Genomic DNA, 57,671 nt, shown 5'->3' with positions numbered 1-57,671 from the left:
TATCATTCAATACAGTATTGAGCGATTTATATACAAAAGGGTGAAAAAAATATACGACGATTTAACTCTACTCGAATCGGCAAACTTAAGCAAAGGACCCATTACTACCGATATGCGGACACTTACGCAGGAAATCGACAAGTTTGCCAGACACAAAAAGATTGAAATAGAAACCCTAAAAGTTAGGGAAGAGTACCGAAAAGAATTTTTTGGTAACGTATCGCACGAACTTAAAACGCCGCTGTTTACCGTTCAAGGCTATATTTTAACCTTGCTGGATGGCGCCATGGACGACAAAAACATCAGGGAAAAATATTTACTTCGGGCCAGTAAAGGTATTGAGCGTTTGGGATACATTGTTAAGGATTTGGATATGATTACCAAATTGGAGGTAGGCGATTTACGTTTGAAAATGGAAACATTTGATATTGTTGAACTCACCCGAAGTGTGTTCGATATGTTGGAAATGAAGGCAGCCAAAAAGAAAATTACGCTAACCTTCGATCGCGATTATCCCAACGCCATAATGGTCCGTGCCGATAAAGAGCGCATCCAACAAGTTTTGGTGAATTTAGTGGTAAATTCCCTGAAATACGGAAACCAGAAAGGCACCACTGAAATTAGTATTGAAAATCTCATAAAAAACAAAGTTATCGTGAGGGTAACCGATAATGGCGAAGGCATCGGTAAAGCACACTTGCCACGACTATTCGAGCGTTTTTATCGGGTTGATAAAAGTGGCTCCAGAAAAGAAGGTGGCTCCGGTTTGGGACTTTCCATAGTTAAGCATATTATTGAAGCGCACGAAGAAAAAATATACGTAGAAAGTGAGTACGGAGTGGGCAGCGAGTTTTCGTTCACTTTAGAAAAGGCTGAATAATTCCTTATAATCCACATTAAAATTAAACGCTTTTAGCCCCATGTAATTTTGAGCTTGGTTGAGTTTGTCGAGACTAAAATCGTCCTGTTTACAACTGGGTACCATTTGCATTTCGGTGAGTCTTTCGGCTAGGTAAACCTGTTCAAACTGTCCGGGCGTGGGTATAAAAAAGGCCTTTTTGTTCAGTTTGGCTAAATCCATTACGGTAGTGTAACCCGACCGCGAAATGATTAACTTACTTTCGTTAATGGTCTTTTCTAACAATTTTGAGGTCATAAAATTGTAAATGGTCATGTTGCCGATAACCTGAATGGTCTGCTCGGTTTCCATGATGCCTTTTACAAATACCACTTTGCCTTTATAATTTTTAAGTTCTGAAAACAACTTTTTTTCAAGGAGGGTGCGCTGCGGTTCCGGTCCCGAAAGCAAAACCATTAAATCGTTTTTAGTTTCGTTTGTGGTCGGGGTAAACCTGCTTAGTGGGCCGATGTATTTGGTGGGGATGTTGAAAGTTTTTACGTGCCCCAGTTTTCCGCTCAAATTAATTTCTCCTTCGGTATCCGGCACCCAGCACTCGTCAAATTTTTGAATGAATTTTTGATGCATTTTAGTGCTAAACCAAGTGGTGCTTCCGCTTAAAACATTCAATTGGTGTGTGATAAATATGGACGGCACTTTTTTGTTTCGAACACCCAATCGGTTATCTGAAATGATTCCGGCAATATCGTTGTGCTCCAAAATATCTTTTACGGCTTTTTTTTCAGCTGTAATGGCTTTTAGCAATTTTGGGGAATCCTTGATGAGTTTCAGCTTAAAAAGTTTTCCGTTTTTGGCGTATGTGACATTGTACGAAGGTAGTTCGATTGAAGACAGATTGGGGAATTCTTTCCGCAGCAGCGACAACGCCACGCCATCACTCGCAATAACGGGTACGAAATCTTGTTCCATTAAGGCGTTTATAATGGGGATACATCGGGTGGCATGACCCAAGCCCCAATTCAGCGGTGCAACTAAAATCCGTTTTTTCATTTAGATATTTATAGCGTGTTAATTATTGCCAAAGGTGTGGCACCACGCATGTTTATAAAAATTCAAAAATAAGGCTATGACGGCTGTTGTATATTTCCTTAATTTTACCAAAAATAAAATAATAATAAGAAATAGTTAACAAGCCTTGGGAAGCAAGAATAAACTTAGACGATTTAAGGAAAACGAAACCTTTGCGAATGTGTTTCAGCCAACACGCGATGATTTGGTAAATTCCAATTACAATTTGAAAGGAAACTGGCAAAAGGAAGTATTTAAAAATAACAACCCGATAGTTTTGGAATTGGGCTGCGGAAAAGGAGAATACTCAGTAGCTTTGGCGCAAAAGTATCCCAACAAAAACTTTATCGGCATCGATATTAAAGGCGCACGCTTTTGGCGCGGAGCTAAAACGGCGGTTGAAGATAATATTCCCAATGTCGCTTTTTTGCGTACCCAAATAGAATTGATTGAGTATGCTTTTGCCGAAAATGAAGTTGATGAAATTTGGATTACTTTCCCCGATCCACAAATAAAATATAAGCGCACCAAACACCGTATGACCAACACTGCGTTTTTGCAACGCTACAAAAAAGTGCTAAAACCCGATGGTGTTGTAAACCTGAAAACGGACAGTGAATTTATGCACGGCTACACGTTAGGGCTATTGCACGGTGAAGGCCACGAGGTGCTTTATGCGAACCACAATGTATATAAGCAGGAAGGCAGTCCAGAGGATGTCACAGCCGTTCAAACCTTTTACGAATCGCAATATTTAGAACAGAACAAACCAATTACGTATATTCGGTTTAAAATTAAGTAACCGTGGATATTACCCTAATTTTCTTTCTAGGAGTTATTTTTGCGCTAATTGGGGTAATTCCGCCTGGTTTGCTTAATATGACGGCAGCTAAAATTAGCCTTAAAGAAGGGCATGTTCGAGGTATTATGTTTTCCATTGGGGTTTGTGTGGTAGTGTTCGCTCAAACCTATTTAGCGGCCATATTTGCCCGGTATTTAAGTAAACATCCTGAAGCGGTTAGCGTACTTCGAGGGGTGGCTTTGGTGATTTTTATATTAATCACCATTTATTTTTTGTTTGTTGCCAAGTCGGCACCCAAACAGCAAATAGAACCAAAAATGAGAAGCAAGCACAGTCGGTTTTTTCAAGGTATTTTGTTGTCGGCTATCAATATGTTTCCCATTCCCTATCAGGCTTATATAACTATTACATTGGCTTCCGTAGGTTGGATGTCTTTCGAGCAAAGTAACATACTATCTTATGTGGCAGGAGCAGGTACAGGTACGTTCGTTACGTTGTACATGTATATTTTCTTTTTCGATAAAATAAAGGATAAGCAGTTTACCAGCCAGAGAAACATGAATTTTATAATTGGCGGCATTACGGGGATCATTTCGATTATTACATTAATTAATATCCTAAAGGACTTTTGGCAATGAAACCCGAAACATTGAGTTTTTTCGATAGGGTTTATGAGGTATCCAAACAAATACCTTACGGAAGGGTAACCAGTTACGGCGCCATAGCCAGATATTTAGGTGCGGCCAGAAGCGCCCGAATGGTGGGTTATGCCATGAATGGCTCTTCCGGTAATGATGTTCCGGCCCACCGTGTTGTAAACCGAAAAGGCCTCCTCACTGGGAAACAGCACTTTGAAGGCACCAACCTGATGCAGCAATTGTTGGAGAGTGAAGGCATTGAAGTGATTGAAAACCAAATACAAAATTTTGAAAAGGTGTTTTGGGATCCTAGTGAAGAATTGTGATTTCTACTTTTTTGTGAATTTTATGGTGTGGTTACCTAAATTCGTTTTCACTTTTACAAAGTAATTTCCAGAAGATAGTTTGTCGGTTGACACCTCGGTGTTCATTGTATATTCAGGAAATGGGATTTGCAATACCAACTGGCCCCAAACATCGTAAAAACTTATAAGTTCAATGGCTCTCTTAGTGTTGACGGAGATTTTATCTTCTGAGGGGTTAGGATAAAGTGAAAGGCAGTTAACGTCATGGTTTTTCGAGTTGCTTAATGAGTTGCTAATTTTTGTTGCGTATTTGTTGGTTATTATTGGTGCATTATAGTCAAAGTAAATTTCAGCTTCGTTTTCAAAAATATCTCCGATCTGTAATGTTGGCAAGGTCTTTATTTTAAAAGAAACATAACCGTCATTATTGGCATCATCAAAAGGCAAATTAATTTCCTCAAAAATAAATTCTACATTGTCACCATTAATTTCAGTGACCATTGGATGACTTGAACCTGTAACCATCAGTGAGTTAATGTCTAATTTGTTGCCGTCAATAACGTCCTTTACTATAACATTAACGGCTTCAGCAGACCCAGTGTTTTCACAACGAATTAAGTAGTGTACATAATTACCAATTAAATCGGGAGTAATAGTGTTGCCTTCCAAGCAAGTTTTGTCATTAGGATCGAAGGAATTAACAACTGTTTGATTAAGTGTAAAAGTATTGTCGGTTTCAGTATAGTCTCCTGTAATTGGGGAAATACTGGCCGTAAAGTTTAAAATGTCGCCATCATTAACTGAAGGTGTTTCCAGAGGCGTGTTTATGTTGAATATAATTGAAATTTCATTCGACTGGAAAGGCTGTAAATTACTATAGTTCCAAGTAAGTGAGCCGTTTGATTGTGTACTGACTTCAGGGCTGGAGGAAGTCAGGTCTAATATGTCATCTTGAAAGTCAATTTCAATAGAACCAGATAATGTCTGGTTTCCTTTATTTTTATAGATTATTTTATACTCACTGTTAAAACCAGGTCTGGCTCTGGTTATTGGGATAATTATTACTTCTAAATCGTTGTATGTGCCATTTGGCGTAATGCAGAAATTTTGAGCTACTGAAAATCCATCATCAGGAAAATTAACTGTTAAAACTTCTGGTGATATTTTAAAAAATTCAGGGTTTTCTAAAATAGGTGTTACACTATAACTTCCTTTGTTTACAGAGGTCTTAAAGGAACCAGAAAAATTCGATATAAACTGGCCGTTAATTTCGGAACTACTAACATTATATTTCACATTGGCGTAAAAAGGAACCGCATCGCTACAGTCCCCTCCATTTTGATTTAAAATGTTTTGCCCTTCAATAACGAAAGATTCACCACCTGGAGTAAAGCTGCAATAAGTATTGACCTCACAACCGCTGTATCCGTAGAGGTCAATGAGTTCTTGTATTTTTGATATTTCAAAATCATCAGCACAGATATATTCTAAATTTGGGTTGTTTTCAAAATTAATGGTAGTTGTAGATTCATTAAAAGTGGTCTCGTTTATGCCATTTTTTAGAAATAATGTTACTAGTTTGTTGTCGTTGCATTCTAAATGGTCTAAATTATAAGCCGTTGTGCAATCTAACTCTGTTAAATTGTTATTGTGGCATTTGATAAGTGCCACATTGCTGTTTTCAATTGATAGAGATTCTAATTTATTGTCATTACAATGAAGAAACTCTAATGCTTCTAAATTAGAAACGTCTAGAGATGTTAGATTATTAAAAGAACATTTCAATGATTGAAGAGCATTCAGGTTTTCGACGTTTAGACTAGAAATTTGGTTGTTTGAACAATTTATCGTTTTAATTTTGTAAAGGTTATCCACATTTAAACTTGCCAATTCATTATAATCACAATTTAAATAGTCGAGATTAATAGCAGAGGAGATATCTAGATTATTTATTTTATTATTGTTGCAAATTAAGCGTGTAATCTTGGTTAGCCCACCAACCATTAAATTATTTAACAAGTTGTAGTTACAAGTCAAATTCTCTAAATCAATAAGGTTGCTAACATCTAGGTTGGTTAATTGGTTGTAATTGCAAGTTAATTTTTTCAGTTTTGTTAAGGAGCTAATGTCAAGCGTAGTTAGTTTGTTGTTGTACAGGTTTAACTCTTCAAGGTTTGCCAAGGTGCTAATATTTATATCCGATATTTGGTTTGAAGAAGATTTTAATGTTTTAAGATTGGTTAACTTGCTAATGTTTGATTCTAAAATACTATATGAACGATTCGCGCTCAAATCTAAAAATAGTAGACTGTTAGTGTCGTTTAAGGTTAAACTCGATATTCTATTGCCATAACAGTCTAAGGTTTCAAGATTTAGTAGAAGTGATACATCTAAAGTTTCGATATTATTTCTTTTACATATTAAAGTTTTTAGATTAATAAACTTTTCAATGCCTACCATGCTATTAATAGAGTGATATATATCGTATTCAAACTGAGAAATGCCCATTAAAGAAGCAATATTGAGGCTTGAGAGGTCTAAACTCGTTGTGCTCTGAGCTTCTGATATTTGTATTTCATTATCCCCATTGGTGTCAATACCCAAAACAATCAGTGCATTTTTAAAGTTAGGGTCTTCAAAACTTATATTTTGGGAAAAAATGCATTGAGCAAAAAAAAGGGCTAATAAAGAAAAGCAGAAATATTTCATAAATATAATTTGCAGTAAATATATTTCAATTTGTCAGCTTAGGTAGGTGTTTTAGTTCATTTTAGATTAAATGAACAATAAATTTGATGAAGTGTTTAGGGATACTTTAGAGTGCTTGTCATTCTTTCAGATTAGTTAAGAATTTAAAAAAGCACAAATTTAACACGATAATCAAGCACAATAAGGGTATAGTCAAAACTTCTAACAACCGCCTTCTGTCTTCTAGCTTATTTACTTATCTTTGCATTTGGATTTATTCTGAATAAAAACGATGAAACTTAACAAGAACGATATATTAAAGGCGTTGGAAACCATAACAGTACCAGGTGAAGGACAAAATATGGTGGAAAGCGGAGCGGTAAAAAACGTTGTCACTTTTGGTGATGAGGTGATTGTGGATATTACCATAAAAAATCCTAGCCTGCAGGCGAAAAAACGAACCGAGGTCGATATTTTAAAAACCATTCACGAGCAGGTTTACGAAAAGGCTAAAATAAAAGTGAACGTAACCGTTGATGCGCCCGAAAAGCCCAAAGCCAATGTTATAAAAGGAAAACCAATACCTGGTATTCAAAATATAATTGCCGTAGCATCTGGTAAAGGTGGCGTGGGTAAATCTACTGTTACAGCAAATTTAGCGGTGTCATTATCTAAAATGGGCTTTAAAGTAGGGGTGTTAGATGCCGATATTTATGGGCCTTCTATTCCGATTATGTTCGATGTTGAAGCCGAAAAACCTTTGGCAGTAAACGTTGAAGGAAAATCTAAAATGAAACCCATTGAAAACTATGGTGTAAAAGTGTTGTCAATTGGGTTTTTTACCCAGCCCAACCAAGCGGTAGTTTGGCGAGGACCAATGGCGGCCAAAGCCTTAAATCAAATGATTTTTGATGCCCACTGGGGTGAACTGGATTTCTTATTACTGGACTTACCTCCAGGAACGGGCGATATCCATTTAAGTATTATGCAGTCTTTGCCCATTACGGGAGCGGTAGTGGTGAGTACGCCTCAAAATGTGGCGCTTGCCGATGCTAAAAAAGGGGTGGCCATGTTCCAACAGGAAAGTATCAATGTGCCTGTTTTGGGTATTATAGAAAACATGGCGTACTTTACACCAGCCGAATTGCCCGATAACAAATATTATATCTTCGGAAAAGAAGGTGCAAAAAACTTGGCCGATGATTTAGGCGTACCGTTTTTAGGCGAAATTCCTTTGGTGCAAAGTATTCGGGAAGCAGGTGATGTGGGGCGACCTGCTGCGTTACAGACAGCAACACCACTCGAGCAGTCTTTCGAAAAATTGACACAAAATGTGGTTCAGGAAGTGGTACGACGTAACGACGATTTACCACCTACCGAAGCCATTAAAATAACAACTATGGCCGGCTGTTCGGCAGTGAAAAAGTAAATATATTGCAACCTTTTGTAATTAAGGATAAGTAATTGCAACTAAACAGATATGACTTCAGAAGAATTAAGAGAAAAAGTAGAAATAGCGCTAGAGGAAATCCGACCGTTCCTTCAAAGTGATGGTGGTGATATTTCGTTATTGTCCATTGAGGACGATAAATTGGTGAAGGTTCAGTTAAGCGGTGCTTGCGTGGGCTGTAGCGTCAATCAAATGACGCTAAAATCAGGGGTTGAGATGACCATTAAAAAACATGCTCCACAAATCGAGCAGGTGGTTAATATCGAAGCTTAGATTTTTCAAATAAAAACTGATAAACTTTCAATCAGAATAAGTTTATAATGTCAATTGGCATGTGAAAATATAGGAATTTTAATGATTTCTTATTTTTACGTGCCCTTTTTCAAATTGGCATTAAATTCCTATTAAAATATACACACATACCTTAAATTTGTGGCACGAAAAATGACGTGCTATTTAAAAACACAAAACTTTAGTAATGAGCGACATTAACATAAAAATAACCGACAGAGACGGCGTAACCCACGAGATTGTTGCACCCACCGATATGGCCATGAACCTCATGGAAGTAGTGCGTAGCTACGAGTTGGCACCAGAGGGAACTATTGGTATTTGTGGAGGTATGGCCATGTGTGCGTCCTGCCAGTGCTATGTGTTGAGCGATCATGAACTGCCCGAAATGACTGATGACGAAGACGCCATGCTAGCAGAAGCTTTCGATGTTAAGGATAATAGCCGTTTGGGTTGTCAAATTCAAATGACGCCAGAGATGGAAGGTCTTGAAGTTGAATTGGCTCCTGAAAGTTAATTTTTATTTGTTCTAAATAAAAGTTATATTTGTGCCCGTGAATAAAAAGATAGATACAAAGCAGAGCTACCAAATCGAGTACCTTACCTTCTGTAAGTATGTGTTGCATACACCAAACAAAAGCATTTATTTGAGTTTTCCGCAAATGCTCGAGCTAAGGCGTAAAATCAATGAGTTGACAAGTTTCAGTTCGCTCAATCGAATCGTTAATAATGAGAATTTCGCCTTACTTTTTGTAGCCGATAAGCAACATTTAATTTTTCTTGAAATTCCACAATTGCTTAAACTTAAAGAAGAAATCGCAATGTTTTTCCAAACTCCCGAACCGGTTTTGGTGTAAATTTTAAGTTTATTTAGACTTTTTTTAAATTTTATTCACAAGCTTTTAAGCCCTTATTTTATTGTAACTTTGTGTAAAAGTGGAATTATGAACACAATAGTTAGAAAACAAATGTCTATTCACCCGGAGGTGATGGATTTACTCAATAATCAAATAGGAATGGAAATGAAAGCATCGGCGTCGTATTTAGCGATGGCGTCTTGGTGCGACCAACGTGAGCTGCTGCACAGTAAAGCGTTTTTTTATAAGCAGGCCGAAGAAGAAAGAGAGCACGCCATGAAAATTTTCGAATTTATAAACGATAATGGCGGGGCGGCCATTTCTCCAAATATTACCAATGTAAATAACGATTTTGAAAGTTTAAAGTCTATTTACGAAACTGGTTTGGAACAGGAAATTAGCGTAACGCAATCCATTTTTAAGATATTTAAAACCGCAAGAAAGGTGGACGATTTTACTACCGAAATCTTCTTGCAATGGTTTATCACTGAGCAATCTGAAGAAGAAGATACTTTTAGAAGCATAATCGATATTTTCGACTTAATGGAAGGCATGCCGTTAAAAATGATTGACGAGCGTATCCCAACGGAATAATGCTATAAAAGTTTAAAAAAAATGCTCTTGGTCTAATCGGCTGGGAGCATTTTTTTTGTTAAGAGGTTTTATAATCAATTAATTTTTTGGGACCTTCCAAAAGCACCCGAACAATTTGTAGCGTGCCGTCGTCTTTCGTGGCAATTTGCCATTTAATTAGTGAAATACTGCCATTTTCAATTTCAATTCCAGTTATACTCCGCGGATGTACACAGCTTCCGTCGTTAAAAAAAGCGATATCGCCTGGCTCAGGAAAGCGTGGCCTGTGCGTATGCCCGGTAATAGTTAGTAAATTATTATTTTCAATAATCCATTTTTTGGTGCGGCGCTCTACTTTAATAAGCTCTTTATAGTTTTTTGCTGGACTGGTAGGGTCGGCTATTCCCATAACATTGAGTGGTTTCCAAAGAATGCGAACCATAAAGCGGCTCCACTTCCAAAAGATATAATTCCACCAGTCGGCTTGGTGTCCATGGGTTAAAAACAATTCCTGTCCCGTCATACAGTGTTTCAATACAATACCTTCGTGATAAGTAATATCGCCAAATAATTTTTCATCCTTTCCGGTTTTAGGGTCGAAATAGGAAGAAAGGTGCTTTTTTACATAGTTGGGGTCGCGGTAAACCATGTCGTGGTTGCCCCAAATCATATGTAGTTTATCTTCCTTATGAAAAAGCTTCATAAGCATGTACACGTTTTTATGGGCATTCAGAAGAGATTCAAACGATAAATTTTCCCAAAGTTCGTCGCCGTCTCCCAATTCGCAATATTGAAATCCTTCGGCGTAATAGTGTTTCAGGGCATGGAAATAGGTATTCCGATTGTTGGCAAAATCGTCGGCGAAGCTGTTGTCGCCACGGTGGCAATCACTAAATAGAATAAATTTGCTGTCATCATCAAAATTAATGATTTTGGCATTATTGTAAGCGTTGTTTAATCTTTTTCTCGATGAAAACATAAGTTAAATGTAAGTAAAAAAAAGCCAAAAAAGCATGTTGTGTGATACACTTTTTTGGCTTAAAAAAACAAACACCAAGATAAACACAGTTACTTTCTAAACAGTGGGTCTGCGCCAATGGTACCCACCAAACTGTTTAGGTACTCTTCAGATTTTACTTTGTTGTACAATGCTTTCGTCTTGTTTAAACGTTGCTCAAGATTTAATTCGCCTATTAATTCTTTATTGTTTGGGTTTGCTTTAAAAGTTTCTAAATACGCTATTTGTGCGCTGTAGTATTCAATGTCTTTTTGTTGTTTTAAACTTAATCGGTCTTTATACCAATCAGCATTTAGCACGTAATCTCTATTGAAATAGTTGCGCAATTCAGGGTCGTTAATATCCTTGCCTTCATAATTCCCGTATGCCATGATGTTTAAAAGGATTTTTAATGGTGGTATGGCGGCTTCAATACTGCCATCTTCAAAATAGTTAAGGGCCACTTTTTGTTGAGCCTCAACAATGTTGTTAATGCCGTCAACATAATCTTCCATGCCTTGCAGTTCTGGTTTTAGCATTCTGTCGTCAAAAACGGCGGTTGGCTCATCGAACAATCGGTTTAAGCATAGCAGGGCAAAAGTTTTAGTAATTCGGTAACCTAAACGGCTTGCCAATATTTTTTTGCCTTCGTATTCAAAATCTTCCAACTTTTCTAAAGCCCCGTTAGCGATGAGGTTTTTAGGGTTTCTATCTTCAGGAGCCATTCTTGCCCAAATTTCGGGTATCAATAAACTTACGTCGTGGTCTATTTTCTTTTCGGCGCCCACATAACCTGCTGCAGTGCTGAACCCGTTGGATTCGGTTAAAATATGCGATAACAAAGCATTGTTTAAATCGGTGGTCGGCGTTAACATATTAAACGGTGCTTTGGTTAATGCACCTTCCGATCCAGCGCCGGTAGTTGATGGTGACTTACCGGTTAAACTACAAATGAAGTCCATAAACAATTCTGGCGTTTCCTGAAAGTGAATGGGGTTGTAAACCGCCAGAGGTCTTATGCCAGCTTCTTTGTCTACAGGATTGTTTCGTCGGCCAGAAAGAACGGCATTTACCGTGTGGATTACGGGGTCGTCCAGTTTGATTTTTCGTTTTAAACGTACGCCCATGTCTGAGATGTATGATGCTTCAGTTTCATTGTAGAATCTGTTCGGCTCTAAATAACGGGGGTTTTTAGTTGGCAAGCCATCTTCAATAATTCTTGGGTGCGATGGCAATACAAACTGAATATGGTCATCATCACTATCAATAATATCCTTTATAAAATCTTTTACCGGCTGTGTATATTTGTCGTAATTGATGGTGTCTTCATAAATTTCAACCGCATCCTCTTTAGTCAGCATTTGATAGTTGGTTAGGAACCTTCCGTTTGAAATAATGTCCAGTTCAGCACCTTTATCGTAACCTCTTACAATCGCTTCATCTGGTCTTTGGAACAGATGGGCCTCGCAGTTGGTTAATACCTTTACGCTTTTGTTGGTGTATTCCGGATTTAAATCTTTAAACTGATTTCTAGGAAGCGTAATCGATGCAGTAATGTCGTCTTCAGTCTGGATTTTTTCACATGCTGAAAAATCAGACCGCAATTTATTTAGCATCCAGTTGCCTTGTTGGTTGAAGCCGATGCGCACATAACTCCCCACAACCGGCGTGTTATTGTATAGTAAAGAGGTGCCTTTTACACCGTTAATGATTTCAACAGACATCATGTCTTTCCAGTTAAGGTTTGCGCCATGTGCTTGTCTGAACAAACGCTTAACGAATAACACAAGAGAGCGAACATGTACAGGAATATTGTTTAGCCATTCGTTGAATTCATCTGAGTTTTCATCTGAAGGAGTTAGCAATTTTACCACCGAGCCCAAAGTTCTTTTTTCGCTTAAAAACGATCTTGATTTTGGTCTGTTGGGATCTTTGTCCTTCCATCGGGTAGAATAGTCGAACTCAATAATTTCGTCGGCTTTTTTGAAGTCTTCTTCAATATTGTGTATGTTGAAACGGCCATAAGTAATGGCGTTTTGCATCGATTTTGAAATCTCCGATTTTCCGCCACCTGAAACTGTACAAGGCTTATGGCAAAATACGCCCTCGGGATAGGTCTCAACAATGCGCCATAAGTCAATAGACTTGTGCTTTTCCAATCTCAGCTTGTTTCCAGATGGGTGCATGTAGGTTTTAAAAGGCGACAATTTTAATTTTTGTTCTTTGCCTTTGTAATTCCATGTTATACTGTTGGTATTGGTATTGAAGTACGATGATTCGGGAATGTACACCACATTAGGGTATTTTTTGTCTATCGCATAATTTTCTGGTTGAACTTCAATGCGGTCGCCAAGTAAGGTTTTTACATCTTCAATGGTATGGTCTAGCCCATAATACTTGTTGTAATCGTTGCAGTTTACAGTGTCTCCCATAACGCGTCTGGCATAGGCAATGGCGCCACCAGCATGCTCTTCTTCTAAAATGCCGTATAAGTTAGCCGAATAGCTAATTTGGGTTTTGATTTCTTTTTTGGAATAACCATAATAGTTGTCGGCAATTAAAGTAACAACCACACCCCTGTCGTCTCTACAAGTAATTTTAAAGGCTCCGCCATCGTTGTAAAGCTCGTTTTCTTCAATCCAGCACATGCCGTCTTTTTTCTGGCGCTCGGTAGCGTCATCAAAATGAGGTAAGCCAACATCTTTCTTTTTAAGTTTTAAAAGTTGCGGGGCAAGTATGATGCATCCAGTATGTCCGGTCCAGTGTTCGGGGTCTAGTGCTGCATCGTTATGTACTAAATTAGGATTGCCCGCGTTGCCAAAAATGTTCTCCACAAAGTCAAGGTTGCTCACCAAAGAGCCGGGAGCGAAAAACCGAACTTCCAGTCTTTTTTCGGAAATTATACCTTTTACTTCGGGGCAAACCACAGGCCTTAAAAGCATCGATACCATGGTTTTTGCTTTTTCCTCTTGGTTGGATGTAAACGGAAGTGTATTTAGTTCATCAGAAGGTTTAAAAGCGGCGTTTAAAAAGTGCGCCAACACTTCACGAGGCACTTCTTTTTTATCTAAGGGAACGGGAAGCGGCCCTTCCACGATGTGAAAAGTTCCCTTAGTGGTTCTTTTATCGTGCAATGGGTTATTTAAAATCCCTTGTTTTAGTCTTTTTGAGTTCACCAAATCGCTTTCAAACGAATCGTCATCTGGGGGTAAACTCGCTTCTCTGGCTTGACCTTTTTTAGAAAGTATTAAGGTGTTGTTGGGTATTTTGAACGATTTATCGGTTTTTACATCTTTTAAATAATCGTCTATAAAGGCTTGGATTCTTGTATCGGCCGGAGAGAGGTGGTCTGCTAAAAGTCTAGACTTTTCCCTAAGGTTCATTATTAATGGGCGAGTAGTTTTTTCAAATTCAGGGTCGCAAAGTTGCTCCTTGCTACCTGGTTTGTCTTTAAAAACCGGCTGCCCAATCGCTGCCAATTGTAAATTGATAAATTGAATGAGATCTTTTCTTGATGCTTCCATGATGCTTAACTTTGAGTTTTGCTCGTGCTTTACGAACATCTGCTACAAAGTTATATTCCGAATTCCTGAAAAAAACTGTCGAAAGTCATATTCGACAAATTTTTTCGAGAAATCTTTTGCGCAATAGAATGACAATGAGAAATTTACTTAAAGGCATTGAGCCCGGTAACATCGAGCCCGGTAATTAATAAGTGGATGTCGTGAGTGCCTTCATAGGTAATTACACTTTCTAGATTCATCATGTGGCGCATAATACTGTATTCGCCGGTTATACCCATTCCTCCTAAAATTTGTCGGGCTTCGCGTGCAATGTTCAAAGCCATATCCACATTGTTGCGTTTGGCCATAGATATTTGTGCCGATGTTGCTTTGCCTTCGTTGCGCAAAACACCTAACCTCCAGGTTAATAGCTGGGATTTGGTGATTTCGGTAATCATTTCGGCCAGTTTTTTTTGCTGAAGTTGAAATTGTCCGATGGGTTTCCCAAACTGTGTGCGTTCTTTGCTATATCGTAATGCGGTGTCGTAGCAATCCATGGCGGCACCAATAGCACCCCAAGCAATACCGTAACGGGCAGAATCCAAACAGCCCAATGGAGCACCAAGCCCCGATTTATTGGGCAATATATTTTCTTTGGGGACTTTAACATTATCGAAAATCAGCTCGCCGGTAGCGCTGGCACGCAACGACCATTTGTTGTGGGTTTCTGGTGTAGAAAAGCCTTCCATGCCCCGCTCCACAATTAAACCGTGAATCCGTTCGTTTTCATCTTTAGCCCAAACCACTGCCACTTGGGCGAAAGGCGCATTACTAATCCACATTTTGGCTCCATTAAGTAAATAATGGTCGCCTTTATCCTTAAAATTTGTCGTCATTCCGCCAGGATTGCTGCCATGGTCGGGCTCGGTAAGTCCAAAACAGCCCATCCATTCGCCGTTGGCCAATTTGGGTAAATATTTTTTACGTTGTGCTTCAGAACCGTATTTCCAAATGGGGTACATCACCAAAGAGGATTGCACCGAAGCCGTGCTGCGAATGCCTGAATCGCCACGTTCAATTTCCTGCATAATGAGTCCGTACGAAATTTGATCTAATCCAGCACCACCGTATTCCGTTGGAATATAAGGCCCAAAGGCACCAATTTCTGCGAGCCCATTAATAATTTGACTGGGGAATTCTGCTTTTTGGGCATATTCCTCAATAATGGGCGAAACTTCTTTTTTTACCCAATCGCGGGTGGCATTGCGTACCAATTTATGTTCTTCGGTAAGTAGTTCGTCTAAATTATAATAGTCGGGCGCTTGAAATAAATCGGGTTTCATCTAGATCAAATTTAAGTTCTGTTAAAACAAAATAATTAGGATAGTGCTAATATTTTTGAAAATTTAACAACAAATCCACTCAAATTTAATTAATCTTAATTTAAGCGCTACATTTTTAAATAGAAATCTTGGGTTAATTTGATGTAGTCTTTGGTGTATTGATGTCTTGAAGTTTCAATAATCAATTGCTCAATTTCTGTGCTTAAATTTTTTTCGTCTCGGGTTTCTTTAAAGGAAAACTCTATTAAACAACGTTTTATTTCAGAAGACGGCGTTCCTTTTACGTGTAGAATCCGATTGGGAAAAAGGTTGAATTTTGAAGCTAATATTATAAAATCGGCTTCTTCTTTTTTGGGAATGACCACTGAAAACAGGCCAGAATCAGAAAGCAATTTCGAAACACTTTCAATTAAATGCCCAAACGGCATGGCATCCTGAAAACGGGCAGTTGAGCGTTGTTGGTTTTCCGCTTTATAGTCTTCAGAATAAAACGGCGGATTGCAAACAATCAAATCGTACTGTTCATCAATTTCATCAGCAAATTCTTCCAGCGAGGCATGATAGCAAAACAGGCGGTCTCCCCATGGTGATTGCTCAAAATTATCAACACATTGTTCGTAGGCATCGGCATCAATTTCTAAGGCGTCGATAACTTCTGCATGGCTCCTTTGGGCAAGCATCAGCGATAAAACTCCTGTGCCGGCGCCAATATCTAAAATTGAAAACGGTTTGTGGTTAATAGTGGCCCACGCCCCAAGCAGTACACCGTCTGTACCAATTTTCATGGCGCATCGGTCTTGTTCTACGCTAAATTGTTTAAAATTAAAAGTGGATTTTGGCATTAATGTTGTGGTTGTTTCTGGTTTAAAATAACCGTTAAAGTGTATTAAATTTTATAAAACCGTGTTAAATAACAAGTTTTTTGTCGGCTAATTTTTAGCTTAGACACGTATATAATTTTAAGCGCACAAGATGATTCAGGGAATAAAGATAATGAGGAACAAAGAAAAAATATTAAAGAAATTAAATGATTTGTTGGTAACTAACCAAGAGCTTGAAAATATTTATGATGAGGCGTTTAAAACTGTGCCTGGCGAATCGTTAAAGATGTTTTTTAACGACCGAAAGGAAGAACGCAGAAGATATAACGAACAATTATGCCTAGAATTGGAAAAACTGCTAGGCGAGGCTAAGCTGCCTAAAAGTATGGCAAATGAGTCTTACAAACTGTCGATGAATTTTAGAAAACTCATTTTTTTGAAAGACCACAGCTTGATTGTGCAGGAGGTATGCCGGATAAAGGAAATAACCATTAATAAATATAATGCTTTGTTAAGCGAATTGAACTTGCCTTTGTCGCTGTGTAAATTGTTGTCAGAGCAGCGTGATACGGTGCAATCGAATATGAATGCCATTAAGCGTTTAGAGCACTTAGTTCAAGATGCTTGATTTTAATTGTTGTAATTCGTGCGGGTTTTACCGTCCTTAAAAGGTAAAAGCGTTAAAGAAAATACAAAATAAATCTATAAAACGTTGAATTATTGCGGGTTATTAATTAACTTACTAAGCTAAACTTCATTTGAATTTATTGTACTAACTCTTTAAAACCCCAGAACAATGAAAAAATCAAATCCAACTATTGCTCAACTAAATGAACTTTTAGCCATTAATTATGAGGCCGAAAAAATGTATTTGGAAGCCTTAAAACAGGTTGAAAGCGAAGAATTAAAACATTTTTTTAGGGCCATGGCCTTCGAAAGAAATGAGTTTTGTAGATTTTTAGGCGCCGAAATTATCCAAAAAGGCGGTAAGCCCGAATATTCAGATCAAGAAAAAAATGGCTTGGCCAAGCTTTGGGGTAAGTTTAAAAAGGGTGTTTCAAATAAGGATGAGAATGTGCTTTTTAATGAAGTGTGCCGCATTAAAACTTGGAGCTTAGAAAAATACAACACTATTCTAGATAAAATAAAACACTCAGAAGGCATTACGCAATTATTGAAAAAACAACGCGATACTTTAGAGCGCAGTTTGCATTCCATTCAAATTGGAGATCGGTTGATTGCTTAGAACGCTGAAACTAATAAATAAAAAATCCGAGGGCGATCTTAAAAGATGGTCCTCGGATTTTTTTATAATGAAAATGAATTCTTATTGGAGGTAGAGGTCTATTAAGCCTTCAGGGGTTTCCACAAGAATCGTTTTGGTTTTACGATCTACCTTAACGATAAATTCGTCATTCATTGGTATGAGTATTTCTGTGCCATTTCTGTCAATTTCAAAAAGTGCCTGTGCGGTAGAGTCGTTAATGGCTTTTATAATGCCGACTTTGCCATAGTTGACATCTTCAATGGTGAAATTGATGACTTCATGGAAATAAAATTTGTTGCCCTCTAATTTAGGGAGTAATTCCAGCGGAAGAAACAGGTTGCTTTTCATGATGCTGTCGGCATCGGCCTCTGTATCTACTTCTTCAAATTTTAAACGAAGCAATTCTGATTTGTGCAATTGCGACCGTTCCACAAAAAAAGGCACCAAGTTATTTCTCAGTTCCAAAAAAATGGCATCGAGATTTTCATAAAGTTCAGGTTGGTCGGTATCGAGCTTGGCCAACACTTCGCCCTTAAAACTATATTTTTTTACAATTTTACCTAAGTAGAAGCAGTCTTCTTTTTTCATTGCAATAGCTGAATTTATCATTCCCGTGCAGACGGGAATCTTATAAATTTAATTGTTCGTATTTCATGTTGACCCCGTTTCAGTATCTACAAAATCTTGTATGAGATCCAGAAATGGCCTTCGACTGCGCTCAAAGCGACAGCTTAGCGTGTCAAATTAATAGATTCCCGCTTTCTCGGGAATAAAAAAACTCCGACGGTTGCCCATCGGAGTTTAAAAGTATAAAAAATAAATTTTTATTCTTCTTCATTAGTTGCTTCAGCTTCTGCAGCAGGAGCTTCCTCTTCAGCAGCTTCTTCTTCAACAACTGGAGCTTGTGCAGCTATTCTAGCTTCGTTAACCGCTTTTTCAGCAGCTAGTGCCTCAGCTTTAGCTTTTGCTTCGGCTTCAGATAAACCTTCAGCTTTAGCTTGGATTTTAGCGTTTTTCTCTTCTAACCAAGCGTTGAATTTTTCTTCAGCTTGCTCTTCAGTTAAAGCGCCTTTTTTAACACCGCCGGCCAAATGGTTCTTTAATAAAGCCCCTTTGTAAGACAATAAATTCTTAGCGGTATCGGTTGGTTGCGCACCATTTTGCAACCATTTTACAGCACCGTCAACATCTAGTTCAACAGTTGCTGGGTTAGTGTTTGGGTTGTAAGCACCTAATTTTTCTAGGTATTTACCATCTCTTTTTGCACGCGAATCTGCGGCTACGATCCAGTAGTAAGGTTTTCCTTTTTTACCGTGACGTTGTAATCTAATTTTTACTGGCATAATAATTAATTATTTGAGGTTCTCGACCTCGGTTATTAATGAGGGCGCAAAGATACGCTATTTTTTTAATAAACCATGATATTTTTAAAATGAAATTAAAAGCCAAGACTTCTGAAAATTAAAACAATAGATGTACGGGTGTTGGTGATTTGGTATCGTGTAAAAAAGTTAGTAATCCGGTTTTTTTATCAATTTTGAAAACTGAGATATTGTTGCTTCTTCGGTTGGCTACCAATAAAAAGTTTCCGTTGGGGTCGAGGGTGAAATTTCTTGGCCAGTCGCCCTCAACACTTATGTTCTGTATTTTTTTGATTTTACCGTTTCGGCTATTCCTTCTAAAAACAGCAATTGAGTTTTCGCCTCGGTTAGAACCGTATAAAAAGCGTTCGTCTGGTGAAAGGTGAATATCGGCACAGGAGTTTTTGCCTTTGTAATCATCGCTTAACGTGGTGTCGAAATCCACTTCCTTAAATCCATTTTTTGTTCGTTTTGCAGTAGTTATCGAGCTGCCGTATTCATTGATAATGTAAACGAATTTTCCGTTTTTGCTTATTGAAAAATGACGAGGGCCAGGGTTGTCCGTCATCTCCACAATTTTAGGCTTTGCCAGTTTGTACTCGTTAATTTTTAGTTGATATTGATATACAGCGTTTCTCCCCAAATCGGCAACAAATAATTCATTGTTAAAAAACTGCGCGGAGTGAGCATGCGATTTTTCGTTTTCAGCATTGTGATTAAAAACCTGAGTGGCCTCGCTTAAACTGCCATCTCCATTTATGTTGTAAAGGGATACCGTTCCGCCATTGTAATTGGAAACCACAATTTTTGTGCCCGACTTGTTAATGGCAATGTGGCAAGGCGCAGCGCCATGGCTATCTTGGGTATTGATTAAAGTAAATGTACCGTCGCTGTTAATTTTGTAAGCTGCAACATAATCGGGTTTAGACTTGTCTTTCGAACGGTTTGCAGAATACATAAATGTTCTGTCGTTCGAATAGGTTAAAAAATTCGGGCTTTCTATTTCAATGGCTAAAATTTCATTGGAAATCTGCCCAGTTTGTGTATTGAATTGATACTGGTAAATGCCTTGGGCGTCTTCATTGGTGAATGTGCCAACGTAGAGTGGGATGTTTTGGGCATATAAAACGATAGACCATAAAAAAGTAAAAGCAAGAGAAAAAGTGGTTTGCATAACAGGTGTTTTTTTCAAAAATAGGGTTTTTAAGTAAATGTTAAAGCACCTTTGCTTCAGTTGTTAAAAATGCCGCTTAGTGTGTTAAAATATCCGCTACGATGCTAAACTTTGTTAAACGCCCTTGACATGGCCGGATATGCTTTGTATCTTCGAAATAGATGTGAAACAATACGCATCTAAAAAGAATTTATTGAAATTTAAAAAAGAACAGGATATTATGAAGTTTACAGAAGAGATTTCAAACAAATTAAACGAATTATTAGAAAAAAATTATGATGCCGAAAAGGGGTATCTCAATGCTGCTGATAATGTGGAAAGTTCAACGTTGAATATTTTCTTTAAGCGTCGGGCTACCGAACGGAGCGAATTTGCCAAAGAGTTGAGAACTGAAATTTTAAGGTATGGCGAAGATCCAAAAGACTCAGGTAGTTTTAAAGGCGCAGTGCACCGTAATTGGATGAGCTTAAAATCGTTATTTAAATCGAATGACGAAGAGGCTATTTTAGAAGAAGCCATTCGCGGTGAGAAAGCCAGCCTTGAAGAATACAATGAAGTTCTTAAATACAGAAACTTGCCACCTAGCATCGACCAAATGTTATTTAAACAAAGAAATGCTATTCAGGCAGCAATAAATACAGAAAAAGTACACGAGGAGTTAGTCTCCTAATATAAATTTGGTTGGTTAGTTTGAACGCCTGCGTTGTTTTAAACAATGTGGGCGTTTTTTGTTTACAACTCTTTGGGTTTTCCTGAGTGCATAAATATAAATTCTACGTACTTTTATACACTTCGTTTTTTGCGAACGAACCCAAAATAATCAATCTGAAAACATAGCGCATGTATTTAATTTTCGATACCGAAACCACCGGATTACCAAAACGTTGGGACGCCCCAATAACCGATGTAGATAACTGGCCACGCTGTATCCAAATTGCATGGCAGTTGCACGATGCTATGGGGGATTGCGTTGAAAGTCAAGATTTTTTGGTGAAGCCCGAAGGATTCAATATTCCGTACGATGCCGAAAAAGTACATGGTATTTCTACCGAGTTGGCTCAAGAACAAGGCGTGCCTTTAAGCGAAGTTTTAGAAAAATTCAACGCCGCTTTGCACAAAACCAAATTTGTGGTGGGACAAAACGTAAAGTTCGATTTGAACATTATGGGAGCCGAGTTTGTGCGCGAAAATGTTGAGAACCCATTGCAGGAACTTCCGATTTTAGACACCTGTACCGAGCACACAGCACAATTGTGCCAAATTCCCGGTGGTCGAGGTGGGAAATTTAAACTACCGACATTGACCGAACTGCATGAGCATTTGTTCAACCAACCATTTGCTGAAGCGCACAATGCGACTGCTGATGTGGAAGCTACTACGCGCTGTTTTTTGGAATTGATCCGTTTAGAGGAATACACCAAAGAAGAACTGGACGTTGAACCCGGTTATTTCGAAAAATTCAAGGAAGCTAATCCTTCAGAAATTCAACTCATCGGGCTAAGGCACATCAATCTTAAAAAGGAAAGTGCTAAAATCCGTGAGCGCTTAAAAAAGGCAGAGGGGACGCAGATTTCTTCCGAAGAAATAAAACAAAACCGTTCCAATCTCGCCGAAGTCGAGTTTGCACATTTGCATAATCACTCGCAGTTTTCGGTATTGCAATCTACCATGAGTGTTGGCGATTTAGTGAGTGCCGCTGCCGAACATAACATGCCTGCCGTGGCCTTAACCGACCATGCGAATATGATGGGGGCTTTTCACTTTGTAAATGCTGTAAGCAATTATAATAAAGGAGTTAAAGCAAAGATTGAAGCCGCCCAAGAGTCGGGAGAAACGGTTACGGCCAAAGAAATAAAGCCCATTGTGGGTTGTGAGTTTTTTGTTTGTGAAGACCATACCGACAAAACCCGAAAAGATAACGGCTACCAAATTGTACTGCTAGCAAAAAATAAAAATGGCTACCATAATTTGGCAAAACTGTCGTCGCATGCCTTTGTTGATGGGTTTTATTACGTGCCTCGAATAGATAAAAAACTCATCAAGCAATATAAAGAAGACATTATGGTACTTACCGGGAATTTGTACGGTGAAGTGCCAAGCAAAGTGTTGAATGTTGGTGAAAATCAAGCCGAAGAAGCCCTATTGTGGTGGAAAGAAGAGTTTGGCGACGATTTGTATGTCGAGTTGATGCGCCATAATCAAGAGGACGAAAACCGGGTTAATCCAACCTTGGTCAGTTTGGCAAAAAAGCATAATGTTAAAGTTGTAGCAACAAATAACACCTATTACCAAAGGCAGGAAGATGCTAACGCCCACGATATTCTTTTATGTGTAAAAGATGGTGAAAAGCAATCTACACCAATTGGTCGTGGTCGTGGTTACAGGTATGGTTTACCCAATCAGGAGTATTATTTTAAGTCTTCCGAAGAAATGAAAAAGTTGTTTCAGGATATTCCCGAAGCGATTTTCAATGTTCAGGAAATTGTTGATAAAGTAGAACCTTTCGTGTTGGCACGCGATGTATTATTGCCTGCTTTCAATATCCCTGAAGAATTTAGGCATGAAGAAGATTTGGTTGATGGGGGCAAGCGTGGCGAAAATGCATATTTACGTCATTTAACTTATGAAGGTGCTAAAAAACGCTACGGTGAACCGCTTTCGCAAGAAGTGACCGAGCGCTTGGATTTCGAGCTTAGCGTTATTGAAAATACGGGGTATCCTGGGTATTTCTTAATTGTGGAAGATTTTATCCGCGAAGCCCGAAATATGGATGTGTCGGTAGGGCCGGGGCGTGGTTCGGCGGCCGGTTCGGTAGTGGCCTACTGCCTCTGGATTACCAATATCGACCCGATGATGTACGATCTGCTTTTTGAGCGTTTCTTAAATCCGGATCGTGTAAGTATGCCCGATATCGATATCGATTTTGATGATGAAGGCCGAAGCCGTGTGATGGATTACGTTATTGAAAAATACGGAGCCAATCAGGTGGCGCAGATTATCACTTATGGTACCATGGCGGCAAAATCGTCCATTCGTGATACCGCCCGTGTATTGGATTTACCATTATTCGATGCCGATAGAATTGCGAAATTGATTCCGAATATGTCTAAACTGAACAAGATTTTTGGTTTGGATGAAAAGGAATTGGCCAAAAAGTTTAGGGCTGAAGATCTTGAAAAAATCAACGAGCTTTTAAATATTGCCGATGGAAGCGATTTACAGGCCGAAACGGTAAATCTGGCCAAAGTGCTGGAAGGTTCCGTTCGAAATACCGGGATCCACGCCTGTGGGGTAATCATCACTCCCGATGATATTACCAAGTTCGTACCGGTTTCCGTAGCCAAAGATTCCGATTTGTATGTTACCCAGTTTGATAACTCGGTGGTAGAATCGGCGGGACTTCTAAAAATGGATTTCTTGGGGTTAAAAACATTGACCCTTATTAAAGACACGGTTAAAATAGTCAAAGCCAAACACGGCATTGAGCTAGATCCCGAAACCTTTCCGCTTGACGATGAAGAAACTTATGCGCTGTTCCAACGTGGTGAAACGGTTGGGGTATTCCAATACGAATCGCCCGGAATGCAAAAACACCTTCGCGATTTAAAGCCCACGGTTTTTGAAGATCTTATTGCCATGAATGCCTTGTACCGTCCCGGACCAATGGAATACATTCCGAGTTTCGTTCGTAGAAAACACGGTGATGAGGAAATCGAGTACGATTTACCTGCCATGGAAGAATATCTCAAGGAAACTTACGGTATTACGGTGTACCAGGAGCAGGTAATGTTGCTGTCGCAAAAATTGGCCGATTTTACAAAGGGTGAAGCCGATGTTTTGCGTAAGGCGATGGGTAAAAAACAGATTGCCGTACTGGCAAAAATGAAACCCAAATTTATTGAACAAGCCAGTGCCAACGGTCATGATGCCAAAGTGTTGGAAAAGGTTTGGAAAGACTGGGAGGCTTTCGCGAGTTACGCCTTCAACAAATCGCACTCCACCTGTTATGCATGGATTGCCTACCAAACGGCCTATTTAAAAGCGCATTATCCTGCAGAATATATGGCGGCTGTACTTTCCAATAACATGAACGATATCAAGCAGGTGACGTTCTTTATGGAAGAGTGTAAACGTATGAAGTTGGACGTTCTTGGCCCCGATGTTAATGAAAGTTATTATAAGTTTTCGGTAAATAAAGACGGAGCGGTGCGTTTTGGAATGGGCGCCATTAAAGGGGTTGGTCACGGAGCGGTAATGACGATTGTTGAAAATAGAAAAGATGGTCATTATAAATCCATTTTTGATTTGGCCAAGCGTATAGATTTGCGTGCAGCCAATAAAAAAGCCTTTGAAAATTTAGCGTTGGCTGGAGGTTTCGATAGTTTTGGCGATACACACCGGGCACAATATTTCCATGATGACGGTGATGGCATTACCTTTTTGGAAAAAGCCATTAAATACGCTCAAAAACATAAAGAAAACGAAAATTCGGCACAGGTGAGTTTGTTTGGAGAAGCCAGCGAAGTGCAAATTGAAGAACCCCAAGTGCCGCCATGCGAAGAGTGGGGCACTATGGAAAAACTAAGCAAAGAGCGTGAGGTGGTAGGGGTTTATATTTCAGGGCATCCGCTCGATGATTTCAAACTCGAAATGAAAACCTTTTGCAATGCCAAAGTGGGCATGTTCCATAATTTGGAACCTTATGTTAATCGTGAGTTGGTTTTTGGCGGCGTGGTAACCGATGTGCAGCACCGTGTTAGTAAACAAGGGAAAGGTTGGGCATTGTTCACCATTGAAGATTATACCGATAGTTACGAGTTCAGGATTTTTGGAGAAGAATACTTAAAATTCCGTCATTTTTTAATGTTGAACAATTTCGTGTTTGTAAAAACCTTTGTGCGGGAAGGTTGGGTGAACAAAGACACCGGAAAGCGTAGCGACCCGAGGCTGCAGTTCAATAACTTCCAGTTGTTGCACGACGTGATGGAACAATATGCTAAAAAGCTGTCCATTCAATTGGATATTCGTGATTTGAGCGAGGAAAAAGTGAAGGCTTTAAAAGAGTTAATCAGTTTGTATCCTGGTAGTAAAGCCCTTAATTTTTTGGTATACGATACTAAGGAAAAAATGAAACTGAATATGTCCAGCAGAAGGCAAAAAGTGAATGTGTGCCAAGAATTGGTTGGTGAATTGGAAGCCCAAGATGTGCGGTTTAAGTTGAATTAAGTTTAATGGTGGTCATGTGTTTGTTTACTAGCGTAATGATACTATAATAAATCACTTAAGCTGTTTTCCTTTTTGAATGATGTAAGAGATGTCCATTCTTTAAGTTTTTTACCCGCTTTGTATTTTGAAGCTGAAACAAGTTTTTCGTTGTTGTACTTTAGACAATATCCATTTTTTTGGTTGTTATATAACTGGCATTTGTGGTTTATTTGTCCTTTATCATCGTAAAATAACCACCAGTTAGTTTTTTTTCCATTAAAAAAATGCCCTTCTGCTTTCAAAGTGCCTTTTTTTGTATAGAATTTCCAAAATTCATGCCTTTTTCCGTTTAGAAAGTGCCCTTGATTTTTAATGTTACCATTAGGATAGTAAAATTTCCAGTAATTAACTTTTTGGTGGTTTTCAACCCATCCTTCAGATGTTAAATTATGGTTAGCATCATAATTCCTTTGATATGCTTTTTGTGTATGGCCGTAAACTCCTAAAAGCAGAAAAGCACTAATGACTATCATAGATTGCTTCATTAGGAATATTTATTTTGGTTTACTAAATCCATCAAATCGACATCGTTGCCTAATAAAATATCATTAGAATTGATGCGTCCATTCATACTGTCGTTTTCCAGTTTTAAAACGCCACGCGGACAAACCGCCGAGCAAATGCCACAGCCCACGCAACTGGAGCGTACAATGTTTTCGCCTTTTTGGGCGTAGGCTCGCACATCAATACCCATTTCGCAATATGTTGAGCAGTTTCCGCAAGAAATGCACTGTCCGCCATTGGTGGTTATCCTGAATTTTGAAAACATACGTTGCTGAAAACCGAGAATTGCGGCCATCGGGCAACCAAAGCGACACCAAACCCGATTGCCAAAAATAGGGTAAAATCCCGTGCCGATTACTCCCGAAAAAATAGCTCCGATAAAAAACGAATAGGTAGAGCGCAGTGTTTCAGCTTTAAATAAAAACAGTTTGGTTTGCGAACTGAATAGGTGAATGACAATTAAAGCGATAATAATTATAAAATAGCCAATGGCGCCGTATTTGGCATCTTTACCTAATTCATGACGTTTAAATATCATGGTTAATACAAAAATTAGGGTTAAAAATCCAGCGACTAAATACAAAAAAACATCGCGGGTAAGCCAGTATTTTTTAGGGTCGTAGCCCAAATAGGTATAAATCACAGCAGTTGTCATCACCACCACAAAAACCAAAACGCTGTGTATTACCCATCGTTCAATGTTCCAAGCAAAAAGGCTTTTGTCGCTTAATTGCCTAAAGGAGTCGCCTGCTGTTTCGGCTAGTCCGCCACAACCACAAACCCAAGAGCAATACCAGCGTTTGCCATATTTATAAGTGAGAATAGGGGTAATGACGAAAATGGAAACCACTCCAAAAATAAGCATAGTCAAACCAATAGTTCCTGAATTTATAAACGCGTTGACGCGGTACTGTTCAAAATTATAATAGTTGAGTGGCCAAATATTTTTAAGGTCGTAGTACGGTAAATCAGAATTCATCACGTACATAAATTCTGGTATTAAAAAGGCAAAGGCCAGTTGGAAGAACATCACCGAAACGGTTCGGAGTTGTTCGTAACGGTTATGGCGGTATTTCAAAAGAAATTTATATCCAAAAATTAAGATGGCTAAGGTGTAAAGCGTACCATAAACGAACCACTGGCTCGCCGGACGGCCACTAAGTAATTCGCTCAAGGGGTCGAATAGGGCAATGAGCCCTTTGTTGGGTTCGCCTGAAGAGGTTTGGCCCAAATACTCTGGGTAAAAATATAGCACAATGTAAAACCCGGTAAGCAAAATGCCTAAAACCCAAGCCAATACACCACGCGAAGAGATGGACTTAAACCAGACGGCATCATTTTTTATGCCTTTCGATTTTGATAAATACAGGTTGTTTGAAAAAATAATAGTGCCAATTGAAATAAGCCCTAGCGATAGCGCTAAAAGTAAACTTTTATAGGGGATATCAATGCCAAACAGAGTCAATGCTAAAATAAACAGCCCAATGGAGCCAGTAAAAACGGCAAGCTTTTGTTTTGTTGATAGATGATTTATTTCGGGTTTGGTTAAAGCCATTGCAGTTCTGTTTTAAAAAGTGGTTGCTGTTTGGGAGCTGTTATTGTAAGCCAATAAAATGGCTTTTTCGTATCGTTTGTAAAACTCGGGGTCAAAATTAGCTTCCGCTAAATGTTTAATAACAAAATCAACATCGCGCTTTTCGTTGAGCCATTTGTTGAATGTTTCGTGTCGCATTCGGATACCGAAAGTATTTATTCCTAAAAAGGCATAGGTTTTTTTGTTGTAGGCAATGGTGATGCATTTGGTGTTGTCTTCATGTTTCCAATGGAAATGGGCTTCGTAATCTGGCCTGCCTTTACTGCCGTTCACCCAGCCGTAAGTTTGGTATTCAATATCAAAAAACTTGGCCGAGTTGAACCAATGCCCAGGGTTGTAAGGCAAGCGATTACCGCAAATGGTTTGTGCTACGGTTTCGCCCATCATGCGGCCGGTGTACCATACCGCTTCAATAGGGCGGCGGTTACCTATGGCTTCATGCTGTTCGGCACAATCGCCAATGGCATAAACATCTTCAATATTGGTTTCCAGGTAGCGGTTCACTTTTACACCCTTGCCTGTTTCTATTTCAGTTGATTTTAAAAAGTCGATATGTGGTGATACACCTGCCGTTAAACCTACCACATCGCAAGCTATCTCTTCACCGGTTTCTTCGATGATAACCGATTTCACCTTTCCGTTTTCGTCTGCTTTAATTTCCTTTAAATTGGTGCTTAATCGTAAATCGATATGGTGATTTATTATATGCCGGTTAATCATTTGGCTTTCTCCGTCGGGCAGCACGCCATTCCAAAAACTAGACTCACGCACCAAAAAAGTAACGGGTATATTGCGGGAACTCAACATTTCTGCAAGTTCGATGCCAATTAATCCGCCGCCAACAATAACGGCACGTTTGCACACTTTGTTATTAGGGGCGTAGTGTTCTAAATTTTCCAAATCCTGTTTATGGTAGAGCCCCATAACACCTTTTAAGTCTTGCCCCGGCCAACCAAATTTGTTGGGCTTACTGCCTGTGGCTATAATCAGTTTATCGTATTTTAAAGTGTCACCTTCAGAAAAATGCAAGGTTTTAGTTGAGGTTTCAACCGTTTCAACATAGGCTTTCTTCAGTTCGATGTTGTTTTTTTTCCAAAACCAATTTTCATAGGGTTGCGTGTGCTCAAATTTCATGTGCCCCATATAAACGTACATGAGTGCTGTACGAGAGAAAAAATAATCTGTTTCGGCAGAGATAATGGTTATTTCAGTATCAGAAAGTTTTCTAATATGCCGTGCAGCCGTAACGCCCGAAATACCATTTCCTATGATAACAATGTGTTCCATTTTTTTTAATTATGAGAGTTGAGTCGAAACTAAAGATAATAACTTAATTGTTGAGGGTTTAATTTAGAATAGATATAAATTGATGCTTTTCTGTAAGGATTACCAAATAACGGGATGTTGAAAAAATAATTTTTTTTGAAAGTTTATCAGCAAGATGCAGACTTAGTTCAAGTAAAAAAAATAATTTATTATGAAAAATTATACTTTAATATTGGCTGTTTTCTTTATGGCCTTTTCGGTAAACGGTCAAGACTTAGATGCTTTTTTTAACAAGGCCGATGCTTTTTTGAAAGCTAACGTGTCTAATGGTTTGGTTGCTTACAAGAAAATACATGATAACCCCGAAGCCCTTTACAGCTTGTTGAATTTAGCAGAGGGTATAGCCGTAGATAAAACCGACGCAAAAAACTATCAAGCATTTTGGATTAACGCTTATAATCTTTCAGTAATAAAAGGTATAATTGATAATTATCCAACCAATTCGCCATTAGCAAATGCTGGTTTTTTTGATAAAGTGAAACATAATATTGGAGGAAAAAGCATAACACTAAATGATATTGAACACAAGCTATTACGTGCTCAGTTTAATGATGCCCGTTTTCATTTTGTGTTAGTTTGCGGAGCCATTGGCTGCCCGCCTTTAATCAGTGAAGCGTATTTGCCTTCTACATTAAATACACAAATGGATGCGCAAACAAAGAAAGCTTTAAATGGCGATTTTTTAATGGTGAATATTAAAAAGAAACGTGTAGAAGCATCACAAATAATGGAATGGTACAAAGAAGATTTTACCATGAACGGTACTACTGAAATAGATTTTATAAATAGATACAGAACAGAAAAAATACCAGGTGGTTTCAAAATAAAATACTTTGAGTATAACTGGCAACTTAATAAACAATAATCAAAAAAAATATACATACACATGAAAAAACTAATGACCGTAGTATTTGTAGCGTTAGCATTTACAGCTTTTTCGCAAGAAGAAAACCAAGAAAACCAAGGCAGTGTTATACAAACCTACACACCATCAAAACTTTTAAAAAAAGGACAGTGGGATATTAAGTGGTTTAATAATTTATACACACAAACCAAAACAGCCGATGAAAGTGGTGACGTTACCAAAAACCTAAGTAGAGAAACTTATTTTACATCAACTTTAGATGTATTTACAGGTGTTTCAGAAAACAGTAAACTTAATGTAGGTGTTATTTTAGAGTTTCGTTCAAATGTAGTGGGCAATAGAAATGCGCTTGATGTTTTTAAGTTTGATGGTGAGCGCGGAACTGCACGTTCTGGTTTAACATCTATTGCGCCGGCTATAAAATTTAATCCGTTAAAAAATGTTTCAAACTTCACTATTCAAACAGCGTTACACATTCCTTTAGTAGGTAATGAAACTGAAGACGGGGTGTTTTTTGACCAAAAAGGGTTCATCTTTCAAAATAGATTCTTTTATGATTACACCTTTGGAAGTGGCGATTGGCAAATTTTTTCAGAGCTAAATACAGAGTTTAACTTTGGAAAAGAAGATGTGTACACTCCAGATTTTTCAACCTCACTTGAGGGGAGTTTTGCAAATAACAGTCTGCGTTTAACACCGGGTGTGTTTTTAAGCTATTTCCCTAGTAATAAATTTACAGTTTTAGCATTAGCACAACACTCGCAGTTGCTAGATTTAGGTAATGATTTCTCTCAAGATTTTACAGCCGTTGGTGGTGGTGCAAAATACCAATTAACCAAGGTTTTAAATATTGAAGCACTTTACACCAATTTTGTAAGAGGTAAAAGCTCTGGGTTGGGGCAAACATTTAATATAGGCTTAAGAGCCTTGTTTTAATAAATAACAGCAAAAGTTAACTTGTTTTGGGAATTAATTAATGGTACTTTAGGAGCTGTATTTTTTTAAAATGAAAACCTATAAGCTCCTAATTTTATTACTGTTATTACAATCATGTGCAGCGCAAGTTGAAAAAATAAACGGAGTTAGTTTTGTAGCGTCTAGAGATGCAGTGAATGATGTGCACATAAATCCGGTTGTAAAACTAAATGCTAACTATGCGGCTGTAATGCCTTTTGGCTTTGCGAAAAGCTTAAACAGTACAACGTTAACTTATAACACCAATAGGCAGTGGTTTGGTGAAACCGCAAAAGGTGTAAGGCAATATGTTGAAACACTACAAAAACACCACATAAAAATAATGCTTAAACCCCAAATTTGGGTTTGGCATGGTGAGTTTACGGGGTTTATTAAAATGACTTCGGAAGCAGACTGGAAGGCTTTTGAAACATCATATTCAAAATTTATTTTAGAGTATGCAGCTATAGCACAAGAGGTAAACGCCGATATTTTTTGTATTGGAACAGAATTGGAAACATTTATAAAAAGCAGGCCCAAATACTGGTTTCAAATCATAAAAAAAATTAAGGCGGTCTATAAAGGTAAATTAACCTATGCCGCAAATTGGGATGAGTTTAAACGCACACCCTTTTGGAGCGAATTAGATTTTATAGGTATTGATGCTTATTTTCCTGTAAGCGATGTTAAAACACCAACTTTTGAAGATGCTATGGAAGGTTGGAAAAATCATTTGTCAGAAATTAAAGCAAAGCAAAAGGCATTTAATAAACCAGTGTTGTTTACCGAGTTTGGTTACCGAAGTGTAGATTTCTCAGGGAAAGAACCTTGGAAAAGTGAACGAAGTATGCAGGGAGTTAATTTGGAGGCACAAGTAAATACCACAAAAGCACTTTTTGAAACCTTTTGGCATCAAGATTGGTTTGCTGGAGGTTTTGTTTGGAAATGGTTTGTAAATCATGAACAGGTTGGAGGTGAACAAAACCATATGTTTACACCACAAAACAAACCTGTTGAAAAGATTATAAAAAGCTACTATGAAGCGTTTAAATAGTTTATGGTTTTGCATTATATTGATTGTGTTTAGTGCTTGTTCAAGTGATGGTGTAAATACTGAAAACACTTTGGCCCAGTACGTTAAAGACAAAAACATTGAAGTAGGAGGCGTTATAGCATGTGCTGCCAGTGATAAAACAACGGGAGACATATTTGCCTTTTTTTATCCTGAACCAGGAGCAACAAACATTAAATATTATGAAACTGAAAATTCTAATTTTGATAAAAATGATTATGGGAGTTACTTTGAAGTAAAACATTCTATTGTTCCTGTGTTTAATGGTTATTTAGGTAGGTTTACACATAATGCGCAACATGAAAAATGGATAATTGTAACTTTTGAGCTTGATGGGGACATAAAAATTTCAAACCCTATTCGTTCAAAACAATTATCAAAACCTACACTTTGGAATGGTGCTGTTACAATAGAACAATCGCAATCAACCATGCCATTTTTTTACTGGGTTGATAACCCTGTTGGCGATAACGCTATTTATTTCCAAGTGGTAACAGATGATGAAAATAATTTGCTGTCTGGCACTTATACTCATGAAAACACATTTCAGTATTATAACACAAGTAATGTAATTCTCAATGTCACCCGTAATACACCGCCCAACTTAATAATCGGCAATACATATAATTTTACTTTAATGGATGTAAGTAAAGATAATTGGGTAAATTGGGTGGTTGAAAAAACATTTGAAGCGAAATAATGAAAAAATATTTAGCTTTTATATTTTTACTTTTGTGTGTCACTTTTCAGGCACAGAATATACATGATGTTAAAATACAGGGCAATAAAAGATTAAAAACATCATTTATAAAAAAAATAAGCATTCTAAAAGTTGGCGATAAATTAGATACTTTACAGTTAAACCAAGATATGCTTCTGTTAAAGCGTTTGCCTTCAATATCTAACGCGTCTTACCAAGTTTTAGCTACCAAAGACAATATGTATACAGTAATTTATGATATTGTTGAGAATATTACCCTTATTCCTTCGGTAAATGTTTATACTACAAATAATGATGAGTTTGCCTATCGTTTAGGGTTGTATGAATTTAACATGTTTGGCCGGAACATCATGGTAGGAGGATTCTATCAAAAGGATATCTATAGCTCTTATGCTATCAACTTTAGGGCGCCTTATTTGTTTTCAAACCAGTTAGGAATGGCTCTAAATTTTCAGGATTTAACAACACAAGAACCCGTTTTTTTTGATGATAAAGGCGTTAATTATAAATACCGAAATAAGTCCATGGAAATCATGGGGTTGTATCAAATAAATGTAGAAAACAAGTTAGAACTTGGGCTGAACTATTTTGTGGAAGATTACAGGTTTAAAGGTGAAAATATCAATAATAGGCCAGAGTTAAATGTGCACAAATGGTTGGCTAAAGGTATTTTTGATTACAATAAATTAGATTATTTCTATCAATACGTTTCTGGAATAAGAAACCAGTTAAATGTGCAATACGTGACCTCTACCAACGATATGCTGCCTGATTTTTTTATTGGCTGGAACGATTTTTTCTATTTTAAGAGACTGGGAGAAAAAGGAAATTGGGCAACAAGGGTTCGTATAGGGCTTTCTTCAAACGACGAAACCCCTTTTGCTCCTTTTTCTGTCGACAATAATTTGAATATTAGGGGTGTTGGCAATACCATTGATAGAGGAACGGGAGCCGTTGTATTAAATACCGAGCTAAGGCATACAATTATTGAAAAAAACTGGTTTGTATTGCAGAGTAACGTTTTTATCGATGCTGGATCTTGGAGGAATCCCGGCGGTGATTTTGATGATTTTGCAAACTCAGATAACGTAAAGTTTTACCCCGGCCTTGGGGTCAGATTTATGCACAAGAAAATTTATAATGCTATTTTTAGAATAGATTATGGCTATGGTATAAGTAAAAATGCCAGTAGAGGTTTTGTTTTTGGTATTGGCCAGTATTTTTAGATATGATAAAAGCGGTTTTTTGGGTTATAACTACATTTTGTGCCATTTGCTTGTTTCCGGGTAAATCTATTGCGCAAAGTCAATCATTAAATAGGTTTAAAAAAGCAGAACGTGTTTTAGAAAGCATGGTGCGCAAACGAAAAGTACCTGGAATGGCAATAACGGTTTCTAAAAATCAACAAGTGGTATGGTCTAAAGGTGTTGGTTTTGCAGACATTAAAAAAAAAATACCCATTAGTTCAGAACATACTGTTTTTAGAATTGGCAGTATTTCAAAGCCTATAGCAGCAATTGCTTTACTGCGGGGAGTAGAAAAAGGCTTAATAGCCCTAGATAGTTCAATATATAAGTATGTGCCCTATTTTCCCAAAAAAGAATATGATATCACCGTTAAACAATTGGGTGCGCACACGTCTGGAATTAGAAGCTATAAGGGAAATGAATTTAAAAGCAATAAACCTCTTGGCATAAAGGAAGGGATATCCTTTTTTCAAAATAGTTCGCTTGGATTTAAACCAGGTACAAATTTCACTTACTCCAGCTATAACTGGAATTTAATTTCACTGGCCATAATTGAGCAAGCTAATGTTGCTTTTGAAGATTTTGTAAAGACAGAGGTGTTATTGCCTTTTAGGATGGAACAAACCTTTGCTGATAAGAACCAAAATTTAAGAGGAAAAGCTGTTTTTTACCAAAAGAAAGGCAGAAGAAGATTTAAGCCAGTTGAAAAGGTGAACAACTATTTTAAGTTGGCCTCTGGAGGGTTTTTGTCAACAAGTCAAGATATTAATGCTTTTGGAAATGCCTTGTTAAAAATGTTGTCGGTTAGTCCCAACCGCCTAAAAGAATTTACAACTGCACAAAAAATAAAAATCAACAATGCATTAACTTCTACCTATTATGGTGTTGGTTTTCAAGTGAGCAATGATTCTTCTGGCCGTCCTTATTTTGGGCATATAGGAAATGCATTAGGGGGTTATGGTGTTTTTTATGTATATCCAGAAACTAATGTGGTTATCTCAATTCTGGCAAATTGCTCAAATCCCAATTCCCAAAAAATGTACGACAAGCTTATAAACAAAATATTTGAAGTTTTGTGAACTAACAACTAATTTGTCATTCCAAAACCATAACTAAATCATCAGCATTCACCATAATGCCGGGTTTTAAAACCAGTTTTTTAACTGTGGCATCGGCGTTAGCCGTAATGGTGGTTTCCATTTTCATGGCTTCGATAATAAATAATGGTTGATTTTTGGCTACCTTTTCACCACGTTTCACTAAAATAGTGGAAAGCATGCCCTGTAGCGGAGCGCCAATTTCATTGCTGTCCGCCTTATCGATTTTAACGTGTTCTACTTTATCAACTTTTATGGATTGATCTTTAATTTCTACGCTACGACCTTGTCCGTTTAGCCTGAAATACACAGTTACCATACCATCACCGTTCGGTTGCCCAACAGATTCTAATGTGATGAGCAAGCGCTTGCCACGATCTACTTCAACAATAATTTCTTCGCCTATTTCCATGCCGTAAAAGAAATTCTTGGTGGGCAGGTTCATTAAGTTATCATACTTCAAATGCTTGTTGTAGGCATCGGTAAATACCTTCGGATACAATTGGTAAGACAGAAAATCGGTATAATCAATATTTCGGCTTAAATCCTGTTCGAATATTTTTTTAAAATCTTCATATTCCTTTTCCAGATCCAACGGCGGCATGTGCTCATTGGGTCTATCGGAATAGGGTTTTTGGTCTTTTAAAATGATTTTTTGCAAATCTTTTGGAAATCCGCCAATGGGCTGGCCCAAGTCACCTTTAAAGAAATCGACCACCGATTGTGGAAAGGATAAACTTTCGCCCCTTTCCAAAACATCTTGAATAGTCAGGTTGTTACTTACCAAGTATTGCGCCATATCGCCAACCACTTTCGAGCTGGGTGTTACTTTAACAATGTCGCCGAACAATTGATTAACGTCGCTGTACATTTTAGTGATTTCATGGAAACGATCTTCCAAACCAAGTGCTCTGGCTTGAGGTTTTAGGTTTGAATATTGTCCGCCGGGAATTTCATGCTTAAATACTTCACCCGATCCCGCTTTCAAACCTGATTCAAAAGGATAATAATATTCCCTAACCGTTTCCCAATAATTGGAATATTCGTTTAGTGAATCGATGTTAATATCACTAGCACGCTCCTGAAATTTCAACATTTCCACTACCGAATTAAAATTAGGCTGCGAGGTTAAGCCTGATAATCCGCCCAGAGCAACATCAACCACATCAACACCAGCTTCAATAGCCTTTAAATAGGTAGCAGATTGAATGGAAGAAGTATCATGAGTATGCAGGTGCACGGGGATATTCAATTCCGATTTTAGTGCTGAAATGAGTTCGAAGGCAGCATAAGGTTTCAATAAACCGGCCATATCTTTCACTCCTAAAATATGGGCGCCCGCATTTTCGAGGTCCTTGGCTAGACTCACGTAATATTTTAAATCGTACTTTTTGTTGTCGGGATTTAAAATATCGTTGGTGTAACAAATGGAGCCTTCGGCCAAACCTTTGGTACGCGTACGAACGTGTTCAATACAAGGGGCAAGCGATTTCATCCAGTTTAAGGAGTCGAAAATACGGAATACATCAACGCCATTTTCCCAAGAATGCTCAACGAACTCACCAATCAAATTATCAGGGTAAGCTTTGTAACCCACGCCGTTAGAACCACGGATGAGCATTTGTAGCAGTAAATTGGGCATGGCTTTTCGTAATAAACGCAAGCGTTCCCACGGATTTTCTTGAAGAAAACGCAAGCACACATCGAAAGTGGCACCGCCCCAAACTTCCATACTAAAAATGTCGGGATGGTTTTTGGCATAGCCTTCAGCTACCTTTAGCATATCGAAAGTTCGCATGCGGGTAGCCAACAAACTTTGGTGGGCATCGCGCATGGTGGTATCGGTAAAATGGACTTTCTTTTCATTTTTAAGCCACTCGGAAAACTTGTCAGGCCCTAATTTGGTCAAAAGGTTTTTTGTGCCTTCGGGATAATCTGCATAGGTGTCAAACTTGGGTACTTTGGGTTTTACAAAAGTTTTGTTCGGATCCACTTTTTTAACATCCGGATTACCATTCACAATAATATCGCCTAAATAAGTGATTAATTTTGTAGCACGGTTTCTTGGAGCTTTAAATTGGAATAAATCTGGGTTTTGCTTGATGAAATTAACCGTAACCTGACCCTGCCTAAAAGTGTCGTGCTTTAAAATGTTATCGAGGAAAGGCATGTTGGTTTTAACACCACGGATTCTAAACTCGGCCAGTGCCCGGCGTATTTTCCTGCTGGCTCCGTCAAGCGTTCGGCCGTGAGCGGTAACTTTTACTAGCATAGAATCGAAAAACGGCGAAATTTTGGCGCCTTGGTAAATACTTCCCGCGTCGAGTCGAATTCCAAAACCCGATGCACTTCGGTAAGCTAACACCGTTCCGTAGTCGGGTTTAAAATCGTTTTGTGGGTCTTCGGTAGTTACGCGGCATTGCAGGGCATAGCCGTTTATTTTTAATGATTCTTGGCTAGCGATTTTTATTTGCTCGTCGCTTAGTTTATAGCCTCCGGCGATAAAGAGCTGGGTTTTTACCAAATCGATATTGGTAATTACTTCGGTTACCGTGTGTTCTACTTGAATACGGGGGTTCACTTCAATAAAATAGATGGAATCGTCGTCATCCACCAAAAACTCCACGGTACCAATATTGTTATAATCAACCGCAGTACAAATTTTAATAGCATAATCGTAAAGGGCCTGTTTGGTTTCCTCTTTTAGCCCATACGATGGTGCAAATTCAATCACTTTTTGGTAGCGACGTTGTACCGAGCAATCGCGTTCAAAAAGGTGAACGGTATTGCCATGGCTATCGGCCACAATCTGTATTTCAATGTGTTTTGGGTTTTCAACAAATTTTTCGAGAAAAACGGTGTCGTCGCCAAAAGCATTTAAGGCTTCGCGCTTACTTTCGGTGTAAGCTTTTTTTAGTTCGTCAACATTTCTTATCACACGCATGCCACGCCCGCCACCACCAGAGGCTGCTTTAAGCATAATGGGGTAGCCTATTTTTTTAGCTTCAGAAATGGCCGTGTCAACATCAATCAATGGCTTTTCGTTACTTTTTATGATGGGAATGTTGTTTGAAATAGCTACTTCCTTGGCAGTTATTTTATCACCTAAAGCTTTCAAAACGGATACTTTAGGGCCGACGAAAACAATACCGTTGTCTTCACAGGCTTGTGCGAATTTGGCATTTTCAGAAAGAAATCCGTAACCCGGATGAATGGCATCAACACCATTTTCAATGGCAATTTTTATAATCGCATTAATATCCAAATAAGGTTTTAGCGGCTCGTTATCTTCACCGATTTGATAGGACTCGTCGGCTTTGTAACGATGCAGAGAATAACGGTCTTCGTAGGTGTAAATGCCCACGGTTTTTATGTTGATTTCGGTGCAGGCTCTAAAAATTCTGATAGCAATTTCGCCGCGGTTGGCCACTAAAACTTTTTTTATTTTCATACGATGCGTGTTAGTTTGTCATTAAATATAGTGCTTAAAATACAAATTTCAACAGGTGTATGTCAACCATTTAAACTTAATTTAATATTGCACTTGACTATTTTGCTGGTAAACCCTTAGTTTTGCTGAAAACAAAATATTATGCGGGTATTAGCAATTGGAGATATTCATGGCGGACTTAAAGCTTTGGTTCAGCTTTTAAATAAATTGGAAATTAAAGATGGCGACACGCTTATTTTTATGGGTGACTATGTAGATGGTTGGAGCGAGTCGGCACAGGTGATTCAGTTTTTAATTGAACTTTCTGAGAAAATCAATTGTATCTTTATAAAAGGAAACCACGATGTGTGGTGCGAGGAATGGTTGCGCGACGGAAGCGTGGATATGACTTGGTACATCCATGGTGGAAAAGAAACCATGGAAAGCTATTCTGGTTTTTCAAAAGAGGATAAACAAAAGCATTTAGCTTTTTTTGAAAACCTAAAAATGTATCATTTGGATGATAAAAACCGCTTGTTTCTACACGCTGGTTTTACTTCGATGCATGGGGTTGAAAAAGAAGTGTTCCAAGCCACTTTGTATTTTGATAGAACGCTTTGGGAAATGGCCTTGACCATGGATAAAAGTATTGAAAGGGATTCTGAATTGTTTCCAAAACGACTGACCCATTACCACGAAATTTATATTGGCCACACGCCAACCACAAACTTTGGTGTTGAAAAACCCATGAATGCCACAAACGTATGGAACGTTGATACGGGCGCAGCTTTTAAGGGTAAATTAACAGCCATGGATATCGAAACTAAAAGCTTTTGGCAAAGTGATAATTTGCCTTGTTTGTATCCCAACGAAAAGGGAAGAAACAAGGACTAGTTGTTTGTTGAAAGGTGACGTTTATAATGTTGGTAAAGCTGATTAGCATCAGCACCAAGCCATTTTTTGATGTGAATAGACCAATAGAGGTATTGTACTTTCCAAATGCTGTGCTTGCGGTACATTCTGGCTGAAGTTTTCAGTTTTTTATTAATCACTACAAATTGCTGTCTCTCGTAAAGGGCGTTGATTAAAATATTGTCTTCGTAAATCACGTAGCGCTCATCAAAACCGCCTATGTCATTAAACAGAGATTTAGTGATAAACTGACTTTGGTCGCCTCCGCGGCAAGCCCGCCAATTGAATTGCGTGAGCCAACTCGCCAATTGTAGCCACCAATGGTTGCTGTCGAATTGCATTCTAAAACATCCTGCTGGATTGCCTCTTTTTATTTCATTGACTATAAATTGGTCGAAATGTTTGGGCGGAAACGAGTCGGCATGCAAAAAATAAAGGATGTTGCCTTGGGCGTGCTGTGTGCCGTAATTCATTTGTTTGGCACGACCTTTTTCTGAATGTAAAAGCGTTAATCTAATTTTAGTGCCGTTATTTTCAATGAATGAACGGACAACTTTTTCTGTGCCGTCGGTACTGCCGCCATCTACAATTATAATTTCGAAATGGGTTTTGTTTTTTACGTTTTTAGCCAAATAATCTAATAATTGGCCAATATGGGCTGCTTCGTTTAAAACAGGAATAATGGTTGAAATGAGGTGCATATTGTAAATTTACTCATTTAAAGTCCAATTGTAGTCTTTGTATTTAATTTTTGCAGCTTTTGAAATAGTAGTTTCAGTGTATGGGCTTATAAATTCAATTAAAGAGCCGTTTTCTTCAAAATCCTTTTTAAACCATTTAAAGATTTTTGAAAGTTCTATGAGATTTTTAGAGATGACATTCTTTTCAGGGTCGTTTAAAAATGTTTTAGTCGCATGGGTGAGCTGATTATCTAAGCGGGAAGGAACAAAAGCTTCATTTTGTAGTTTCGGACAAGAGTGCGAGGCGCAAACAATAGCAAAATGGATGCGAGGTTCGCCCATTTTACGTAAAATGTCATGTTCAATATGGTTGAGCGAAAGTAACTTTCCGTTAATGGGAATAAATTTTTGGTCCCACGGATGTTTAAGGTCTTTAATGCTTTTTATGGGGTAATTGTCAATAATCAATTTGATGGTAAAGGCATTGTAAGCGTTAATCCAATAGGCTAAGGTTTCGTTTTTAGGCCACGATTCCGTAGGATGCGCTTTTGAAAATTCAGCTAAATATTGGTTTAAAACATTGGGGTTAGCTTTTATGGTACTGTAGTTTACGTTTCCACCTTCCGAAACATGGGCTTGTAAGAGTTCTGAAAATTTACTGTGGTCAAAATGTTGTGCTTGGGCAAATAACCCAAAAGAAATTGCAAAGCCAATCAGTAATCTTTTAATCATTGTTTTTTTGTGAATGGAAACAACTCTTGTTCCATAAATTTTTTTGGGAAATTATGGTCGCCTTCAAAGCCCAATTCAATGTCTTTTCCGCTATACGGCAAATAGTCGGTTTTAAAGAGGTAATCCCAAATACTCAAGGTTAGTCCGTAATTTACACCATACCTAACATGTTCGGGCAAAGCTTTAGCGTGGTGCCAAATGTGCATTTTCGGGTTGTTGAAAATGTATTTAAAAATGCCGTAATCCCAACCTAAATTAGCGTGGTTTAGATGGCCAATGGTAATGGCAAAAAAGTGGACTATTGCGACATCTTGCGCATCAAAACCGCCGATGAGGGCAATGGGAATATAAAGTGCCGATTTGTAAACCACGGGTTCCATCCAATGGTAGCGTAAATGTGCTGCAAAGCCCATTTGTTTCACCGAATGATGCACTTTATGAAATTCCCATAAGAAAGGCACGCGGTGTAAAAGGCGGTGGGTATTCCATTGAACAAAATCGGAAACTAAAAAGAAAATGAGCAACCCCAGCCATTTGGGTAGTGTATCCACATCAAAAAGTTGAACGTTGGAAATGCTCAATCCAAAAACACCTAAAATATCATTAAACATATGTTCGGCCGTGTTCGATAAGGCTATGAGGACAATAAGGTTCAGTAAAAAGAAATTGAAAAACATGTAAAAGGTATCGAGCCAAAAATCCTTTCTGAAGATGGCTTGTTTCTTCCGCCACGGAAAGATGATTTCCAAGAGCCAAACGGCTAATGAAATGATAATTAACCCATAAAAATAATTGTCCCAATGGTTTGGGAAGAATATCTCGTTTTTTAGATAATTCCAGTATCCTTTGTAAGCGTTCAAAATAATTTCAATATACCTTTCCATAGTGCTCATTAGCCTTTTAAGGCTTTGTTTTTTACCAATGAAACTACTCCAAAAACGGGGCCAATGGCCAAAATGCTGAATATATAAATGAAGGTATAGGATTCAAGAAAAACAGTGGTTAGTTGAATGCTTACTATGGTAATGCAATAGCCCATGCAGTTTACGATGGTAAGCGCGGTGCCTTTTTTGTCTGGAGATGCGTTTTGCGCAATTAATGTGGAAAGCAGCGGTGAATCTATAATAACAGCGACACCCCAAAATAATAAGACAGCAATAAGTAAAGTGTTTGATGCCGCTGAAAATATAAAAGGCGAAACCAAACAACAGAACCCCGAAAGTGAAAGTGCCGTAATGCTGATGATTTTAGCGTTGAATTTTTCAGACAGAAATCCGCCCAAAACACAGCCTAAACTGCCAATGCCTATTATAAAAAACGCCCAAAACGAAACGTCTAAGTCATTTTTGAATTGAGAGTTGTAAAATTTTAAAACCAACGGAACAAAAGCCCAAAAGGTATAAAGTTCCCACATGTGCCCAAAGTAACCAAAGGCCGCTGAACGGAATGGTTTGTTTCTAAAAATGGAAACAAAGGAAGTCAAATCAAGGGTTTTGCTAGGTAATCTATTTGGGCCATCGGGGACCAAAGTGAAGATTAAAGTGCCTCCAACAATTGATAGTACAGAAGTACCTAAAATAACGGCGTACCAGATATTAGGATTTGTAAACTGACTTAATAGATGCGGAAATGCAGTGCCTAAAACGAGGGCGCCGACTAAAAAACTGAGCGATTTTCCGAGGCCTTTTTCAAAATAATCGGCTGCAATTTTCATTCCTACAGGGTAAATTCCTGCCAAGAAAAAGCCCGTTAAAAAACGAAATATTATTAGGCTTATCAAGCTGTTTTCTGGCCAACATATGCCTAAGTTGAATAGGGCGCCAAGAATGGCCGAACCAAAAAATACTTTTGAGGGCGAAAACCTATCGGAAATAGTAAATACGGCAAATATTAATGTGCCCACAATAAACCCAAACTGTATGGCCGAGGTTAAATGACCTAAGGCGTTTTCGTTCAGGTTAAATTCTGAAATCACATTTTTTATCACACCATTGCTAGCAAACCAAAGCGAAGTGCAGCAAAACTGAGCTAAAACAATTAAAGCTAATGTTTTTTTGGAGCTAGGCATGGTTTAAAGTTTAGCAACACCCACCACCATCATAATGGAAGGTAGATTCACTAATAAAAATATCGTCTCTGTTTAACGCCGCTAAAGCCCCGGCGGTTTTGTCGCACACCGCTAAGGGTTGGTTTTTCAGTAAAACGTGTCCTTTTTTGTCATCAAAATAATCTTCGGTGCCAAAGTAAATCGCCGCTTTTCCCGTGAAAACACAAGGTCCATCTTCAGGCATAGGGTCTTTTATGGCGGCCACTTCAATGGATTCGATATAAATCAACTCGTCTGTTGGGTAGTGTTTTGGGTCGAGAATACGATAGGGCTTACGGGCACGGATTTCAATAGTGCCAAAACCTGCATCGGTGAGCATTTTTACATAATCGGCAATGGGTAAACTGCCACTTAAACACAGGGCACGTAGCCTTTCGTCGTTGCGAAGGGTGTCGTTCATGGGCTGTTCGCAAGTGGGGTCGCTCATTACCAATTTGCCATGTGGTTTTAAAACGCGGTACATTTCGGCAATAGCTTTTTTTAAGTCATCGGTTTTAAAAATATTGAATAGGCAGTTTTGAGCACCCACGTCGATGCTGTTGTCTTCAACGGGAAGGTTGAGTGCATCGCCTTTTTTTAAATCGACAAACTCGCTTTTAAACCACGGATTAAGTTCTTCGGCCTCAGCAAAATTCTTACGGGAAGCTTCCAGCATTTCATCAACCACATCAATGCCAACAACACCGTTTTTTGTTCGGTTGAAATAAGCGAACTGAAGCAATTCCATGCCGCCGCCCACGCCCACATAAAGCATTTTGGGATTGTTCGATAAATCTCTGGCATGAACCGTTGAGCCGCAGCCATAGTTCATTTCTTGCATGATTTTCGGAATTTTTAATCCGGGCAATTCCCAAATAGGGTTGGTGGTACAGCACAGCCCAACGTCTGGGGTTAGTGCGGCTTCTTTGTAAACGTTGTGGGTGGTTTCTAGGTAGCTCATGTTTTTCAGTCTTCAGTGGCAGTATCCAGTCACAGTATCCAGCGCTTTTTTTGACGCCTACTGCATACCGTCGAATGCCTGTTATCAAAGTGTTTCTATTAATGCTTTAAATAATGTTACCATTTGCGGCTCAGCTTTTTCTGCACTGGAAATAATGTCTTTTATGTCAACGGGTTCCAGGTTGTCTGGGTCGCATTCATCGGTTAAAACCGATACGGCTGCTACCCTTAAGTTTAAATGGTTGGCCACAATAATTTCCGGAACGGTACTCATACCTACGGCATCGGCGCCAATGATTTTTAGCATGCGGTATTCGGCACGGGTTTCCAGTTGAGGCCCTACAACACTGGCGTACACGCCTTCGTGTAGAGTAATGTCGTTGCTTTTTGCGATGTCTTTAAAAGTGGCATTGATTTTGGCATCGTACGGTGCACTCATATCGGTAAAGCGTTCGCCTAAAAGACTCACACCTTTAAAGGCCAATGGCGAACTGCCCTGAAGGTTAATATGGTCTTCAATAAGCATAAGTTCTCCTTTTTTAAAGTTGAGGTTGATTGCGCCAGCAGCGTTAGATACCAAAAGTGTTTTTATGCCCAGCTTTTCCATGATGCGAACAGGAAAGGTTACATCCTGCAAGGTGTAGCCTTCGTAAAGATGAAAACGACCTTGCATCACCACTACTTTTTTTCCGGCTAAAACACCGTAAATGAGTTTGCCTTTATGAAATTCGACAGTGGCTGTTGGGAAATTGGGAATGTGGTTGTAGCTTGCCTCTTTAATAATTTCTATCTCGTTGATGAGTTGCCCCAAACCGGTACCGAGAATGATTCCGATTTCTGGGTTTTCAAAACCTCTATTTTGCAAGTAATCAACTGTTTCTTCTATAAACTTAATCATGGATTTGCTTGATTTTTTCTTGTAATGCGTTGTTGTTTTGATAAAATTTTGAAGTCACTAAATCTTCAAAAGTATCAATATCGTTTAAGGTTTCTAAAGTAGTAAAACTTATGTTGTTTTGCTTTAGTTCTGTGGTGGTTTCTGCTAAGAGTTGAGGCTGGCTCCATGGTTTGTTTTCAAAAATGGAACGGCGCATTTGGTTGAGTCCTACAAGGTAATAGCCGCCATCTTCGGCAGGGCCAAAAACAGCATTGTTTTCTTTTAATCTTTCAAAAGCTTGGCAGATGTGTTTTTCTGAAATATCGGGTAAATCGGAACCAATGAGTACAATACGCTCATAACCTTCTGAAAAACCATTTTGAAAAGCATTGTACATGCGTTCGCCCAAATCTTCACCTTGTTGAATAGTTTTTAAAAATCCATTCCAACCGAGTTTTTCAATGTGTTTTGAAAAATGAATTTGAACGTCGGCATCCAAATGTTTTACGGCGTTTTCAGTCACTTTAACTAATTCAGAATAGACGGTTAGAGCGGCTTCATCGCCAATGGTTTTGGCTAATCGGGTCTTTACTTTGCCAAGTTGGGTGTTTTTTACAAAAACAATAACCAGTTCTTTTTTCATACTTCTTCTGAAATTAAGCTACCGAACCTTGGCAACTGCTTCCGGCGCCAGCCGTGCAACCGTAGCAGTGTTGTGAAATAACAATGTTGCGTCCTTCCAATAGGTCTTCATTGAAATCTGAAATGTGCTTAACCTTACTGTTTACGGGTAATTCCAGCATTTGGTTAAAATCACAATCGTATAAATAGCCGTCCCAACTTACGGAAAGGGTGTTTGTGCACATCACGTTTTTTACCGCAGCCGGATTGTAAGCCTCAACCAAAGCGTACATATAATCTTCGTAGTTTTCAGAAGCAATCAAATAATCTAAAAATCTGGAAATGGGTAGGTTGGTGATAGCGAATAAATTATGAAATTGAATATTGAAATCTTCCTTTAAAGCCTTTTTAAAATCTTTTTCCATTGTAGTTTGATTGGCTGGCAAAAACGCACCGGAGGGATTGTAAACTAAATCCAATTTTAAGTTGCTATTGGGCATGCCATAGCCAACATCGTTCAGCATTTTTAAAGCTTCGACAGAGGCGTTGAAAACACCATCGCCACGCTGTTTGTCGGTTTTTCCGCGTGTCCAGTGTGGCATCGAGCTCACAACGTGTACATTGTGTTTTTTAAAAAAATCGGGTAAATCGTAATATTTTTTATTGGCGCGGATGATGGTGAGGTTGGAGCGTACAATAAAATCTTTGATGCCCGCTTTTGAAGCTTCTTCAACAAACCACCTAAAATTGGGATTCATTTCTGGAGCACCGCCGGTTAAATCTAAAGTATGTGCGCTCGTGTTTTTTATCACTTCCAAACATTGCTGCATGGTGTCGCGCGTCATGATTTCTTTGCGGTCTGGCCCAGCATCAACGTGGCAATGCGTACAAACTTGGTTGCACATATAACCTACATTTATTTGAAGGATTTCCAGTTTTTTTGCTTTTAACGGAAATTGGTTCGTCTCGGAAATTTTATCTTTAAAAGTTGGCAAATCGCCATTTTGAAATATACCGTTCGATAAGATTTCCAACTGTTTGTTGCTTTTTGCTAAATCGCTGTTGCGCTTGTGTAGGGATTTGATCATATTTCAATTTACGACATACGATTTAAGATATACGATTTAGAAAGCATTCTGAAATCATAATTCTCAAATCGTAATTCGATTTACATATCCAACTTATTCACTTTATTCATCATTTGCACGCCGTGAACCAGCGATGCACCACCTTTAATGGCCGCGCCAACGTGCAGGGCTTCCATCATTTCTTCTTTGGTAATGCCACGTTGCAGTCCGTCTTGTGTGTAGGCATCGATGCAATAAGGGCATTGCTCGGTGTGCGCCACAGCAAGGGCGATTAATGATTTTTCGCGTTCGGTGAGTGCACCTTCTTTAAAAACCGAGTTGTAATACTCGAAGAATTTTTCGCCCAACTCGGGACTCCACTCGCTAATTTTTCCGAATTTTTTTAAATCGGAAGGATCGTAGTATGTTTTTTGCATGGGTTAGTTTTTTAGACTAAATATATAAATATGTAGACAATAGGTCGGCAGTTTTAGAAAGACTTAACAGAAACGGGTGGTTTTTTGCTATTTTGAATTTAGAAAGAAGGAAGCGGTTGAACTTGTTGTAAGTGTTATGGGTTTAGAAACCAACAGGTTGTCGGTTTTGTTTTATAACTTTTTTATGCTGCTGAATTCATAGAAATCTTAAAAGGCATAACTGTTGCCGTTTTCCATTTTCAGAATACCGCTTACGGCGCCTTCTTTACCGTATGTAATGATGCGCTCCAGAATAAGTTCTTTAGCCTTGGCAGCTTACATGGTTTTTAGTTCATTAGTAAAATGGGCTATGCCTTTAATGGTTTTGTCGCCAACAATCTCCCAAACGATGTCGTCAGCAGCACTTTCAATCAATAGATTGGAATGACCTTGAGCAAAAGCGATATTGATGTCTTTTAGGAATTCCTGCTTTGGAGAATTGCCGCAGTTTGGTTTGGTCGTGATTTTGGTCATTCGTAAAATTGATTTTACAGTTTTTCGTTCAAGTCTTGTCGTTCCACAATAGCATGATTTCTACCGTGTTGTCATTCATTTTGAAATAAATACTGTCCACTCCGCAAACACAGCGTCTGTATCCTTTTTTGAGATAATCAAAGGACTCGAAGGAAAACGGCCGTTCCGCAATAATGTCGAAGTATTTGAAAAAGGATTCAAAATATTTGTCGGCTTGATGTGTTCCAAACTTTTTGACATCGTAATGATGAATACGGATTAAGTCATTTTTGGCTTCATTGCTCAGCCGGTATTTAGCCATTTAGCAAAGACTTTGATTGGGCTAAAATGTCGTCTTTGCTGTCTTCGGTAAATCCGTTTTTTTCGGCTTTATCCAATTTGGCGCGAATCCAATCGATTTCCGCTTGTTGCTTTCGGGCTTGCCTTATCAAGTCGTTTACCAATTCGCTTTTGCTGGAATATTCTTTGTTGTCCACTTGGTCTTTTAGCCAATCGTCGTTCGGTTTGGTAAATGAAATACTTTGTCGTGCCATGACTTTGAGTTTTGATGTAAATATACACCAAAAATGAATCATTAACAAGTTGGTTTTTATGGTTAATTGCTGATTTACGTGATGTTGTGGCTAAGCTAAGGGTTATATGGGGCTTACGTTAATGTGTTTTAGGTCATCATATTCAAACTCTCCATTGTTATTTATGTAAAAATTTAAGTAACAATCCCAGCCTTGAAAACGGATATCTCTAATTGAATACCAGTAATTACGTTCAAATTCGAACGGAAAATGGTGTTGGAGATTGCTGTCATTAGGTTTTTCCAGAATCCAGTAATAATATTTGTTTATGGAGTGAAAATTTAATTGGTTTTTATAATCAAAATGTTGTCCATTTAGAAGGTGTTTTTCTTCACCGTTTTCGTAAAAAGAAGTTATGTTTTTGCCTTTTATTTTTAGTCTAGCTTTTTCTTTAACGGAGTAAAGATGTGGGAATTGATTGTTGGTGTTATTAAAGGTATTGTCTTTTATTTTGGATATAACAATTTCACTTCTAATACCTCCTTTTATAAAAATTCCCTTTTCGTCGATTTCAATATTTTTTTTACAAGAAATGGTTAATATAATTATAGTTAATGCTAATCTTTTCATTTGAGAATTGGTGGAAGTGTTTTTAGTATAGTGGACAGTTGAGACTATTAATTGTTGAGCTTTGTTTTATTGTTTTTTAAGTGGGTTTTTATGTTCAGGTTTCAGTTCAACTTGTGAATCAGTAAATTCAATAGCATTTAGGTCGGTTTTCAGGCTCCAAAGGGTTTCCGTCATAAATTTGTCCAAATCATCTGATATTTCCATTTTTATCTTTTTCAATCAATTATATCTGCTCAGAATTAATCCAATTCCATTTTTTTATTCTTGAAAAATATTTGTCTTTATGTTCATAAGACTTTATAAAGTCAAACTCAGGTTTTGCAAAATTCTTTTTAAAAATGTTTTTGAATGCTCCCATTTTATTTTGTGTGTCTAAAGGATGGTAGTATTTCACTTATAAAACCCTACTCCCGAATCAAACTCCGCGAAATCACAATTTTCTGTATTTCAGAAGTGCCCTCATAAATCTGGGTGATTTTAGCATCGCGCATGAGGCGTTCCACGTGGTATTCCTTAACAAAACCGTTACCGCCGTGTATTTGAACGGCTTCAACGGTGTGGTCCATAGCTACTTGCGAAGCGTACAGTTTGGCCATGGCACTGCTTTTGTCGTAGCTTTGGCCTTGGTCTTTGTCCCATGCCGCTTTCATGACCAACATTCGGGCGGCCTCAATATCGGTGTACATATCGGCCAACTTAAACGCAATGGCTTGGTGATTGCAAATTTCGGTACCAAAAGCTTTCCGTTGTTTCGAATATTTAAGGGCGAGTTCGTAAGCCCCGCCGGCAATGCCCAAAGCCTGTGCCGCAATACCAATACGTCCGCCAGAAAGGGTTTTCATCGCAAATCGGAATCCCGAACCATTGGGGCCAATACGTTGCGTTTTTGGCACTTTTACATCATTAAACTGTAGTGTATGCGTGTCGCTGCCACGGATGCCCAATTTATCTTCTTTCGGACCAATGTGAAACCCTTCGATGCCTTTTTCAATAATAAACGCGTTGATGCCGTGCGAACCTTTGTCGCGGTCGGTTTGCGCAATCACGATATATACATCGGCGCGGCCGCCATTGGTAATCCAGTTTTTGGTGCCGTTAATGAGGTAGTGGTCGCCTTTGTCGATAGCCGTGGTGCGTTGCGAAGTAGCATCGCTGCCCGCTTCGGGTTCGCTTAAACAGAAAGCGCCAACAAATTCGCCAGTGGCCAGCTTGGTGAGGTATTTCTCTTTCTGTTCTTCGGTACCGTAGGCTTCTAAACCGTAGCATACCAACGAATTATTAACCGAAACAATCACCGAGGCCGAGGCGTCAATTTTAGATAACTCTTCCATGATCAACACATACGAAATCGTGTCCATGCCGCTGCCGCCGTATTTCGGGTCGACCATAACGCCCATAAAACCCAAATCCCCCATTTTTTTGACTAATTCTTTTGGGAAATGTTGTTTTTCATCGCGCTCAATAACGCCGGGCAGTAATTCGTTTTGGGCAAAATCGCGAGCGGCATCACGAATTAATTTATGTTCTTCGGAAAGGTTGAAATTCATAATTGATAAAATTTTTGCGTTTTCACTGAAAATTATCTGTAAATATAACTTTTTGTTGTTAATTATTTAATCGCTTTGTTATTTTTGTCGGGTATGGTAAAAAATGAATATCACGTTGTAGGGGTCATGTCTGGCACCTCGTTGGATGGCATCGATTTGGTTGAGGTCAAATTTTATTTTGATGGGTTATGGCGTTTTGAAATGCTGAATTCGGAAACACTTCCGTACCCTGAAAAATGGCAGGAAACATTAGCGACGTTAGTGTCGTGCTCAATGGAAGAACTGTCTAAAATTGATGCCGATTACACCGAATATTTGGCGGGTGTTATTAAAACATTTATACAAAAGCATGAAATAGAAAACCTTGACGCGGTATGTTCGCACGGGCATACGGCATTGCATCAACCCGAAAAAAAACTCACACTTCAAATTGGGAATCTTCCTAAATTGGCCAAATTGTTGAACGAAACGGTGGTGTGCGATTTTAGGGTACAGGATGTGGAGCTGGGCGGACAGGGAGCACCGTTGGTTCCGATTGGCGACCGATTGTTGTTTTCAGAATTTGATTATTGTTTGAACTTGGGCGGTTTTGCCAATATTTCCACCGAAATTCATGAAGAACGGATTGCTTACGATATTTGTCCCGTAAACATCGTGTTGAACCACTATGTTCGAAAATTGAATCTTGATTTTGATGACGGCGGAAAAATCGCTTCAACGGGAAACATAAATACTTCGCTTTTAGAAGAATTGAATAGGCTTCAGTTTTATGCTGAAAATCCACCGAAATCTTTGGGTTTGGAATGGGTGAAAAAAGAAATCCTCCCTGTAATTGATGGCTATGATTTGGAAATAAAAAATATTCTGAGAACGGTTGTAGAGCATATCGCGATTCAAATCACTTCAGAAGTCACTTCAAAAAAAGAAGCTACCGTTTTAATTACCGGCGGCGGTGCTTACAATCAATGTTTAGTGGACAGAATTCGGTCGCTTTCCAGCCAAAAAATAGTCATTCCCGAAAAGAAGTTGGTCGAATTTAAGGAAGCTCTCATATTTGGGTTTCTGGGTGTGTTAAAACTGCGCAACGAAGTCAATTGCCTTAAAAGCGTAACCGGTGCGTTAAAAAATCACAGTTCAGGTAAGATTTTTTGGTCTTAAAACTTTATGAAAATTTAATATCCACGGGGGCTTTTAGTTTGTTATATTTGTTGCAATTTAATTTAAACTTTCTATAAAAATGAATCAATTGTAGCTGCGTTTTGCTAAACTTTTCAGGAAAACAAAACACATTATGCACAAAAAGATTCAAAAACATAGAAATGAAAGAATTATTAAAAAAGTACGAAAATAAAGCTCCCGAAATTGTTTTTAACTGGAAGGATCCGGAAACGGAAGCTGAAGGTTGGACAGTAATCAATTCATTACGGGGCGGTGCTGCTGGCGGAGGAACACGAATGCGTGAAGGGCTGGATATGAACGAGGTGCTGTCGCTGGCAAAAACCATGGAAATTAAATTTACGGTTTCCGGTCCGTCCATTGGAGGTGCTAAATCGGGCATTAATTTCAACCCGAACGACCCTAGGAAAAAAGGGGTGTTGGAGCGTTGGTACGCAGCAGTGTCTCCTTTATTGAAAAGCTATTACGGCACGGGTGGCGATTTAAATGTTGATGAAACCCACGAGGTGATACCCATCACTGAGGAGAGCGGTGTTTGGCATCCGCAGGAAGGGGTATTCAATGGGCATTTTAAGCCAACCGAAGCCGATAAAATAAATAGAATTGGACAGTTACGCCAAGGAGTGATTAAGGTGATTGAAAACCCAGATTACTCGCCCAATGTGTCTAGGAAATATACCATTGCCGATATGATTACCGGTTTTGGGGTGGCCGAGGCCGTAAAGCAATATTACCATATTTACGGCGGGTCGGTAGTTGGAAAACGCGCCGTTGTACAGGGTTTTGGAAATGTGGGAGCGGCTGCAGCGTTTTATTTGTCTCAAATGGGAGCCAAGATTGTAGGGATAATCGATGCTGGTGGCGGATTGATAAATGAGGATGGTTTTTCGTTTGAAGAGATAAAGGATTTGTTTCTTGCCAAAAAAGGAAATACATTAGTCGCCGAAAATTTAATTCCGTTTACGGAAATCAATAAAAAAATATGGTCGTTGCAAACCGAAATCTTTGCGCCTTGTGCGGCATCGCGATTAATAACCATCCATCAAATAGACAAAATGATTGATAGTGGTTTAGAGGTGATATCTTGCGGAGCTAATGTACCTTTTGCCGATAAGGAAATTTTCTTTGGGCCAATAATGGAACATACTGATTACAAAGTAAGCTTAATTCCCGATTTTATTTCAAACTGTGGTATGGCCAGGGTGTTTGCCTATTTTATGGAGCGTAAAGTGCAAATGACCGATGAGGCCATTTTTTATGATACTTCAAAACGAATTAAAGAAGCAATACAAAATATTTACAATAACAATAAATCAAAAACAGGAATGAGCGCTACCGCATATCAAATAGCGCTTAACCAACTTATTTAAATTAAAGCTATGTTGAAATACTTTTTAGGCAACAGTCCCAAATGGTTTAAGTTAACCATGATCAGTTTTTTAATCTTCAATGTGTTTTCCTTTTATGTACTGGGGAAAACGGTAACCTCTTGGATATTTATTGGTGAATTCATTTTTACTTTGGCCATGGCGCTAAAGTGTTACCCATTGCAATCGGGTGGTTTACTGGCCATTGAAGCGTTAGTACTGGGCCTAACAACACCGCATAATGCTTACCATGAAGTGGATCAAAACTTAGAAGTAATCTTGCTACTTGTGTTTATGGTAGCCGGTATTTATTTTATGAAGCCACTGTTAATGTATATTTTCAGTAAGGTGTTCACCAAAATAAAATCGAAATTGGTGCTATCGTTGCTGTTTGTGTTTTTGTCGGCAGTATTGTCGGCTTTTTTGGATGCATTAACGGTAACGGCCGTTTTAATTAGTGTTGCCGTTGGGTTTTATGGTGTTTACCACAAAATTCATTCGAGCGAAACAGCTGATTTTAATGATAGTGGTGTAATAGATAAAAAAGAACTTAGTGGTGACACTTTAGAGCAATTCCGAAGCTTTTTGCGTAGTTTGGTTATGCACGGTGTGGTAGGTACGGCTCTTGGAGGGGTTTGTACTTTGGTAGGTGAACCACAAAACTTATTGATTGGTGAACGTATGGGTTGGGACTTTATTCAGTTTTTCTTAAAGATGGCGCCCATTACCATTCCGGTATTGTTTGCAGGTATGGCAACAACCGTAGTTTTAGAACTAACAGGTGCTTTTGGTTTTGGTGCTAAATTGCCACCTGTTGTGGACAACATCATTAAGAATTATACAGAAGAACAGGACCGTATCCGTACCGATAAGGAAAAGTATGCTTTAAAGGTGCAAGGCATTGCAGCTGTATTACTAATTACTGGTTTAGCATTGCATTTGGCACCAGTAGGTTTTATTGGTTTGGCATTGATTATTTTCCAAACAGCTTTCATTGGGATTATTGACGAGCACCAATTAGGTCATGCCTTCGAGGAAGCATTGCCATTTACGGGTCTTTTGGTTGTATTCTTTGTGATTGTGGCCATGATTCACGATCAGCACTTGTTCAGCCCTATTATTCACTGGGCATTAGAGCAAAATCCAGCTTCACAACCAGGATTATTCTACTTAGCCAACGGGGTGCTTTCTGCTATTAGTGATAACGTTTTTGTGGCAACCGTTTATATTGGTGAAGTACAGGAGGCTTTTAAAAGTGGCGCTATCGATAGAGAGCATTTCGAAAAATTGGCCATAGCCATTAACACAGGTACTAACTTGCCTAGTGTGGCAACACCAAACGGACAGGCCGCGTTTTTGTTCTTGTTAACGTCAACTTTAGCACCACTTATTAATCTGTCCTATGGGAAAATGGTAAAAATGGCCTTGCCTTATACCATAGTTTTAGGAGGATTGGGATATATTATGGTAAAAATGGTATTAGTATAATTTACCCAGTAATTTTTCGTTACCTATATTAAAGAAAAAATAAACATGTTAATGCAAAATACACAGGAAGCGGCAGAACTGCCACTAGATGGTGAGTCTGTTGAAAAAACATTATCCATTATTGAATTGATTAGTAGTGGAGGCGTGGCCGGACAAGTTATAATAGCTGTTTTGTTTTTATTGCTTGTTAGTGCCATCTATATTTACTTTGAACGCATTTTTGCAATTAAGGCCGCATCGAACGTCGATGCCAATTTCATGAACCAAATAAAGGATCATGTAAGTAATGGCAAAATTGATTCGGCACAAATGCTTTGCGCTCAGGTAAATTCGCCAGTTTCACGCTTAATTGGAAAAGGTATTTCACGAATAGGAAAGCCGTTAGCCGACATCAACACCGCTATTGAAAATGCAGGCCGATTGGAAATTTATGGGCTCGAAAAAAACATCAGTATTCTGGCAACCATTTCGGGCGCAGCGCCCATGATTGGGTTTCTTGGTACGGTAATTGGTATGATTCTAGCCATATTCGAATTGGCCAATGCCGGAGGAACCATTCAAATGGATGTGTTGGCCAGCGGACTTTACACCGCTATGACCACTACGGTTGCGGGTTTAATTGTAGGTATTGTGGCTTATATGGCATACAACCATTTGGTTGTGAAGACCGATAAGGTGGTGTATAAAATGGAGGCCAATTCGTTGGAGTTTTTAGATCACCTAAACGAACCGACTTAATATGAATTTTAGAGGAAGAAATAAAGTTACGCCAGAATTCAATATGTCGTCCATGACGGATATTGTATTCTTGCTGCTTATCTTTTTTATGATTGCTTCTACTTTGGTAACTACCAATGCGATTGATATTTTGTTGCCAAAAGCTAGCGGAAAGACCGAAAACAAAAAATCGGTTGCCGTAAGTATCAAAAAAGATTTGACCTATTATATCGACCAAAAAAGGGTTGGGGAGAGTGTGCTTGAAAATGAATTGTTGGCGGCATTGTCTGCAGAAGAAAAACCCACCATTGTACTTCGCGCGGAAAAATCGGTGCCGGTTGAAAATGTGGTTAAGGTGATGGATATCGCGAACAGAAACAAGTTCAAAGTGATATTGGCCGTAAAACCGCAATAAACAGGTTTCTTTTCTTCTGAAAATGACCTTGTGACCATCGCAAAAACATAAACTCATGAAGTTTTTTAAAACCAAACACGAAAGAAACTCGGCTAAGTTAACCGCATTGATTACGGTTATTTTAGTGCTGTTGTTGTTTGTTGTTGGTACAAAATATATGGATCCGCCAGAAGAATACGGTGTAGCCGTAAATTTTGGTAATTCAAATGTGGGCAGTGGCAATGTGCAGCCTTTAAAACCTGTAAAATCTGAACCGAAGGAAATTGAAGAGCCCCCGCAGCCCGATGTTTCAAAAGCAGAACCCGTACCTGCTAAAACTTCCGAAGTAAAAGAAGAGGTGCTTACAGCCGATAATGTTGAAGAAATAGCCATAAAAAAACAAAAAGAAGCTGAAGCTAAGGCAAAAGCCATTGCAGAAGCCAAAGCGAAAGCAGAAGCTGAAAGAATCGCGAAGGAAAAGCGCGAACAGGAAGAAAAAAAGAAAAAACTGGATGCGCTAATTGGTGGAGTAAGTAAATCTGAAGGCTCAGAAACGGGTAGTGAAGGCAATGATAATAAAGCAGGAGATAAAGGTCAATTGGACGGCAACCCCTATGCGCCCAGTTATTTTGGCGGACAAGGCTCTGGAAGCGGAGGTGTTGGCTACGGGCTCAATGGCCGCGGAAGGGCTTCTTTCCAAAGGCTTAAACAGGATTGCAATGAATCCGGAATGGTTATCGTAAAAATAATTGTTAACCAAAGTGGCAATGTTATTGAGGCAACCCCAGGGGTCAGAGGAACAACGAACACCGCCGAATGTTTGCTCCAACCAGCTAAAAAAATCGCCCTATCTCACAAATGGCCGGCCGATCCTAACGCGCCTACGCGTCAAATCGGTTTCGTTAGTGTTAACTTCCAACTTAGCCAGTAATCATAAAATGACATACCAAAACACATTGGATTGGATGTTTGCGCAACTTCCCATGTACCAGCGTCAGGGCAGTTCGGCATTCAAAAAAGATTTGTCCAACACCCATAAATTAGCTCAACACTTAAACTTCCCCGAAAGAGATTTCAAATCCATTCATGTGGCGGGTACCAATGGGAAAGGCTCCACAAGCCATATGTTGGCTTCCGTTTTACAGGAGGCAGGCTATAAGGTGGGACTTTATACTTCGCCGCATTTAAAGGATTTTAGGGAACGCATAAAGATTAACGGTAAGGAGGTCAGCGAATCTTTTGTAGTCGATTTTATCGAGCAGAACAAGTCGTTTTTTGAAGCCAATAACTTGTCGTTTTTCGAAATGACCGTGGGCATGGCCTTTAAATATTTTTCAGAGGAAAAGGTTGATGTGGCCGTTGTTGAAGTGGGTATGGGCGGTAGGTTGGATTCAACTAATATTATTACGCCCGAGGTGTCTGTAATCACCAATATCGGATTGGACCACACCCAGTTTTTAGGTACTACACTTCGAGAAATCGCTTTTGAAAAAGGCGGTATTATAAAATCCGATGTGCCTGTAGTCATTGGCGAAACACAGGAGGAAACCGAACCTGTTTTTAAAGAATTGGCGGTAAAGAATAATTCTTCAATGACATTCGCCGATCAACAAAATAACAAAGTATATACTTCCGATTTGGTGGGAACCTATCAACAGAAAAATATAAAAACCGTTGTTGAGGCTTTAAAGGTAATGGCTGATAGAGGGTTCGGTATTTCAGAAGAACATATTTCAGAAGGGTTACTTAATGTGATTAAAAACACAGGGCTTTTGGGCCGTTGGCAGGTTTTGCAAACCAAACCCAAAGTAGTTTGCGATACGGGGCATAACCGAGATGGTTTAAGTTTTGTGATGCAACAAATCAATTCTGAAAATTACAATCGCTTGCATATTGTTTTTGGGGTAGTAAATGACAAGGATTTAAATTCTATTGTAGATTTATTACCTCGAAATGCAACCTATTATTTCTGCAAACCAGATATTCCACGTGGACTGGAAGCCGAAGTGTTAAAAGAGCGGTTTATGCCATTTGGATTGATAGGTAAGGCTTACGGTTCTGTTAATGAGGCTTATAAAAAGGCTTTAAAACAAGCGGACAATGATGATTTTATTTTTGTTGGTGGCAGTACATTTGTGGTAGCAGAAATAATTTAAAAATTTTTCAAAAAAAGTTTTTGCAGAATGAAAATCTAGTTTATATTTGCACACGCTAACAGCAAGGGCGCGTAGCTCAGTTGGTTCAGAGCACTTGGTTTACACCCAAGGGGTCAGGGGTTCGAATCCCTTCGCGCCCACTTTAAAATCTCAAAGTTTGTCACTTTGAGATTTTTTTTTATGCTTAAATTTAGCTTGTCAATTGCGTTACTTTTTCTCAATCCTTCTGCTAAATGAACTTTAATAGTATTAAAAATACCTACAAAGAAATATTTAAATCTTATGATGCCCCATCATTAGAAGAACATATAAAAAAGATAGTTGAATTGGATGCTTTTTTACCGTATGGTTCAACTTTTTTTTGTGTTACAAACACCCAAGAATTGGCTTTTGAATATGTGAGTAAAAATTATTCTGCTTGCCTAGGCTTGGATAGTGCTACTTTACAGGCTAAAGGGATGCGCTATTTCTGGAGTAAGATTCACCCAGACGACTTGGAGGCGTGGCTAAAAGCACTGAATGATTTGATGGCGTTTACGCTTAGCGAAATCGATTTGAACGACCGGGGGAAAATGAGCTACACTTGGAATTACCGATTTAAAAACAATTCGGATGAATATGTAAATATCATCCAGAACACCACGCCCTTGGAGTTTGATTTGAACGAAAAGCCCATTGTTGGGTTGGCCCATTATACGGTGCTTTCGGGCGAATTGAAGTTGCCCAT

At 38.7% G+C, this 57,671-nt stretch carries 56 protein-coding genes and 1 tRNA gene (2 of these 57 only partly in view); 29 read left to right on the top strand and 28 right to left on the bottom strand.

Annotated elements, in window-relative coordinates; translation table 11 throughout:
* Positions 1-880: the 3' portion of an ATP-binding protein gene (locus ABI125_16060; protein ID XCF06220.1), read on the top strand. 164 nt of this gene lie to the left of the window's left edge; the window shows 880 of its 1,044 coding nt (coding positions 165-1,044); the start codon falls outside the window, past its left edge; it ends in the stop codon at positions 878-880.
* Here the strand turns inward: ABI125_16060 and ABI125_16055 are convergent.
* The gene (locus ABI125_16055; GenBank protein ID XCF06219.1) at positions 863-1,909 is read right to left on the bottom strand and encodes a glycosyltransferase; all 1,047 of its coding nucleotides are present in this window, start codon (positions 1,907-1,909) and stop codon (positions 863-865) included. The genes ABI125_16060 and ABI125_16055 overlap by 18 nt on opposite strands.
* A 145-nt stretch (positions 1,910-2,054) precedes the next feature.
* On the opposite strand from ABI125_16055, the gene trmB reads away from it, so the two are divergent.
* From trmB to ABI125_16040, 3 genes are read left to right on the top strand one after another with little or no spacing between them, the layout of a single operon-like run.
* Positions 2,055-2,729, top strand: coding sequence for a tRNA (guanosine(46)-N7)-methyltransferase TrmB (gene trmB, locus ABI125_16050; protein XCF06218.1), 675 nt, complete (start codon positions 2,055-2,057; stop codon positions 2,727-2,729).
* A gap of 2 nt (positions 2,730-2,731) precedes the next feature.
* Positions 2,732-3,367, top strand: a complete 636-nt coding sequence (locus ABI125_16045; GenBank protein ID XCF06217.1) for a LysE family transporter — start codon at positions 2,732-2,734, stop codon at positions 3,365-3,367.
* Entirely contained in the window at positions 3,364-3,693 is a 330-nt protein-coding gene (locus ABI125_16040) for an MGMT family protein (GenBank protein ID XCF06216.1), read from the top strand. The genes ABI125_16045 and ABI125_16040 overlap by 4 nt, the downstream gene beginning before the upstream one ends.
* Before the next feature lie 3 nt (positions 3,694-3,696).
* Here the strand turns inward: ABI125_16040 and ABI125_16035 are convergent, their stop codons facing one another.
* Positions 3,697-6,381 (bottom strand): T9SS type A sorting domain-containing protein, encoded by a 2,685-nt coding sequence (locus ABI125_16035; protein ID XCF06215.1) that lies wholly within the window; start codon positions 6,379-6,381, stop codon positions 3,697-3,699.
* A gap of 271 nt (positions 6,382-6,652) precedes the next feature.
* Here ABI125_16035 and ABI125_16030 point away from each other — a divergent pair, with 271 nt between their 5' ends.
* The 5 genes from ABI125_16030 to ABI125_16010 all read left to right on the top strand — a co-directional run bounded on the left by ABI125_16030 (position 6,653) and on the right by ABI125_16010 (position 9,552).
* Positions 6,653-7,789 carry an Mrp/NBP35 family ATP-binding protein gene (locus ABI125_16030; protein XCF06214.1) on the top strand — a complete coding sequence of 379 codons (1,137 nt, stop codon included), beginning with the start codon at positions 6,653-6,655 and terminating at the stop codon, positions 7,787-7,789.
* 51 nt (positions 7,790-7,840) lie between these two features.
* Entirely contained in the window at positions 7,841-8,083 is a 243-nt protein-coding gene (locus ABI125_16025; GenBank protein ID XCF06213.1) for a NifU family protein, read from the top strand.
* Positions 8,084-8,288: 205 nt separating this feature from the next.
* Entirely contained in the window at positions 8,289-8,618 is a 330-nt protein-coding gene (locus ABI125_16020; GenBank protein XCF06212.1) for a 2Fe-2S iron-sulfur cluster-binding protein, read from the top strand.
* Between the two features lie 37 nt (positions 8,619-8,655).
* Positions 8,656-8,958, top strand: a complete 303-nt coding sequence (locus ABI125_16015; GenBank protein XCF06211.1) for a hypothetical protein — start codon at positions 8,656-8,658, stop codon at positions 8,956-8,958.
* 87 nt (positions 8,959-9,045) lie between these two features.
* The gene (locus ABI125_16010; GenBank protein ID XCF06210.1) at positions 9,046-9,552 is read left to right on the top strand and encodes a ferritin; all 507 of its coding nucleotides are present in this window, start codon (positions 9,046-9,048) and stop codon (positions 9,550-9,552) included.
* Positions 9,553-9,610: 58 nt separating this feature from the next.
* Here the strand turns inward: ABI125_16010 and ABI125_16005 are convergent, their stop codons facing one another.
* The 4 genes from ABI125_16005 to ABI125_15990 form a co-directional block, all read right to left on the bottom strand.
* Complete coding sequence (locus tag ABI125_16005; protein XCF06209.1) at positions 9,611-10,510, bottom strand: serine/threonine protein phosphatase; 900 nt, start codon at positions 10,508-10,510, stop codon at positions 9,611-9,613.
* Positions 10,511-10,599: 89 nt separating this feature from the next.
* Entirely contained in the window at positions 10,600-14,091 is a 3,492-nt protein-coding gene (locus ABI125_16000; protein XCF06208.1) for a hypothetical protein, read from the bottom strand.
* 104 nt (positions 14,092-14,195) lie between these two features.
* Complete coding sequence (locus ABI125_15995) at positions 14,196-15,374, bottom strand: acyl-CoA dehydrogenase family protein (protein ID XCF06207.1); 1,179 nt, start codon at positions 15,372-15,374, stop codon at positions 14,196-14,198.
* Between the two features lie 107 nt (positions 15,375-15,481).
* On the bottom strand, positions 15,482-16,216 hold the full coding sequence (locus ABI125_15990) for a methyltransferase (GenBank protein XCF06206.1): 735 nt from the start codon (positions 16,214-16,216) through the stop codon (positions 15,482-15,484).
* A gap of 151 nt (positions 16,217-16,367) precedes the next feature.
* Between ABI125_15990 and ABI125_15985 the strand changes: the two genes are divergently transcribed.
* Positions 16,368-16,823: a DUF2383 domain-containing protein gene (locus ABI125_15985; protein ID XCF06205.1), complete on the top strand. Its 456-nt coding sequence runs from the start codon at positions 16,368-16,370 to the stop codon at positions 16,821-16,823.
* Between the two features lie 168 nt (positions 16,824-16,991).
* The gene (locus ABI125_15980) at positions 16,992-17,441 is read left to right on the top strand and encodes a PA2169 family four-helix-bundle protein (protein ID XCF06204.1); all 450 of its coding nucleotides are present in this window, start codon (positions 16,992-16,994) and stop codon (positions 17,439-17,441) included.
* A gap of 81 nt (positions 17,442-17,522) precedes the next feature.
* Here the strand turns inward: ABI125_15980 and rimM are convergent, their stop codons facing one another.
* The 3 genes from rimM to ABI125_15965 form a co-directional block, all read right to left on the bottom strand.
* Positions 17,523-18,050, bottom strand: coding sequence for a ribosome maturation factor RimM (gene rimM / locus ABI125_15975; protein XCF06203.1), 528 nt, complete (start codon positions 18,048-18,050; stop codon positions 17,523-17,525).
* Between the two features lie 236 nt (positions 18,051-18,286).
* Positions 18,287-18,805, bottom strand: coding sequence for a 30S ribosomal protein S16 (locus ABI125_15970; GenBank protein ID XCF06202.1), 519 nt, complete (start codon positions 18,803-18,805; stop codon positions 18,287-18,289).
* Positions 18,806-18,923: 118 nt separating this feature from the next.
* Positions 18,924-20,015 (bottom strand): lactonase family protein, encoded by a 1,092-nt coding sequence (locus ABI125_15965; protein XCF06201.1) that lies wholly within the window; start codon positions 20,013-20,015, stop codon positions 18,924-18,926.
* A 202-nt stretch (positions 20,016-20,217) separates the two neighbouring features.
* Between ABI125_15965 and ABI125_15960 the strand changes: the two genes are divergently transcribed.
* Together ABI125_15960 and dnaE are read left to right on the top strand one after the other, a co-directional pair.
* On the top strand, positions 20,218-20,667 hold the full coding sequence (locus tag ABI125_15960; GenBank protein XCF07919.1) for a PA2169 family four-helix-bundle protein: 450 nt from the start codon (positions 20,218-20,220) through the stop codon (positions 20,665-20,667).
* Between the two features lie 170 nt (positions 20,668-20,837).
* Positions 20,838-25,223, top strand: a complete 4,386-nt coding sequence (gene dnaE, locus ABI125_15955; protein ID XCF06200.1) for a DNA polymerase III subunit alpha — start codon at positions 20,838-20,840, stop codon at positions 25,221-25,223.
* Between the two features lie 41 nt (positions 25,224-25,264).
* On the opposite strand, the gene ABI125_15950 is transcribed toward dnaE, so the two are convergent.
* Genes ABI125_15950 through ABI125_15940 form a run of 3 tightly spaced genes read right to left on the bottom strand, consistent with a single transcriptional unit; the run spans position 25,265 to position 28,647 of the window.
* Complete coding sequence (locus ABI125_15950; protein ID XCF06199.1) at positions 25,265-25,747, bottom strand: hypothetical protein; 483 nt, start codon at positions 25,745-25,747, stop codon at positions 25,265-25,267.
* A complete protein-coding gene (locus ABI125_15945) occupies positions 25,747-27,321 on the bottom strand; it encodes a 4Fe-4S dicluster domain-containing protein (GenBank protein ID XCF06198.1) in 1,575 nt (524 codons plus the stop codon). The genes ABI125_15950 and ABI125_15945 overlap by 1 nt, the downstream gene beginning before the upstream one ends.
* Positions 27,322-27,333: 12 nt before the next feature.
* Positions 27,334-28,647: an FAD/NAD(P)-binding oxidoreductase gene (locus tag ABI125_15940; protein ID XCF06197.1), complete on the bottom strand. Its 1,314-nt coding sequence runs from the start codon at positions 28,645-28,647 to the stop codon at positions 27,334-27,336.
* Positions 28,648-28,837: 190 nt separating this feature from the next.
* Between ABI125_15940 and ABI125_15935 the strand changes: the two genes are divergently transcribed.
* From ABI125_15935 to ABI125_15910, 6 genes are all read left to right on the top strand, one after another.
* Positions 28,838-29,551 (top strand): DUF547 domain-containing protein, encoded by a 714-nt coding sequence (locus ABI125_15935; protein ID XCF06196.1) that lies wholly within the window; start codon positions 28,838-28,840, stop codon positions 29,549-29,551.
* A gap of 21 nt (positions 29,552-29,572) precedes the next feature.
* Entirely contained in the window at positions 29,573-30,487 is a 915-nt protein-coding gene (locus ABI125_15930) for a hypothetical protein (protein ID XCF06195.1), read from the top strand.
* A 70-nt stretch (positions 30,488-30,557) separates the two neighbouring features.
* The gene (locus tag ABI125_15925) at positions 30,558-31,559 is read left to right on the top strand and encodes a glycoside hydrolase TIM-barrel-like domain-containing protein (protein ID XCF06194.1); all 1,002 of its coding nucleotides are present in this window, start codon (positions 30,558-30,560) and stop codon (positions 31,557-31,559) included.
* On the top strand, positions 31,543-32,277 hold the full coding sequence (locus ABI125_15920) for a hypothetical protein (GenBank protein ID XCF06193.1): 735 nt from the start codon (positions 31,543-31,545) through the stop codon (positions 32,275-32,277). Before ABI125_15925 ends, ABI125_15920 begins: the two co-directional genes overlap by 17 nt.
* Entirely contained in the window at positions 32,277-33,524 is a 1,248-nt protein-coding gene (locus ABI125_15915; protein ID XCF06192.1) for a POTRA domain-containing protein, read from the top strand. Before ABI125_15920 ends, ABI125_15915 begins: the two co-directional genes overlap by 1 nt.
* Positions 33,525-33,526: 2 nt before the next feature.
* On the top strand, positions 33,527-34,624 hold the full coding sequence (locus ABI125_15910) for a serine hydrolase domain-containing protein (protein XCF06191.1): 1,098 nt from the start codon (positions 33,527-33,529) through the stop codon (positions 34,622-34,624).
* A gap of 16 nt (positions 34,625-34,640) precedes the next feature.
* Here the strand turns inward: ABI125_15910 and ABI125_15905 are convergent, their stop codons facing one another.
* The gene (locus tag ABI125_15905) at positions 34,641-38,093 is read right to left on the bottom strand and encodes a pyruvate carboxylase (protein XCF06190.1); all 3,453 of its coding nucleotides are present in this window, start codon (positions 38,091-38,093) and stop codon (positions 34,641-34,643) included.
* Positions 38,094-38,234: 141 nt separating this feature from the next.
* On the opposite strand from ABI125_15905, the gene ABI125_15900 reads away from it, so the two are divergent.
* Positions 38,235-38,966 (top strand): metallophosphoesterase family protein, encoded by a 732-nt coding sequence (locus ABI125_15900; protein ID XCF06189.1) that lies wholly within the window; start codon positions 38,235-38,237, stop codon positions 38,964-38,966.
* Here ABI125_15900 and ABI125_15895 read toward each other — a convergent pair.
* The 15 genes from ABI125_15895 to ABI125_15825 form a co-directional block, all read right to left on the bottom strand.
* A complete protein-coding gene (locus tag ABI125_15895; protein XCF06188.1) occupies positions 38,963-39,685 on the bottom strand; it encodes a TIGR04283 family arsenosugar biosynthesis glycosyltransferase in 723 nt (240 codons plus the stop codon). The genes ABI125_15900 and ABI125_15895 overlap by 4 nt on opposite strands.
* A 9-nt stretch (positions 39,686-39,694) precedes the next feature.
* Complete coding sequence (locus tag ABI125_15890; GenBank protein XCF06187.1) at positions 39,695-40,396, bottom strand: DUF547 domain-containing protein; 702 nt, start codon at positions 40,394-40,396, stop codon at positions 39,695-39,697.
* Positions 40,393-41,280, bottom strand: a complete 888-nt coding sequence (locus tag ABI125_15885) for a sterol desaturase family protein (protein ID XCF06186.1) — start codon at positions 41,278-41,280, stop codon at positions 40,393-40,395. Before ABI125_15885 ends, ABI125_15890 begins: the two co-directional genes overlap by 4 nt.
* Positions 41,281-41,288: 8 nt before the next feature.
* Complete coding sequence (locus ABI125_15880; protein XCF06185.1) at positions 41,289-42,464, bottom strand: MFS transporter; 1,176 nt, start codon at positions 42,462-42,464, stop codon at positions 41,289-41,291.
* A gap of 10 nt (positions 42,465-42,474) precedes the next feature.
* On the bottom strand, positions 42,475-43,443 hold the full coding sequence (arsM, locus tag ABI125_15875) for an arsenosugar biosynthesis arsenite methyltransferase ArsM (GenBank protein ID XCF06184.1): 969 nt from the start codon (positions 43,441-43,443) through the stop codon (positions 42,475-42,477).
* An 84-nt stretch (positions 43,444-43,527) separates the two neighbouring features.
* Positions 43,528-44,340, bottom strand: coding sequence for a purine-nucleoside phosphorylase (locus ABI125_15870; protein ID XCF06183.1), 813 nt, complete (start codon positions 44,338-44,340; stop codon positions 43,528-43,530).
* Entirely contained in the window at positions 44,333-44,962 is a 630-nt protein-coding gene (locus tag ABI125_15865; GenBank protein ID XCF06182.1) for a TIGR04282 family arsenosugar biosynthesis glycosyltransferase, read from the bottom strand. Before ABI125_15865 ends, ABI125_15870 begins: the two co-directional genes overlap by 8 nt.
* Before the next feature lie 13 nt (positions 44,963-44,975).
* On the bottom strand, positions 44,976-46,028 hold the full coding sequence (gene arsS / locus ABI125_15860) for an arsenosugar biosynthesis radical SAM (seleno)protein ArsS (GenBank protein ID XCF06181.1): 1,053 nt from the start codon (positions 46,026-46,028) through the stop codon (positions 44,976-44,978).
* A gap of 80 nt (positions 46,029-46,108) precedes the next feature.
* Positions 46,109-46,444, bottom strand: coding sequence for an arsenosugar biosynthesis-associated peroxidase-like protein (locus tag ABI125_15855; GenBank protein XCF06180.1), 336 nt, complete (start codon positions 46,442-46,444; stop codon positions 46,109-46,111).
* Between the two features lie 315 nt (positions 46,445-46,759).
* The gene (locus tag ABI125_15850) at positions 46,760-46,957 is read right to left on the bottom strand and encodes a hypothetical protein (GenBank protein XCF06179.1); all 198 of its coding nucleotides are present in this window, start codon (positions 46,955-46,957) and stop codon (positions 46,760-46,762) included.
* 28 nt (positions 46,958-46,985) lie between these two features.
* Positions 46,986-47,258, bottom strand: coding sequence for a type II toxin-antitoxin system RelE/ParE family toxin (locus ABI125_15845; GenBank protein XCF06178.1), 273 nt, complete (start codon positions 47,256-47,258; stop codon positions 46,986-46,988).
* Positions 47,251-47,490, bottom strand: a complete 240-nt coding sequence (locus tag ABI125_15840) for a CopG family transcriptional regulator (GenBank protein XCF06177.1) — start codon at positions 47,488-47,490, stop codon at positions 47,251-47,253. Before ABI125_15840 ends, ABI125_15845 begins: the two co-directional genes overlap by 8 nt.
* A gap of 102 nt (positions 47,491-47,592) precedes the next feature.
* The gene (locus ABI125_15835; protein XCF06176.1) at positions 47,593-48,099 is read right to left on the bottom strand and encodes a hypothetical protein; all 507 of its coding nucleotides are present in this window, start codon (positions 48,097-48,099) and stop codon (positions 47,593-47,595) included.
* 66 nt (positions 48,100-48,165) lie between these two features.
* Entirely contained in the window at positions 48,166-48,303 is a 138-nt protein-coding gene (locus tag ABI125_15830) for a hypothetical protein (protein XCF06175.1), read from the bottom strand.
* 200 nt (positions 48,304-48,503) lie between these two features.
* Positions 48,504-49,646: an acyl-CoA dehydrogenase gene (locus tag ABI125_15825; protein ID XCF06174.1), complete on the bottom strand. Its 1,143-nt coding sequence runs from the start codon at positions 49,644-49,646 to the stop codon at positions 48,504-48,506.
* A gap of 93 nt (positions 49,647-49,739) precedes the next feature.
* On the opposite strand from ABI125_15825, the gene ABI125_15820 reads away from it, so the two are divergent.
* From ABI125_15820 to ABI125_15780, 9 genes are all read left to right on the top strand, one after another.
* A complete protein-coding gene (locus tag ABI125_15820; GenBank protein ID XCF06173.1) occupies positions 49,740-50,804 on the top strand; it encodes an anhydro-N-acetylmuramic acid kinase in 1,065 nt (354 codons plus the stop codon).
* Positions 50,805-50,965: 161 nt separating this feature from the next.
* On the top strand, positions 50,966-52,192 hold the full coding sequence (locus ABI125_15815; protein XCF06172.1) for a Glu/Leu/Phe/Val dehydrogenase dimerization domain-containing protein: 1,227 nt from the start codon (positions 50,966-50,968) through the stop codon (positions 52,190-52,192).
* Between the two features lie 9 nt (positions 52,193-52,201).
* Positions 52,202-53,677, top strand: a complete 1,476-nt coding sequence (gene nhaB, locus ABI125_15810) for a sodium/proton antiporter NhaB (GenBank protein XCF06171.1) — start codon at positions 52,202-52,204, stop codon at positions 53,675-53,677.
* A gap of 51 nt (positions 53,678-53,728) precedes the next feature.
* On the top strand, positions 53,729-54,415 hold the full coding sequence (locus ABI125_15805; protein ID XCF06170.1) for a MotA/TolQ/ExbB proton channel family protein: 687 nt from the start codon (positions 53,729-53,731) through the stop codon (positions 54,413-54,415).
* Position 54,416: 1 nt separating this feature from the next.
* A complete protein-coding gene (locus tag ABI125_15800) occupies positions 54,417-54,809 on the top strand; it encodes a biopolymer transporter ExbD (GenBank protein XCF06169.1) in 393 nt (130 codons plus the stop codon).
* Positions 54,810-54,864: 55 nt separating this feature from the next.
* Complete coding sequence (locus ABI125_15795; GenBank protein ID XCF06168.1) at positions 54,865-55,719, top strand: energy transducer TonB; 855 nt, start codon at positions 54,865-54,867, stop codon at positions 55,717-55,719.
* A 7-nt stretch (positions 55,720-55,726) separates the two neighbouring features.
* On the top strand, positions 55,727-56,944 hold the full coding sequence (locus tag ABI125_15790) for a folylpolyglutamate synthase/dihydrofolate synthase family protein (GenBank protein ID XCF06167.1): 1,218 nt from the start codon (positions 55,727-55,729) through the stop codon (positions 56,942-56,944).
* Between the two features lie 65 nt (positions 56,945-57,009).
* A tRNA-Val gene (locus tag ABI125_15785) sits at positions 57,010-57,084 on the top strand.
* Between the two features lie 93 nt (positions 57,085-57,177).
* Positions 57,178-57,671 carry the 5' portion of a LuxR C-terminal-related transcriptional regulator gene (locus tag ABI125_15780; GenBank protein XCF06166.1) on the top strand. It continues 280 nt past the right edge of the window, so only the first 494 of its 774 coding nucleotides appear in the window; the start codon lies at positions 57,178-57,180; its stop codon lies off the right edge, out of view.

This window comes from Tamlana crocina (genome assembly GCA_040429635.1).
GTDB classification, from domain to species: Bacteria; Bacteroidota; Bacteroidia; order Flavobacteriales; family Flavobacteriaceae; genus Flavisericum; species Flavisericum crocinum.
Note: the sequence above shows the minus strand (reverse complement) of the source record. Positions and strands in the feature narration are given on the sequence as shown.

What these genes read in the sequence shown, in the direction of transcription:
- ABI125_16055 (XCF06219.1), bottom strand. Translation starts at nt 1,909, where the DNA reads ATGAAAAAACGGATTTTAGTTGCACCGCTGAATTGGGGCTTGGGTCAT.
- ABI125_16040 (XCF06216.1), top strand. Translation starts at nt 3,364, where the DNA reads ATGAAACCCGAAACATTGAGTTTTTTCGATAGGGTTTATGAGGTATCC.
- ABI125_16035 (XCF06215.1), bottom strand. Translation starts at nt 6,381, where the DNA reads ATGAAATATTTCTGCTTTTCTTTATTAGCCCTTTTTTTTGCTCAATGC.
- ABI125_16030 (XCF06214.1), top strand. Translation starts at nt 6,653, where the DNA reads ATGAAACTTAACAAGAACGATATATTAAAGGCGTTGGAAACCATAACA.
- ABI125_16025 (XCF06213.1), top strand. Translation starts at nt 7,841, where the DNA reads ATGACTTCAGAAGAATTAAGAGAAAAAGTAGAAATAGCGCTAGAGGAA.
- ABI125_16020 (XCF06212.1), top strand. Translation starts at nt 8,289, where the DNA reads ATGAGCGACATTAACATAAAAATAACCGACAGAGACGGCGTAACCCAC.
- ABI125_16010 (XCF06210.1), top strand. Translation starts at nt 9,046, where the DNA reads ATGAACACAATAGTTAGAAAACAAATGTCTATTCACCCGGAGGTGATG.
- ABI125_16005 (XCF06209.1), bottom strand. Translation starts at nt 10,510, where the DNA reads ATGTTTTCATCGAGAAAAAGATTAAACAACGCTTACAATAATGCCAAA.
- ABI125_16000 (XCF06208.1), bottom strand. Translation starts at nt 14,091, where the DNA reads ATGTTCGTAAAGCACGAGCAAAACTCAAAGTTAAGCATCATGGAAGCA.
- ABI125_15995 (XCF06207.1), bottom strand. Translation starts at nt 15,374, where the DNA reads ATGAAACCCGATTTATTTCAAGCGCCCGACTATTATAATTTAGACGAA.
- ABI125_15990 (XCF06206.1), bottom strand. Translation starts at nt 16,216, where the DNA reads ATGCCAAAATCCACTTTTAATTTTAAACAATTTAGCGTAGAACAAGAC.
- ABI125_15985 (XCF06205.1), top strand. Translation starts at nt 16,368, where the DNA reads ATGAGGAACAAAGAAAAAATATTAAAGAAATTAAATGATTTGTTGGTA.
- ABI125_15980 (XCF06204.1), top strand. Translation starts at nt 16,992, where the DNA reads ATGAAAAAATCAAATCCAACTATTGCTCAACTAAATGAACTTTTAGCC.
- rimM (XCF06203.1), bottom strand. Translation starts at nt 18,050, where the DNA reads ATGAAAAAAGAAGACTGCTTCTACTTAGGTAAAATTGTAAAAAAATAT.
- ABI125_15970 (XCF06202.1), bottom strand. Translation starts at nt 18,805, where the DNA reads ATGCCAGTAAAAATTAGATTACAACGTCACGGTAAAAAAGGAAAACCT.
- ABI125_15960 (XCF07919.1), top strand. Translation starts at nt 20,218, where the DNA reads ATGAAGTTTACAGAAGAGATTTCAAACAAATTAAACGAATTATTAGAA.
- dnaE (XCF06200.1), top strand. Translation starts at nt 20,838, where the DNA reads ATGTATTTAATTTTCGATACCGAAACCACCGGATTACCAAAACGTTGG.
- ABI125_15950 (XCF06199.1), bottom strand. Translation starts at nt 25,747, where the DNA reads ATGAAGCAATCTATGATAGTCATTAGTGCTTTTCTGCTTTTAGGAGTT.
- ABI125_15945 (XCF06198.1), bottom strand. Translation starts at nt 27,321, where the DNA reads ATGGCTTTAACCAAACCCGAAATAAATCATCTATCAACAAAACAAAAG.
- ABI125_15940 (XCF06197.1), bottom strand. Translation starts at nt 28,647, where the DNA reads ATGGAACACATTGTTATCATAGGAAATGGTATTTCGGGCGTTACGGCT.
- ABI125_15935 (XCF06196.1), top strand. Translation starts at nt 28,838, where the DNA reads ATGAAAAATTATACTTTAATATTGGCTGTTTTCTTTATGGCCTTTTCG.
- ABI125_15930 (XCF06195.1), top strand. Translation starts at nt 29,573, where the DNA reads ATGAAAAAACTAATGACCGTAGTATTTGTAGCGTTAGCATTTACAGCT.
- ABI125_15925 (XCF06194.1), top strand. Translation starts at nt 30,558, where the DNA reads ATGAAAACCTATAAGCTCCTAATTTTATTACTGTTATTACAATCATGT.
- ABI125_15920 (XCF06193.1), top strand. Translation starts at nt 31,543, where the DNA reads ATGAAGCGTTTAAATAGTTTATGGTTTTGCATTATATTGATTGTGTTT.
- ABI125_15915 (XCF06192.1), top strand. Translation starts at nt 32,277, where the DNA reads ATGAAAAAATATTTAGCTTTTATATTTTTACTTTTGTGTGTCACTTTT.
- ABI125_15910 (XCF06191.1), top strand. Translation starts at nt 33,527, where the DNA reads ATGATAAAAGCGGTTTTTTGGGTTATAACTACATTTTGTGCCATTTGC.
- ABI125_15905 (XCF06190.1), bottom strand. Translation starts at nt 38,093, where the DNA reads ATGAAAATAAAAAAAGTTTTAGTGGCCAACCGCGGCGAAATTGCTATC.
- ABI125_15900 (XCF06189.1), top strand. Translation starts at nt 38,235, where the DNA reads ATGCGGGTATTAGCAATTGGAGATATTCATGGCGGACTTAAAGCTTTG.
- ABI125_15895 (XCF06188.1), bottom strand. Translation starts at nt 39,685, where the DNA reads ATGCACCTCATTTCAACCATTATTCCTGTTTTAAACGAAGCAGCCCAT.
- ABI125_15890 (XCF06187.1), bottom strand. Translation starts at nt 40,396, where the DNA reads ATGATTAAAAGATTACTGATTGGCTTTGCAATTTCTTTTGGGTTATTT.
- ABI125_15885 (XCF06186.1), bottom strand. Translation starts at nt 41,280, where the DNA reads ATGGAAAGGTATATTGAAATTATTTTGAACGCTTACAAAGGATACTGG.
- ABI125_15880 (XCF06185.1), bottom strand. Translation starts at nt 42,464, where the DNA reads ATGCCTAGCTCCAAAAAAACATTAGCTTTAATTGTTTTAGCTCAGTTT.
- arsM (XCF06184.1), bottom strand. Translation starts at nt 43,443, where the DNA reads ATGAGCTACCTAGAAACCACCCACAACGTTTACAAAGAAGCCGCACTA.
- ABI125_15870 (XCF06183.1), bottom strand. Translation starts at nt 44,340, where the DNA reads ATGATTAAGTTTATAGAAGAAACAGTTGATTACTTGCAAAATAGAGGT.
- ABI125_15865 (XCF06182.1), bottom strand. Translation starts at nt 44,962, where the DNA reads ATGAAAAAAGAACTGGTTATTGTTTTTGTAAAAAACACCCAACTTGGC.
- arsS (XCF06181.1), bottom strand. Translation starts at nt 46,028, where the DNA reads ATGATCAAATCCCTACACAAGCGCAACAGCGATTTAGCAAAAAGCAAC.
- ABI125_15855 (XCF06180.1), bottom strand. Translation starts at nt 46,444, where the DNA reads ATGCAAAAAACATACTACGATCCTTCCGATTTAAAAAAATTCGGAAAA.
- ABI125_15850 (XCF06179.1), bottom strand. Translation starts at nt 46,957, where the DNA reads ATGACCAAAATCACGACCAAACCAAACTGCGGCAATTCTCCAAAGCAG.
- ABI125_15845 (XCF06178.1), bottom strand. Translation starts at nt 47,258, where the DNA reads ATGGCTAAATACCGGCTGAGCAATGAAGCCAAAAATGACTTAATCCGT.
- ABI125_15840 (XCF06177.1), bottom strand. Translation starts at nt 47,490, where the DNA reads ATGGCACGACAAAGTATTTCATTTACCAAACCGAACGACGATTGGCTA.
- ABI125_15835 (XCF06176.1), bottom strand. Translation starts at nt 48,099, where the DNA reads ATGAAAAGATTAGCATTAACTATAATTATATTAACCATTTCTTGTAAA.
- ABI125_15830 (XCF06175.1), bottom strand. Translation starts at nt 48,303, where the DNA reads ATGGAAATATCAGATGATTTGGACAAATTTATGACGGAAACCCTTTGG.
- ABI125_15825 (XCF06174.1), bottom strand. Translation starts at nt 49,646, where the DNA reads ATGAATTTCAACCTTTCCGAAGAACATAAATTAATTCGTGATGCCGCT.
- ABI125_15820 (XCF06173.1), top strand. Translation starts at nt 49,740, where the DNA reads ATGGTAAAAAATGAATATCACGTTGTAGGGGTCATGTCTGGCACCTCG.
- ABI125_15815 (XCF06172.1), top strand. Translation starts at nt 50,966, where the DNA reads ATGAAAGAATTATTAAAAAAGTACGAAAATAAAGCTCCCGAAATTGTT.
- nhaB (XCF06171.1), top strand. Translation starts at nt 52,202, where the DNA reads ATGTTGAAATACTTTTTAGGCAACAGTCCCAAATGGTTTAAGTTAACC.
- ABI125_15805 (XCF06170.1), top strand. Translation starts at nt 53,729, where the DNA reads ATGCAAAATACACAGGAAGCGGCAGAACTGCCACTAGATGGTGAGTCT.
- ABI125_15800 (XCF06169.1), top strand. Translation starts at nt 54,417, where the DNA reads ATGAATTTTAGAGGAAGAAATAAAGTTACGCCAGAATTCAATATGTCG.
- ABI125_15795 (XCF06168.1), top strand. Translation starts at nt 54,865, where the DNA reads ATGAAGTTTTTTAAAACCAAACACGAAAGAAACTCGGCTAAGTTAACC.
- ABI125_15790 (XCF06167.1), top strand. Translation starts at nt 55,727, where the DNA reads ATGACATACCAAAACACATTGGATTGGATGTTTGCGCAACTTCCCATG.